The sequence below is a fragment of the Aeromonas sp. HMWF016 genome (genome assembly GCF_963878195.1).
Taxonomy (GTDB): domain Bacteria; phylum Pseudomonadota; class Gammaproteobacteria; order Enterobacterales; family Aeromonadaceae; genus Aeromonas; species Aeromonas lacus.
Map to the genome: position 1 here is coordinate 814 of NZ_CAWNWX010000051.1, position 54,110 is coordinate 54,923.

A 54,110-nucleotide genomic window follows, 5' to 3' on the forward strand; every position below is an offset into this window, starting at 1 on the left:
TCCTTTATTCCACTGGGGCCGAGGCGCGACACTTCGCCGGCGGGGAAGATCACCAGCGCTCCCTCTCTGGCAAGATGCTCCCCCATGGCCAGAATGGCCTGTCGGTCGGTCTTGCCCGCCATGTTGTCTACCGGCAGCAGCAGGGGACGCAGCGGCGCGAGCTGGGCCAGCAAGCGGTTGGCAACGACTTTCACATCGGGGCGGATACGGCCGAGCAGGCGCAGCAATGCCAGCCCGTCGATGGAGCCGATGGGGTGGTTGGCAACGATAATGACCCGGCCGCTGGCGGGAATGTGCTCAAGCTGCGCCTCGTTCACCCGGCAATCTACCGCCAGCTCTGCCAGCACCTGTTCGACAAAGTCGAGGCCGCGTAAATGGGGATGGCGCTTGGCAAAGTCGTTAAAGGCGGGTTCGTTGAGCAGCCAGCCAAGGGCTAGTTTGCCGAGGCTGGCAAGTCGGGGATGGCCATTGAGGCGCGGGAAGTGCTGGGCAAGCAGGGTATCGATAGTGAACATCTGGGGGCTCCGGCGATCCTTTGCCCCCAGCATGGCGGGTTACTGTTCCCGGTAGATGTCGATGGGATGACAGTTTGATGGCAAAGAGGGGGAGCCGGTTAACCGACTCCCCCTCTTGTCGTCATCTTTTGTGGTGTGGTGGCAACGATGGCCGATTTAGCCGCGCCAGGCCGAGGTGAGACGCACCAGCTCGACCAGGGTGGCGACTGCTTTTTCCATGGATTGCAGCGGGATGAACTCGTGCTTGCCGTGGAAGTTGTGACCACCGGTAAAGATGTTGGGGCAGGGCAGACCCATAAAGGAGAGGCGGGCGCCATCGGTACCACCGCGAATGGGCTTGATTTTGGGCACCACGTCGGCGGCCTCCATGGCGGCGCGGGCCAGCTCGACGATATGCATGTGCGGCTCGATCTGGCTGCGCATGTTGCGATAGCTGTCGGTCAGGGTCAGCTCGATGCGCGCCTTGGGATGCCCGGCCTGCATGGCGGCCACCCGGCTCTCCATCAATGCCTTGCGCTCGGCGAAACGCTGGTCGTCAAAGTCGCGGATGATGTAGTGCAGACTGCTTTCCTCCACGGTGCCGCTCATCTGGGCCAGATGGAAGAAGCCCTCATACCCCTCGGTGCACTCCGGGGTCTCGTCGGCCGGCATGGCAGCGTGGAAGCGGGCGGCCAGGGTCTGGCTGTTAATCATGCTCCCCTTGGCGGTGCCGGGGTGGACGTTGTTGCCGACGAAGCGGATGTTGGCGCTGGCGGCGTTGAAGTTCTCGAACTCCAGCTCGCCCAGCTCGCCACCATCCACGGTGTAGGCCCACTTGGCCGGGAATCGGTCCAGCGGGAACAGGTTGGCGCCACGGCCAATCTCTTCGTCCGGGGTAAAGCCGACCCAGACATCGCCGCGCGGGAGCTCGGGGTGTGCCTGCAGATGGTCGATGGCGGAGAGGATCTCGGCGATACCCGCCTTGTCGTCGGCGCCAAGCAGGGTAGTACCGTTGGTGGTGATGAGGTCCTGCCCCAGATAGTTTTTCAGGAAGCGGTAGTCACGGATGGCGAGCACCTCGTCACCCTTGCCAAGACAGATATCGCCGCCCTGATAGTTCTCGATGATCTGCGGCACTACGTGCTCCGCTTCGTAATCGGCGGTGTCCATGTGGGCGATAAGGCCGATGGCGGGAGCATCCTGCTGGTTGCCCGGCAGGCAGCCGGTGAGGTAGCCGTGCTCATCCAGGGTGACTTGGGTCAGCCCCAGCGCTTCCATCTCTTCTTGCAAGGCGCGGGCGAAGATCAGTTGTCCCTCGCTGCTCGGGCAGGCGGGATTGGTCTCGTCAGAGCGGGTATGAAAAGTCACGTAACGCAAAAAACGCTCAAGCAGGGTATCCATTAATCAGCCTCCGGTTGTGAACGCTCATTTTGCGCCATTCCGGCCCCACCACTCATTGCGTCAGCGCAGGTTTTTCCCATTTTTTGTCTTGGTCCTACCAGCGGGCACAAGCACAGCCGCTGCCGGTTTATTGCGCATAAAAGTCGTCACTTCGGGGATTTTTAATCATGGCCTGCAACGGGGTGTTTGGCCTGCAAGTCCCGCATCACAAGGGCTGCCTCTTTTGAGGGGGAAAAGCGACTCTTTTCATCGCGCATAACAGGGTCAGCCGATCATGCGCTATCCCAGCCCCCGCCTGCCCGCCAGCAAGATTTGAGTGGCTTATTAAAAGAGGATTTTGAGCACTATTTTTTATTGTCACCGCCCGCGGTAAGTGTGTACACTCCGCGCCGATCCGAAGGTAACCCTGAAGCAGGCTGAGCCGCCAGAAACCGGAAGGATCATACGCCTATAGGGCGAGGCACGCAGAAACGACAGACACTGCTGGGGAATGGTTTCTTTAATACCGGTTAGGCTCCGGTATCAGGGAGAACAACAGACACTCATCTTTCTTTTGACCGAGTGGGCCAACGGCTCATCATCTTCCCTTGTCATGGGCGGTCACTGGATATGAGCTGGGCTGTGGTTGTTGTCGTCTATCAACACGCATGCGTGCTGGCGCCTTCGCTTCTCTTCCTTGGAACCCTCTCCTGCTGTCGTGATGGCTGCCGAATGATGAACGGACGACGTGGCTGATGTTGTTTGTCATCAAAGTACCGCGGCGCAACGTAAAGTAGCACCGCATACCGTTGAGCTTGATGTAAAGCCACCAGCCCCACATCAAGACTCGTTACTTCCCAAGATCCACCAGGCAGCCTCTGGCTTGCCGCGATGTGCAAAGCACAACACCGCTTTGCACCAGATGGTCTGGATGTGATTGAGGGTAACGAAGGCGACTTCCCGTCGCTCATTTGCGAGGCATAGCCCATGACTAACTGGTCCAGCAAGGACTCCTTGAAGGTCTACAACGTTCCCTACTGGGGTGCGGGTTTTTTCAATATCAATGACGCCGGTCATGTGACCGTTGCTCCCGACAAGTCACGCCCTGACGCACAGATCGTGCTTTCTGACGCTATCGAACAGTTGCGTCAATCCGGGCTGACTACCCCCGTGCTGCTGCGCTTCCCCGACATCCTCAAGAGCCGGGTCGATGCGCTGTTCAATGCCTTCGGTCAGGCCATCGAAAAGTCAGGCTATGAAGGGGACTACCTCTGCGTTTACCCGATCAAGGTAAACCAGCAGCGTCGTGTCATCGAGACCATCAGCCAGTCCTACAGCGACAAGCCCCGGCTTGGCCTGGAAGCTGGTTCCAAACCGGAACTGCTGGCCGTGCTTTCCCATCACCATGAGCAAGGCTCGGTGATCGTCTGCAACGGTTACAAAGACCGCGAATATATCCGCCACGCTCTGCTCGGCAACCTGATGGGCCACAAGGTCTACATCGTGGTAGAGAAGCCCTCCGAGCTGGAGATGGTGCTGGACGAGTCAGCTCGTCTCAACATCAAGCCCAATATCGGCGTGCGCGCCAAGCTCGCTTCCACCGGCTCCGGCATGTGGGAATCGAGCGGCGGCTCCATGTCCAAATTTGGTCTCTCCGCCTCCCAGATCCTGGCGCTGATCGAGCGTCTGCGCGGGCTGGGCAAGCTGGATTGCCTGCAGCTGCTGCACTTCCATCTGGGCTCCCAGATCGCCAACATCCGCGACATTCAGGGCGGTATCCGCGAGTGCGGCCGTTTCTACGCTGAACTGCGTCGCCTCGGTGCCAACATCGAAGTCGTTGACGTCGGTGGCGGTTTGGGCGTGGACTACGAGGGAACCCGTTCCCAGAGCCACTGCTCTGCCAACTACAGCCTCTCCGAGTACGCCAACAACGTGGTATGGGGTATCGGCGATGTCTGCCGCGAGTTCGACCTGCCGCACCCGACCATCATCAGCGAGTCCGGCCGTGCCCTGACCGCTCACCACGCCGTACTGGTCACCAACATCATTGGTGCCGAAGGGGTGGAGATGAACGACATCAGCGCACCGGGCGAAGATGCGCCGACCATTCTGCAGAACATGTGGAAAGGGTGGCAGGATCTGAGCGGTGAAGATCCCTCCCTGCTGGAGATCTTCCACGACTCGGTAGCCGACCTTGGGGATGTGAATACCCAGTACACCATGGGTCTGCTGAACTTGGAGCAACGTGCATGGGCCGAGATGCTGCACCAGAACACCTGTCTGGCGCTGAAAGAGCTGCTCAATCCGGTCAACCGTAACCACCGTGCGCTGGCTGACGAGCTCTCCGAGAAGCTGGCCGACAAGTGTTTTGCCAACTTCTCCCTGTTCCAGTCCCTGCCGGATGCCTGGGGTATCGGTCAGGTATTCCCGGTGATGCCGCTCTCCGGCCTCGAGCGTCCGCTCAGCCGTCGCGGCATCCTGATGGACATCACCTGTGACTCCGACGGTCAGGTCGAGCACTATGTCGACGGTTTGGGGGTCGAGAGCACCCTGCCGATGCCGGTTTACGGCGAAAACGAAGAGTGCCACGTCGGCTTCTTCCTGGTCGGTGCCTATCAGGAGATCTTGGGCGACCTGCACAACCTGTTCGGTGACACCCACTGCGCGGAAGTGTGGCTGGACGAAGAGGGCAAGATGGACATTCGCAACGTGGTGCGCGGCGACACCGTCGACCAGCTGCTGCGTTACGTCAACATCGACCCGTCCGTCATCCGCGAGAACTACCAGCGGATCGCCTCCCACCCGGCGCTGGACGACGCAACCCGCAAAGCCCTGCTCGACGAGCTGGAGCTGGGTCTGCAAGGCTACGCCTATCTGGAAGACGAATAATCACAGCTCAGAGTTGCGCTGTGATGGTTTGAAAGAAAAGGGAGGCAAATGCCTCCCTTTGTTCTATCTGTTCCTCCTGTAGCGGTCAGGTCTGCGAGCTCAGCGCCTTGTGCAGATCCCGCTGCAACTGCTGGTTGTCGTCTCTTTGCAGCTCCACAACACCCAATTGCAGTCCCTGCTCGATGGTGAGCGACCCATTCAGCATGGCGTTGATGGCGGCTTCACTCAGCAGCATCACCCGGTCTTTGGGGTTTGGGCCGCTGGTGTGCAACTGGAGCAGTAGAGACTCCTTGCCTCGTACTCTTGACCAGAGTCCTGAGTCGATAAGCAGGATGGAGATCCCGCCGCCTACCCCTGCCTGCTGGAGTCGACTTTTGAGGGTTTGGAGCAATGCCTGGCTACGGGAGAAGCCGGCTTCGCCTGTCAGGGCTGTCAAGGGGGGCAGCTGCTCACGGCTCACCGCAGTCGCCGTCGCCATGGCAATATTGACCGTGCCAGGCCAGCTCTGTTCGAAGGGATTGGGATAAAGGGCATCATAACCACAGCTCTGCCCCATCCCGGGGATGAGGCAGAGCAGGACCATGCATGCGCGCAAGGTGCGTTGCATCATGGCGTCACTATGTTGAACCAGAAGTTGAACTTGTCGAGCAGCGTGACGAAGTCACTGAACTTCTGCTGATCACCCTCGATCTTGATCTCGCCGCTGGCGATCTTCTGCTCCATGGTGCCCTGACCGAGCTGAATGTCATCCAGCGTCTTCTTGCTCAGGGTAATGGTGACATCAGGCTTGGCGGCATAGCGGGTGGTGTGGTTGAGCACCGAGTTCTCCAGACTCAGGGTATGTTTCTCCCCGATATCGGTGAATGCCATGTTGATGACCATCTTCTTGCTCGCCGCTTTCTCGGGGTTAATGCGCACCGACAGATAGTCAAACAGCATGCTGGGTGTCATGGCCCGGATGGTATCCGGCGATGCCGTGACGGTGCCACCAGCAGTAGGCACGCCATTGCGCAGCTCATAAGCCCCTTGCAGATAGACAGAGCGCCACGGGCCGGATTCAGCCTGATAGCCCAGCTGCTCCAGTGCATCTGCCAGCAGCAGCTTGCCCTCTGTGTTGTTCGGGTTGGCAAACACCAGATGCTTGAGCACTTCCGCGACCCAACGATATTCCCCCTTGTCGAATGAGGCCTTGGCCTTTTTCAGTACCTCCTGCTCGCCCCCCATGAACTCGATATATTTGGGGCCGACCATTTCTGGGGGCAGGTTGTCGAGATCGGAGGGGTTGCCGGAGTACCAGCCCATATAGCGCTGATAGACGGCGCGGCTGTTGTGGCGCAGGGTGCCGTAGTAACCGCGGTTAGGCCAGAAGTTGTTAAGCTCGGGCGGCAGGGTGATCTGCTCGGAGATCTCCTCACCGGTGTAGCCCATGTTCATCAGGCGTACCGACTGGTCATGGATGTATTTGTAGAGGTCACGCTGCTTTTTGAAGTAGTCGACTATGTTGGCATTGCCCCAGCGTGGCCAGTGGTGACTCTGGAATTTGACATTGGCCTGTGCCCCCCAGGTTTCGATGGTTTCATTGAGAAAGCTCGACCATTTCAGCGCATCGCGCACCTGAGCACCACGCAGGGTAAGAATATTGTGCATGGTATTGGTGGTATTTTCTGCCATCCAGAGAGCCTTGCTATCCGGGAACCAAGTATTCATCTCGGCGGGAGCCTCGGTGCCTGGGGTCATCTGGAAGACCATCCTGACGCCATCGACCGTCAGCGCTTCACCGGTTTTGGTGATAAAGCGGGTTGGCAACAGCAGTGAGGGGACACCAGTGGAAGTGGTTTGTCCCAGACCGCCATTGACGCCGCCCTGCGGGTTGCGCGGCAGCAGGGCGCCATACATGTAGACGGCGCGGCGAGCCATGGCGTTGCCGGCAATGACGTTTTCCGATACCGCATGTTCGGTAAATCCTTCAGGGGCGATGATTTCGACGCCATTCTTCTTCGCCTCATCAGGTGACTTGAACAGGCCCGCGGCACCACCGTAGTGATCTACGTGAGAGTGGCTATAGACTACGGCGGTGACAGGACGCTCGCCCAGCGTCTTGTTGATAAATGCCAGTGCCGCTTTGGCCGTTTGCGGCGAGATCAGCGGGTCGAAGACGATCCACCCCTTGTCACCCTCGATAAAGGTGATGTTGGATAGGTCAAAGCCGCGAATTTGGTAAATCTTGTCGGTGACCTTGAACAAGCCGTACTGCATGTTGAGCTGGGCGTTGCGCCACAGGCTGGGGTTGACGGTGTCAGGGGATGCCTTGTCGAGCCCGATGTAGGTCTTGTACTGCTCCAGATCCCACACCACGTTGCCCTTGTCATCCTTGATGGTCAGGGTATCGGGTTTGGCAATGAATCCGCGTTGGGCATCCTCGAAATCCTGCTTGTCATTGAACGGCAGGGTATGCAGCACACCTTGGTTCGCCTTGATGGTAAATTCGCTAGCTGGTTTGGGATTGATGACTGCCCAGGCGGGCTGCAGAAGCAGGGCGCCGGACAGCAATAGAGTGACGACCGTGGGTGCTGAAAACCTTGGTTTCATCAGAATTACTCCAGAGGTAGTGGTGTTGGGCGGCAGCGCTAAGTGTAGTCAGGAGATTGCAGCCTGCCGTATTTGAAATTGCCGGGCATAATTGGCAAGGTGTGTCAGAACTGGTAATTGAACTCCAGTCGATAGGCTGCCTCCTCAATTCCGGCAATATTGTTCCAGTTGATGAAAGTTCTGAAGTTAAGTCGACCTGAATATTGATAGGAGAGTGCTATTTCGTGATACAGCGCGGCGCTTTCGCCATCACCAAAGGCGTTCTCTTTATAAAATTCGGAGCCTGAAAGGGTATTGGCAAACATAGGGTTGTAATTTAACCACCACTTTTCATTAAGAGTCAGTTTGCTATACATGCCGACGAGATAAAAAGTGCCAGGAATGGTATAACCGGCATCGATCTGTTTACGATTACTATCAATATATTGATTCATTGATATATTGGCACCAATTCCAGCCAGAGGATATAGCTGAAGCGGACCCCAGGACGGCAGTGCTTTAATCAGGCTATAGGAGACAGAGGCGTTCTGTTCGGCCAGATAACTTTCATCAAAGTTGTAGATAATATCCAGCTGGGTGCCTAGGCCACTCTCGGTATTGATGGTGAAATTGCGTAGCCGCAGGCTGTCGAGGGAGTTGTCACGATTTTGATGATCAGACCAGCCCAAGCCTTCGCCCATGACCCCTTTTGCCTCGATGATATTCATAGCCCGTTTGTTTTGGCTACCGCTGTCATATTGGTTGCCGAATTTCAGATTGAGACCATCGTCGCTAATGCCGCTTCCCCATTGGCTATATACCGCAAGTGGGTCAGACATATCCTGTAATGGTGCGGAATTGTCTGATGATTTGGCGATGGCAGGCATAGCCACACCTATGTATAGGGGCAGGAGTATTTTTTTAATCATGTTATGGTGTTTTTATTTTGGTTGGTGAATGAGTGTCATCAGAAATGTGATTAATCGATGACGTTGATACGACATCAATTAATAAATGTTGCATCTGACAATCATCTTTATATAAGAAAGAGAGGATGCATCACTTTTTACACGCAGTTAGCGTAACTTGTTCAGCATCCCCGATCATTGCAGTTCGCAATAATCAATCGTTAAGCAGGCGTTAAACCATTGCGATTGGGTTCAGCTGTGGTGAGAAGTTGTAACTGTTGAATAAGCCAGCTGAGTGCGGGGTCTCGTTTTGCACTCTGATGCCAGTTGATGTAGACGGGGCAGGGGGTTGAGTCCCAGGGGAGAGGAAAGTCCTTGAGGGCAAGTGGCTGGCGCATCATGGCCAGATGCCATTGGCTGGTGACACAGAGCCAGTCAGTCTGACTGACCAGAGAGAGTGCTGTCAGCAGAGCGTTGCTTTCATAGGCGATTTTGCGTGGTGGCAAGTTCTTGCTGGTCAGGCTGCGGATCACCCAGTCATCTTTGCGTCTCACGTCCCACACCACGTGTTCTTCGGCAAAGAAGGTCTCGAAGTCGAGCTGATGTTCAATGCGGGGATGTGCAGCACGGCACACCACTCTGAGTTCCAGATTCAGCAGTGGCTGGCTCAAAAAGCCGCTCTCTTCCAATGCAGTGCTGGCCAGTATCAGGTCGATATTGTGCTGGCGAAGGGCTTGCTGGCGAAGATGCTCCTCATAGAGCCTAGGGACTGATTCGACGTGGCAGTGAGGTGCTGTTGCGGCGAGATGGGCAAGGAGTCTGGGTAGCAGGAGCAGATCCAGGTCCGGATGGCTGGCGATGCGAAAGACGCGCTGACTGGTGCCGGGATCAAACTCCTGATTGAGTTGCAGGGAGCGCTCCATGGTATTGAGGGCTGTGCGGATCTCCCTGTGCAGGGCGAGGGCCCGGCTGGTTGGTGTTATCCCGCGTCCTTCCCGTAGAAATAGTGGCTCGCCAATCTGGTCGCTAAGGCGGCGAATGGCCTGGCTTATCGCCGCAGGAGTCATATCCAGGCTGCTGGCTGCTGTTGATACCCCTTTTTCGGTCATGACGCGATCGAAGATCCGAAAAAGGTTGAGGTCTATATGTGGACTCGCCATCAAGTCATCCTGTTTTTATCCCGTTTACCCAGTATGTCGGTTAAACAGCCGATATATTCCATTGTTGCTGTCATGACTGACGGGAAGCTTAACAGCTCTAAAACAGAGTCATTACTTATCATGATTCAAGCTGTTGCCTGCATCCTTTCGGTTTCTTGACTGGCAGTCGCTACACATCTTGATCTGTATCAAGATGCCCGGTCGTCGGTTGTCTTACGGTCAGAAGTGATGTTGTGGAGATGTAACAAAAGGATGTGAATATGGAACTGGAAAGGGATCCGAGGTGCTATACCGACGTCTGCATCAATGGTAAGTGGTATCACTACGACCACTGCAGCACCAATGTCTACATGCTGATGGGAGGCGCGGCCCCGTGTCTGCAGCTTGCTTACGAGCCGAGCAGCGAAGAGGAGCTTATCGAGATGCTCCGCCAGCTGGCCTGTTGCTAAACCAGTGGCCATCGCATCTGTGGTCGCGATGGCCAGCCCTTTTTAACAATTAATGGCCTGTGTTGCGGCCAAACACTCTCTTGCCCATCTCCATCAGTGCAACGGCAAAGGCGTAGCTGCTGTCTGATTTGCCTATTTCATCGGCCACGTAGAGGAAGTTGGAGCGATACTTCTCCACCGCCTCTTGCGGACTCCTAGCATCGATAAAATCCTCCTCGACTTCGAATCCCTGCGCCAGCAGCGCCTCTTTTTCGGGCAGAAAGGTGGGGGAGGCCATGTCGATAAAGGTGTAGTGCTGCCGGTTGGAGTCCGGCATGGTGAAAAACTGGTACTTCGCCATCTGCGATACCTCGCCTGAACGGGTTTGTCGTGATGTGACCTTCCGCGGGTCGAACTGCTTTTCCACTTTCTGGCCGGCATCTTGTACTTGTGCAGGAAAGAGGTAGCGTTCGACTCTTTTTATTGCGTCCGAGCTTACTCTGGCTGCACTCTTGCACGCAACAGAATGACGGTTTTTTCGTCACCCTGTTGGGGGGGGCAGGGCAGAATCTGAACATAAAAAACCAGCCCGACGAGGCTGGTTTTAACTGATGGCTGACCCGATCAGGCTGGTTTAGAGGATGAAGCTCTGCACCATGCTGCGCAGCTGCTCGGTAAGCTGGTGGATCTGGCGAGCGGCATCGCGCGCGTCGTTCGCTACCTGCAGCGCCTCGTCACTGCCATCGGAGATGCGCACCACATTGCGCTCGATCTCGTTGACCACAGCGCCCTGCTGTTCGATGGCGCTGGCGATGATGGCATTGGTATCGACCATCCGATCCACCTTCTCGGTGATGGCGCCGAAAGCGTGCTGGGCTTCCTGGGCGAGACCGACTCCTTCCTGCGCCTCGTGACTGGCGGCAGACATGGCATTGACCGAGGCGCGGGCGCCGGATTGCAGCTGTTCAATCATCTGCTGGATCTCGACGGTGGCCCCCTGGGTGCGGCTGGCCAGCGAGCGCACTTCATCGGCTACCACGGCGAAGCCGCGTCCCTGTTCACCCGCCCGGGCGGCCTCAATGGCGGCGTTGAGTGCCAGCAGGTTGGTCTGCTCGGCGATACCTCGGATCACGCTAATGACGCCGCCAATCTGACTGCACTGCTGCTCCAGCTGACCAATGCTCTCGGCGGTGCGTAGCACCTCGCGGTTGATATGGTCGATCGCCTTGATAGTGCGATCGACCACTGCCTCGCCCTGACCCACCACCTGCTGGGCTTCCTGAGTCATGCGGGCAGCCTGCAGGGCGTTGCCCGCCATGTCTTGTGAAGTAGCGGCCAGCTCCTTGATGGCGGTGGCCACCTGATGGGTCTCCCCTTGCTGGGCGGCGATCACCTCCTGGGAGCGGCAGGTGCGATCCTCGATCTCGGTGGCGCTCTCCACCACGGTGACGCCGTTTTCCCGTACCCGCCGCATCAGGGTACGCAGGGTCTCCAGCGTGACGTTGTAATCCCGGCTGATGGCGGCCAGCTCATCCTGACCGACGATCTCGATGTGCTGGCTGAGATCCTGGGCGTTGACCCGGGCGGCGATCTCCCGTACCCGGCCAACGGTGTCGCGCAGGGAGAGATAGGCGCCGATCATCAGGTAGATATAGAGCAGCAGGATGGCGGTCAGTGGCGCCGTGACCCACCAGAAATGGCGCTGGTTGGCTGCCATGCGCTGATGCAGGTCGGCTTCCAGCCGCTGGCGCACCTGGCCTGCCAGTTTGGTGATGGTGTTATCGAGCCCATCTCCCAGCGCCAGCACCTCCTTGGTTGAGAGCTGCACCAGCTGATCCTTCATCATCTTGTTTTCCATGGTATCGACCCCCTGACGTACCTGTTGCAGCAGGGCATCGGTCTGCTGGCCCAGCTCGGCCCGATAGGCGGGTTCAATCTGGTAGAGCAGGGTCAGATCGGCTTCCAGCTCCTGCAGGGTGGCGTTGATGAGGTCGAGGCGAAAACGCAGGCCGCTGTACCCTTCCGCCTGAAACAGGCCGAAGTCGGCGATGGTGGCGGCGCGATCCCGCACCTGAGCCAGCAGGTCGCGCAGTTGCGGCAGCCGTTCGCTGGTGAGGATCACCATGTAATAGGTGCCGAGCGCCGGATCCTGTATCAGGCTGCTGGCGGCGGTGATGTTCTTGTAGAGGTGGCGCACTTCGGTCAGCAGCTTGTCGTGGCGCAGATTGCTTTGATCAACTTCCAGCTTGCTCCCTTCGCTCTGCAGGGCTGCCCACCCCTGTTTGAGGGCGTCGAAAGCGGGATTCTCCTGACGGGTATCGGCGAAGGCGCGCAGACTATCCTCCACCGCTTGAGCGGCGGCTTTGACCTTATCCTCTCCCACCGGGTTCTGTTCGTAGGCGTGCTGGGTGACGAGATTGCGGTGGGTCAGCAGCGCCTGTTCGATGGCGGGCACGGTGGCCAGATTGATGACACCGGCCAGCTCCTTGCGGGCCTGTTCGTTGTCATCCTGCAGCCGTCCCAGCAGGTTGGCCATGCTGTAGGCAAGCGGCAGCAGCATCAGACAGGACCAGAGCAGAAATTTGTATTTGAAGGAGAGCTGGTTCCCCAGCCTGATAGCCGGGTTGAAAATCCATTTCATATGAGGCCTCGATACCCGAAAAGACGGGTGCATGCGGTTATGTCTGAATATTACTCCTCGCCGCTGTACTTCGGTCAGGGAGAGGGGGAAGTTGTGATCCCCTTGGCTTTTTGTTCTGTTACCAGCGCAATAGCAATGAAAACGGGCCACCCGAAGGTGGCCCGTCTGTTGGCAATTTGGCTTTCAGGCCAATCAGTTGAACGCCAGGAAGGGCGAGACGCAGAGCAGCAGGCCGGTGACGATGATGATGTAGAGGGAAGTGCCCTTGTACTTGTGCAGCGCCGGTACCTGATAGACCAGATAGGCAGGGATGAGGCAACCCACCATACCGAAGATGGGGCTGCAGATGGAGGTGAAGCTCAGTACCGGGGCGTTGAGCACGATGGCCCCCCAGGAGAGCATGACGGTAAACACCATGATCCCTTTGCCCACCAGATCCCGGTTGATGCGGTTGTCCGGCAGCACCCGGCGCAGCAGGTTCATCGCCAGCCCCTGACAGGCTTCACGGAAACCGAGGTAGACACCGAAGTAAGCAGTCATTACGGCGAAGATGTTGAGGGTGAGGCTGAGCAGCTTGAGGGTCTGGCCCGGCATCCCCTGGGCGACCATGGCGAGCGCGGAGATGTTCTCTTCAGAGGCTTTGACCGCCTGCTCGTGACCCATGGCCAGGGTGAAGGAGACTGCGTAGAAGAACACCACCACAAACAGGATGCCGAAGGCGATGTTCATGGCGCGCATCGCCTTGAAGCGGGCCACTTCCAGCGATTTCTCCCGCGAACGGTAAGAGATCACCATGGGGCTCAGGCTCTGGATAAAGAGGATGGAGGTGAGGGTGAAGGGGAGCATGATGATGGCATCCTTCACCCAGTCACCGGCAGCGGGCATGGCGGTGATGTTGGCCGCATCCCACTTGTCCACCATCATCAGGCCGAGCACGGCCACCACGCTGATCTTGGTCAGTACCATAAAGGTGGAGATCTTGAACAGCAGGTTTTCGCCGCGCGAGGCCAGCGCCACCAGACCACAAATAAGCAGCAGGCCGTAGAGGGGATTTTCCGAGAGCAGGCCGTCGGTGACGCCAAAGCTCTGCAGGAAGGAGGCGCTGTCGTTGGTGATGGCGGTGGAGTAGACGAAGACCCAGATCACCAGCATCACAAAATAGAGGGCGCCGAGTAGCACACCCCAGTTCTTGCCAAGGTAGCCGGTGATGACGCTGGGGTAATCCTTGCACTCCGGCGAGGTGGCCAGGGTGTTGATAAAGAGGTGCTGGAACATATACATGGCCGGATAGCCTATTACCGCCGAGAGCAGAAAGACCCACAAGCCCATCAGCCCCACCTGCACCGGCAGGAAGACGATCCCCGCGCCGATGGCCATGCCGATGCTCATGATGATCCAGCCCCAGTCGGTGCTGTCGAAGCGAACCGCCTCTTTCCATTCCAGAGTGCCCATCATGGGGCCGTTGAGTGTGGTGCTATGCGCGTCCATTAGAACCTTCTTGTCGTTATAAGGGTGAGAGCGGGCGCAAATATAGTTGAATGAATGCGTTGCAAACAATGCGTCCGCGCTCTCTTTTATTCAAATCAGGAGGGTGATCACGGTTTACTATGAGACCTAAAGATGCCTTTCTACGCCATTTTCTATCTTTTTGTTGAATGGATAAAATAAAAAGCAAATAATGTTGAGCGAAAGCAGAGCTGCAAATGCAAAAATAATTGCAATTACGGAGTGGGTAACATGAAAAAAATCATCACTGCGGCCTCGGCTCCCGACGCCATCGGACCTTACAGCCATGGCACTGCCTATGGCGACCTCATCTTTACCTCCGGCCAGCTGCCGGTATGCAAACAGCAGGGCGGCGTGGTTGCCGGCGGCATTGAGGCACAGAGTCGTCAGGCACTCGAAAACCTGAAAGCGGTGCTGGAGGCGGGCGGCGGCTCGCTGGAGACAGTCCTCAAGACTACCTGCTATCTCGCCGAGATCAGCGATTTTGCCGCGTTTAACGAGGTTTACAAAGCCTATTTCCAGAAAGATTGTCCGGCGCGCAGCTGCTTCGCGGTGAAGGATCTGCCGATGGGCGTCAAGGTTGAAGTGGAAGCGATCGCCCATATCGCTCGTTAAGGGATAGAGAAAGGTTCAATCAATGAAACAAGCGTGGCAGCAGTATCTGCAGATTATTCAACAGGTTGTCAAACCGGCGCTGGGCTGTACCGAGCCTATCGCCGCCGCTTATGCCGCCGCAGTCGCCGCCCGGCAACTGGGCTGCGCACCGCGTCGTATCGAGGTGGCGGTGTCGGATAATCTCTACAAGAACTCGATGGGTGTCTATGTGCCGGGTACTGGCAAGATTGGTCTGGCTATCGCCGCCGCAGCCGGCGCCCTTGGTGGCAATGCCGATGGCGGGCTGGAGGTGCTGGCCGCCATCACCGCAGATCAGGTGGCCCGTGCCCAAGCCCTGATCGATGCCGGTGGCGTGCTGGTTAGCCGCACCGCCGCCCCCGAGTTTATCTTCTGCCGCGTGACAGTTTATGGCTCTGATGAAAACGGTGAAGAGCACAGCGCCGAAGTGACCCTGTGCGGTGGTCATACCCGCATCGTCGAGCAGCGTCGCGATGGCGAAGTGACCTTCACCGCCGATCAGAGCCAGAGCGGCGCCACCGGTGCCATCTGCGATGGCGTGGATATCAGCATCGCCGCCATCTATGAATTCGCCACCCAGGTGGAGTTCGAGCAGATCAGGTTCATCCTCAAGGCCTCCGAGCTCAACGGCAAGCTCTCTGCCGAGGGGATGAACAACCCCTATGGTCTCGAGATCGGTCGTACCATGCAGCAGAACATCGATGCCGGTCTTATCGGCGAGGATGTGATGAACCGCATCGTGATGATGACGGCGGCCGCCTCCGATGCCCGCATGGGAGGGGCGACCCTGCCGGCGATGAGCAACTTTGGCAGCGGCAACCAGGGCATTGCCGCCACCATCCCGGTGATGGTGATTGCCGAGCGCTATGGTGCCAGTGAAGAGCAGCTGGCTCGCGCCCTCATCATGAGCCATCTGGGCGCCATCTATATCAAGTCCCACTATCCGCCGCTGTCGGCCTTCTGCGGTAATACCGTGACCAGCGCAGCAGCCGCCATGGCCATGGTCTATCTGGCGGGCGGCAGCTTCGAGCAATCCTGCTATGCCATCCAGAACGTGCTGAGCGACAGTGCCGGCATGGTGTGTGACGGAGCCAAAGCCTCCTGCGCCATGAAGGTGAGTACCTCCTCCGGCGCGGCGGTACGTGGCTTCCTGATGGCGCTCAACAGCCACTCGGTGTCGGGGCAGGGGATTGTTTCCGACAACGTGGATCAGACCATTCGCAACGTGGGTCAGATGGTGAAGGATGGCATGTCTGCCACAGACAGCACCATTATTGATATCATGTCCGCCTGAGTGTCCCTGTCGGCTGCTGCCCTGCGTTCATCGCCCGGCAGCAGCCCTTGCAAGAAGGTCCGAATGTGAAGCTGCAAGAGTTGAGTCAGAACGATTTCCAGATCCTCAAATCGATGGAGATCATCGTGGATGGCATCGCCGCCATGTATGGTCAGCACACCGAGGTGCTGCTCCACAGTCTGGATGTGCGCAACCCCTCGATCATCAAGATTGCCAACGGTCATATCACCGGCCGCAGCGTCGGCGCCCCCATTACCAACCTCGCGATGATCAAGCTCAAGAGCGGGCAGGATATCTCCAACCCCTACATGACCAAGTGTGCGACCGGCAAGACCCTGCGTTCGCTCACCACTGTCATCCGCAACGGGGAGCACAAGGCGATCGGACTGCTCTGCATCAACACCGACATGGATGCCCCGCTGCAATCCGTGCTGCGCGCCATGATGCCCGAGTGCATGCATGCCAGCGAGAACCACGCTACCCCCGAGGTGTTTGCCCGTAACATCGACGAAGCGCTCAACAGCACCATAGATACTGTCAGTGCCGAGGTGCGTGGCAATGAGGCCGTGCCGCCCTCCCAGAAGACCCGGGTTATCGTCAATCAGCTGCACGACATGGGGATCTTCGAGCTTAAAGACAGTGCCCAGATCGCCGCGCGTCAGCTCGGCATCTCGGTTCACTCCATCTACCGCTACCTGCGGGAGATCAAGAAGGGGTAGGTGCATGACACCTGCCTCCCCATACTCTGCACAAGCGACAACAGCCAGAGTCACAGGCCGTAACGCTGGCTGTGCGTTCCCCTGCATGGGCAATGAAAGCCGTTACCGCACCACTCGGGTTGTCGCTTTGTTCCCATCTCGTTGAATCAGCAGGAAATCACATGTCACGAATCATCTATCTGCTGCGCCATGGCCAGACCCTTTTCAATGCCGAACAGCGCCTGCAGGGACGCTGCAACTCCGATCTGACCGAGAAGGGCGAAGCGCAAGCTATTGCCATGGGATTGCGGTTACGAGACGAGCTGGCCGATCCCGCCCGCTGGAGTGTCTATGCCAGCCCGCTCGGGCGCGCCCGTCAGACCGCCCTGCTGGTGTGCGAGCAGTTGGGTTTGCCCGCCGATCGCATCATCTGGGATGAGCGGCTGATGGAGCTCGGCATGGGGGAGTGGGAAGGGTGCCGGATCCCCGAGCTCTGCCAGGCTCACCCTGAACTCGATACCGGCAAGGGCGATTGGTATCTGCAGGCGCCGGGGGCCGAGAGCGTCCTCAGCATTCAGCGTCGCGCCCAGCAGTGGCTGCTGGACCCGAAGGTCGCCGAGCGCGCCATCGTCATTTCCCACGGTCTGCTCGGCGCCATGCTGCGTGGCGTCTATGCCGACCTCGAAGAAGCGGCGATCTGGGCTCAGGAGTTGCCGCAGGATGCCTTCTACAAGCTGCAAGCGGGCAAGATCACCCGGATAGCCTGCTGACTGCCTCAAGCGGGGGGCACCATTGATAGCTCGAGGTGAAAGGTGGGAGAGAGCGAAAGCAGGAGAGGAAACCTGTGCTGACATTGCTGAAGTTGGCCGCGAGAGAAGGTTGAATAGGGATGTGGTCAGGGAATAACAATCCACTCCCGTTTGACCCCTTCATATACCGAGCTCAAACCATACCCTTGCCAGATATCGGCCATGGCATCGCCAAAGACTCCAAGGGAGAGCGATGCGCGCAGGCGTTTCACTGTGTCGGGCGGGAGTTGTGGATGGCAGGCTAGCCACCTTTCCACCCGGGCAAGGATCATCACTCGCTGAAGCCTGTTTTTATGTCTGGGGGAGGTGATCAGCTCGGGGAGCTCGTCGCTAATCAACAGGTCGAAGCGCCCGGCCTGCAGCATGGCGATCCCCAGACTGGCCTTGGGCAGCAGCTCGTAGCGGATCGCTGCGTTATCAAGCAGCTCCCTCAGCTCTGCCACATCGATGGCACCAATCCGGTAGTTGCGCAGTGCCTCTATGTTGCTCAGGGGGGGAATAGTTTCCTGCCGGGCGTAGACTGCGAGGGTGATGGGGGCGATGCGCGCAACGTAGCGCAGGGTTTCGGCATTTTCAGCCGAGAAGTGCACGCCAAGCCCGCAGCTGTTTGGCTCGGTGGCCACTATCTTGAGCAGACGCCGCATGGGCTTGGCTTGCAAATTAATATCTATCCCTTGCTGCTTGGCCAAGCGGGCAAAGACATCGACATAAGGGCCGCTCAGCTTTTCTCCGGTAACCTGAATGAAAGGGGGGTAGGCATCGGCATAGATGTTTAGCACTGGCCCGGCCGATGCAAGTTGGCACCACAATAGCAGCAATACCCACCACCCCTTCATCTAGCCTCCTAAGGATGTGTGACCAGCTCCACAGGGGTTTGCACTATGCCGGGCAGATCGGCTTGCGTTATTTTCTGCGCCAGCGCTTTTAGGGCGAGGTCGAGCGCATATTGTGCCTGTTTGCCCGGATACTGGTCAGCGGTTGCCACCACAGAGCCATCGCTGAGATAGGGGTGGATCCCCGGAATATTGTCATAGCCACCGATCAGCACCTTGCCTTTGAGCCCCAGCTCAGCCAAGGCTTGGGCGGCACCGATAGCCATATTGTCGTTACCGCAGAGCAGCGCCTTGACGTCCGGGGTTGCCTTGAGGAGATCGATAGTGGCGCTCTTGCCCTGAGCTGTGTCCCAATAGCCGCTGCGCACGCCGGCGACAACCATGTCTGCTGCGCGCAGGGCGGCCCGGAATCCGTCACTGCGAGCCCGGCTGTTGATGGCACCGGGGGGGCCCTCGATCAGCCCGACTTTACTGCCCGCAGGGAGTTTTTTGGCAACATATTCGCCGACACTGCGCGCGCCGGCAAAGTTGCTTGGGCCGACGAAGGGGACATTGACCCCTTCCAGCACCAGCGCCCTGTCATCGAGCTTGTTGTCCATGTTGATAACCAGAATGCCAGCGCGGATCGCCTCCATCAGGACGGGCAGCATGGCGACCGAATCGGTCGGTACCACCACCAGGGCATCCACTTTCTGGCCGATCATTTTGCGGATGATTGCCTCCTGACCTGTGACATCCACCTCCTGCTGGATGCCTTCGAGTTGTAGTGTCAGGGCGTCTGGGTGGGCTTTTGCATAGGTTTCCGCCCCCTTCGCCATCTCGATGAAAAACTCGTTGCGGACCGATTTCAGTACCATGCCGACAGTCGGTTTGGCTGATACCTCACTGGCTGCAAACAGTGCCACAGCCGCCCACAACAAGCATCTTTGCCAACATCTGGTCATGTTACCTCCGCCCCGTTGGGACAATCATCCAGCGCCACGATGTTGTCCAAGTATATGTCAGTCATGGGCAGGCAAGCGGCTTGTGGCAAGCGCCGGCATAAGAGGCGTGGCAACATAAGCCCGGCGCGGCTATCGGATTGCTGCCATGGGGCACATCTGGCGTAAGTGAGGAGGCTATTTCTCTTTCATTTCTGTCGTGGGCTTGTGGATTTTTGCCGCCGTTCAACACATCAGAGCACCTTATCGCGGCAAGATGAGGTATCTTATGCCCCGATTTCATCCATTAAACGGATCCGAGACCCCATATGATTATCAAACCCAAGGTTCGCGGCTTTATCTGCACCACCACTCACCCGGTTGGCTGTGAAGCCAATGTTCGTCGCCAGATTGCTTATACCAAAGCCAAGGGCACCATCGAGAATGGTCCCAAGAAGGTGCTGGTGATCGGCGCTTCCACCGGTTATGGTCTGGCCTCCCGCATTGCTGCCGCCTTTGGCTCCGGCGCCGCCACCCTCGGCGTCTTCTTTGAAAAAGCGGGCACCGAGTCCAAGACCGGTACCGCCGGCTGGTACAACTCCGCAGCCTTCGACAAGGCTGCCAAAGAGGCAGGCCTTTACGCCAAGAGCGTCAATGGCGATGCCTTCTCCAACGAGTGCCGCGCCAAGGTGATCGAGCTCATCAAGCAAGATCTGGGTCAGATTGATCTGGTGGTCTACTCCCTGGCCTCTCCGGTGCGCAAGATGCCGGAAACCGGCGAAGTGGTGCGCTCTGCTCTGAAACCGATCGGCGAGGTCTACACCACTACCGCCATCGATACCAACAAGGATCAGATCATCACCGCCACCGTCGAGCCGGCGAACGAGGAAGAGATCCAGAACACCATCACCGTCATGGGCGGTCAGGACTGGGAGCTGTGGATGGCCGCCCTGCGCGATGCCGGCGTGCTGGCTGACGGCGCCAAGTCCGTAGCTTACTCCTACATCGGTACCGATCTGACCTGGCCAATTTACTGGCATGGCACCTTGGGGCGCGCCAAGGAAGATCTGGATCGCGCCGCTGCCGCCATCCGTGGCGATCTGGCTGCCAAGGGCGGTACTGCCCATGTCGCTGTGCTGAAATCCGTGGTGACTCAGGCCTCCTCCGCCATTCCGGTGATGCCGCTCTACATCTCCATGGCCTTCAAGATCATGAAGGAGAAGGGCATTCACGAAGGCTGCATGGAGCAGGTGGATCGCATGATGCGCACCCGTCTCTACGCTTCCGATATGGCGCTGGACGATCAGGCCCGCATCCGCATGGATGACTGGGAACTGCGCGAAGACGTGCAGCAGACCTGCCGTGACCTGTGGCCATCCATCACCAGCGAGAATCTCTCCGATCTGACCGATTACACCGGCTACAAGCAGGAGTTCCTGCGCCTGTTCGGTTTCGGTCTGGACGAGGTCGATTACGATGCGGATGTGAATCCGGACGTGAAATTCGACGTGGTCGAGCTCTGAGTCTGACTCAAGTGAAAACGGGGCCCCGCGGGGCCCTGTTTTTTTGGCAAAAATACCGCTAAGTTACGGAATTTTATTATCAGCGATCACCTTTTTCCCATATCAAACCCGCTAGTCTGGCGGTGATCGGATCACATGACGGCATTGCCGAGGTACGGAAGCTATGACCACTCCAAATGAAGCGCCCAAAAAGCGCCAACTCCCCACTGTCTATACCCTGCTTTTCATCATCATCGCCCTGATGGCGGCCCTCACCTGGGTGCTGCCGGCGGGCAAATACAACTATGTGACGGCCAAGACCCAGCAGCCGGTGGCGGCAGCGGCCGTGGCTGATTACAGCGGCGACGAGCGACTGTTGCCGGTGCCCGGCAGCTACACCGAGCTTCCCTCTCATCCGCAGGGGGTATTCGATGTGCTCAAGGCGCCCATCCAGGGCTTCCACAAGGCGGCCGATGTGGCGCTGTTCGTGCTCATCATCGGCGGTTTTCTGGCTGTGACCATGCAGAGCGGGGCACTGGATGCAGGGGTGGGGGCCATCGTGCGCGGCTTTGCCGGACGCGAGCGGCTGCTTATTCCCGTACTGATCGCTTTGTTTGCTCTTGGCGGTTCCACCTTCGGCATGGCGGAGGAGACGGTGGCCTTCTGGGCACTGATCGTGCCGGTGATGATGGCTGCGGGCTTTGATCGCATGGTGGCGGCGGGGATTATCCTGCTCGGTTCCGGGGTCGGGGTGCTCGCCTCCACCGTCAACCCGTTTGCCACCGGCATCGCCTCCGGTTTTGCCGGTATTCCCATCGGTGAGGGGATTGGCCTTAGGGTCATCCAGTGGTTGTTGCTGGTGATCTTCGCCTCCTGGTTCGTGATGCGCTACGCCAAGCAGGTGCAGCAGGACAAGTCCCGCTCGGTGCTGGCCGATATCGTCTATGACGACGAGTTCTCCCAGATGAAGAGCGGCAACCTCGCCTTCACCGGCAAGCAGAAGCTCACCATGCTGGTCTTCTTTGGCACCTTCCTGCTGATGATCTATGCGGTGGTGCCCTGGGCGGATCTGGGCATCGATCTGCTGCCCACCCTGGGCTGGTGGTTTGACGAGCTCTCCACCCTGTTCTTCAGTGCCTCCATCCTGATCGCGCTGATCAACCGGATGCCGGAGTCCAACTATGTGGCGACCTTCCTCAACGGGGCTCGTGATCTCATCGGGGTGGCGCTGGTGGTGGCGGTGGCACGCGGCATCTATGTGGTGATGGAGCATGGCGTCATCATCGACACCATTTTGCACTGGGCCGAGGGGCTGGTGAGCGGGCTGTCGTCGTCGGTGTTCATCCTGATGGCCTATCTGGTGCACATCATCCTTAGCTTCTTCATCCCCTCCACCTCGGGGCTGGCGACTGTCTCCATGCCGCTGATGGGGCCGCTGGCGGACTTCTCCGGCATCTCGCGGGATCTGGTGATCACCGCCTATCAGTCCGCCTCCGGCTGGATCAACCTGTTTGCCCCCACCGCCGCCCATCTGGTGGCGGGGCTGGCGCTCGCCAAGATCCCCTACGATCGCTTCGTGCGCTGGGTGCTGCCCTTCATCATCGGTGTAGCCCTCATCACCATGGCGGTGCTGGTGGCCGGTGCCCTGCTGCACGGTTGATGGTACGAATACAACGACAGATAACAAAAAGGCTCCCGCGGGAGCCTTTTTCATGAGCCTTGCTTACTGCTTGTAGCCCTTGAGGAAGCGGGCGAGGCGGCCGATGGCATCCTCCAGCTCCTCTTCGCGGGGCAGGAACACCAGCCGGAAGTGATCCGGCGCCGGCCAGTTGAAGCCGGTGCCCTGCACCAGCAGCAGCTTCTCCTGTTGCAGCAGGTCGAACACCATCTTCTGGTCGTCGCGGATGTCGTACACCTTGGGGTCAAGGCGGGGGAACATGTAGAGCGCCCCCTTGGGCTTGACGCAGGAGACCCCGGGGATGTCGTTGAGCAGCTCCCACGCCTTGTCCCGTTGTTTGCGCAGGCGACCACCCGGCAGGATCAGCTCGTTGATGCTCTGATAGCCGCCAAGGGCGGTCTGGATGGCGTGCTGCATCGGCACGTTGGCACACAGCCGCATGGAGGCCAGCATCTCCAGCCCTTCAATGTAACCGCGGGCACGCCCTTTGGGACCGGTGATGACCATCCAGCCCTGACGGAAGCCGCAGGCACGGTAAGCCTTGGAGAGGCCGTTGAAGGTCACCACCATCACATCGTCGCACAGGGTGCAGACGCTGGTGTGGGAGATATCGTCGTAGAGGATCTTGTCGTAGATCTCGTCGGCGAAGATGATGAGGTTGTGCTGGCGGGCGATCTCGATCACCTCCAGCAGAAACTCGCTGCCGTAGACGGCACCGGTCGGGTTGTTGGGGTTGATCAGCACCAGGCCGCGGGTACGCGGGGTGATGCGGGAGCGGATGTCATCGAGATCCGGATACCAGTCGGCCCCTTCGTCGCAGCGATAGTGCACCGCATGGCCACCGGAGAGAGTGACGGCGGCAGTCCAGAGCGGGTAGTCAGGGGAGGGCACCAGCATCTCGTCGCCGTTGTTGAGCAGCGCCTGCATCGCCATCACGATCAGCTCGCTGGCGCCATTGCCGATGTAGATGTCGTCGATGTCGACCTTGCGCATCCCTTTTTGCTGGTAGTACTGCATCACCGCTTTACGGGCAGAAAACAGCCCCTTGGAGTCGCAATAGCCCTGGCTCTGGGGCATGTTGAGGATCACATCCTTGATGATCTCTTCCGGCGCATCAAAGCCGAACGGGGCCGGGTTGCCGATGTTGAGCTTGAGAATGCGGTGGCCTTCGTCTTCGAGACGGCGAGCTTCTTTATGCACCGGGCCGCGGATGTCATAGCAGACATCGTCGAGCTTGTGCGACTTGTCGATAGTGAACATGGTGACAGTGATTCCTTCCCCACAGGGACGCGTTGGCGAAAAAGGCGGTTTTAGTATCAAATATCTTTTCCCCTATTCTTCACAGAATTGAATGCTAGAACAATCTTCTTTTTAGTAGAAATTCCTGATTTTTAGCCCCAAAACAGAGTTATTAAAAGGTTAAATTCAGCACGATCGTTTGTGCTTGGCAAGGTTCACCAGTGAAAGATGGGGGAGTGATTAACAAAGCTACTCTACTGTGTTGAAATCTTCACGCTCTCTGGCACGATTGGCTTGTGTAAAAAAGCCTCTTCATCGTCATTTCCGACGAGAAAAAGCTGATACAACTGGCACTGGCCAGCGCATATTTCTCCTTTCCCGTCCTGTTCCATCTGCAGAGGTATCCCATGCATGCACCCACACCCGGTCGCTATCGTCACTTCAAGGGGGGTTACTATCAGGTGCTGACCCTGGCCAGCCATACCGAGACAGGCGAGCAGCTGGTGATCTATCAGTCGGAACAGGATGGCACTGTCTATGCCCGTCCAGTCGCCATGTTCATGGAGTGGATTGAGCATCAGGGTCAGGTGGTTAGCCGATTTTCGCCGATCAAGTGATCCGCTGGTGTGGCCCTGAATGGTTGAACAACAAATAGACAGAACAGGTCTTTGGAGTCACAAGTTGTCGCATGAGGCTCCTTGTTGGCAACAGCCTCTTTGTCGCTCGCTACTGACAAATATCTCTATTAATCAACTAATTGTGACTTAAATCACATTTTCTGCCGACTGGTAACCGGGTTCGCATCGGCCATTGCTCCTCCCATAATGCTGCGCGTGTTAACGCATGGCCCCTTTGTGGGCCTTTTTATCTCATCTTATCGGGAGACATAGTGTGAAACCTGTAGCAGCAGAGTTTTTGGGAACCTTCTGGCTGGTATTGGGAGGTTGTGGCAGTGCCGTGCTGGCTGCAGCCTTCCCCCATGTAGGGATCGGCCTCTTGGGCGTATCACTGGCATTTGGCCTGACCGTGCTGACCATGGCGTATGCCATCGGCCATATATCCGGTTGCCATCTCAACCCGGCAGTCACCATCGGTCTGTGGGCTGGCGGTCGTTTTCCGGCTTCCGGCGTGTTCTCTTACATAGTGGCTCAGGTGCTGGGGGCAATTGCCGCTGCTGCCGTACTCTATGTGATTGCCAGTGGCCAGGCCGGTTTTGATCTTTCCGCCGGCTTTGCCTCCAACGGTTACGGTGAGCACTCCCCGGGCGGCTACAGCATGATGGCGGCACTGGTGTGCGAAGCTGTGATGACCGGCTTCTTCCTGTTCGTCATCATGGGGGCTACCGATAGCCGTGCGCCGGCCGCACTTGCTCCGGTTGCCATCGGCCTGTGCCTGACCCTGATCCATCTGGTGAGCATTCCGGTGACCAATACCTCGGTCAACCCTGCCCGCAGTACCGGTGTTGCGCTGTTTGTCGGTGACTGGGCTATCGGCCAGCTGTGGCTGTTCTGGGTTGCCCCGATTGTCGGTGCCATTCTGGGTGCGCTGGCTTATCGCCTGGTGGCGGCTGAGCAGAAGTAATCGTTCGCGAAACAAAGTGTGGTATCGACACGCCCAAGGGCGTGTTTTTTGTTTTCTGGCGGTGGGAAAAACCTGAGGACCTAGAGCCCCTTGGCCTGCAGCATCTCTTTGTATCGCTGATGCAGCAGCTGGACACGCTCCACATAGGCGCGAGTTTCGGCGTAGGGGGGAATGCCGCCATGTTTTTGCACGGCGCCAGCACCCGCGTTATAGGCTGCGGTAGCCAGCGCTATGTTGCCGTCATACTGCTTGAGCAATCCCGCCAGGTATTTTACCCCGCCGAAGATGTTCTGCTCTGCCAGCAGGGCATTGCCAACCCCTAGCTCCCGCGCCGTTTCCGGCATCAGCTGAGTAAGACCCATGGCACCTTTGCGAGAAATCGCCATGGGATTGAAGGCCGATTCGGCGTGGATGAGTGCCCGGATGAGGGCTGGTTCTACGTGATAGGTGTCTGCCGCCGCCTTGATAGTGCTGGCGTAGTCATAGAGAAACAGCCCGGTAGTGTGCCAGTTGACGTCCGATTTCGGGTCACAGGCGAAGCAGTCGTTAAAGAGCAGCAGTTCGTAGTTGCCCTGCTCCGGCACCATGTCCGAGTAGCGGATCACGCCGTTCTTCTGCACCGACTTGTAGACATGGATCTGCTTGTTCCCCTGTTGTGCCTGTGCCTGTGCCTGTGCCTGTGGTTCGGGTTCCGGGGTTGCAAGTGGCAGGCGTAGCGGCGGAACGGGGGCTGCCGACAGAAAAACCACCTCGGCAGGAGGCGGCGCTTCGCACCACCCAGCCAAGGGAATCAACAACATATGGCCTGCCAGCTTCCATGCTTTCAAACCGCAAACTCCTTCCTCTATGCGTGTGTTGAGTAAAGCATCATGAGGGGGGCAGAACAAGCGGGAAAACAGGGTGAGTGTTGCCGGCAGGTGAGCGGGATCACGGCGTGCAGCAGAGCGCTTCTGCTGTCGCAGGCCTCTTGTGGATATCGACTTTTTTGTTAATGAAAGGCGTGCTATCTTGCTCTCGTCATCTGGTCGGATTAGCAGCAACCACATGGCACTAATCATTGATTGCAAAAGGATTTGTTTGTGGCAAGCTCGCTGGCGATGGAACTCACCTTCGAAGAGTACTGTGACGCCGACCTCTCTCTGATCAGGGACTATTACGAAACGACCTTCTCCCACTACGTGCCGGACCTGGCCGAGCGGATCTTTGTCGTGCGTGATGCTCACTGGCTGGTCGGGGCTGTCAGGGTGCGGGATGAAGAGGATTTCTACCATCTGTGTGGCTTTCGTCTGCTGCCCCACTATCAGTCGCTAGGGCTGGGATCACGCCTGCTGCAGCATGCCTGCGACGGACTCGACGACAAGCCGGTGGTGTGTCAGGCCTTGCCATTCGAGAAACCCTTCTACATCAAAGCCGGTTTTGCCGATCTGCCATTGCACAGATTGCGAGGCTCTCTCTTCTCTCTTTTTGAACGGCAACAACAACAGGGTTATCAGGTGGAGCTGCTGGTGCGGGATACCACCCAGCCCCTCCCGAATTGAACGTGGGGTTCAGCGTTCTTTGGTAAGCAGATGGATCTTGCCCGGTGACAACTCCAGCCCCAACAGATTCTCTTTGAGCCAGGCCTGCTGCGGATCCTTGTCATTGAGCTTGTAGACGGGCTGGCTCTCCAGCCTTTTTTCCATGCTTTGCAGCAGCATGCCGAGCATCAGACCAAACTTCTTCTCCGCCGCCTCCGGCTCCAGCTTGTACTCCACCAGTTTCATGTTGTCGAGAAACAGGGCACTCTGGCTCTTGTCGTAACGGGGTCTTGCTTCATAGGTCATCTGCAGGCGAGCGTCATATTCGGTATTGTCGGGCAGGGCTATCTTGAGTTTGCCTTTGCCATAGACCCGGGCGGTATCCGGGCGCTGGCGACCGAGCTGAACATCGCTCTGCTCAAGTTTCACATGGGCCTTGATGATACCTGGCAGTTCCAGCTGTTTGTCGACTTGAACCTGGGATTGCAGGTACTGGTTTATCTGTTGCTCATTGATGTCATATGAGCCTTGGCCTAGCATGGCCAGGCTGAGCAGCATAGATTGCAGAATCATGCGTGCGACCTGATAGAATGGATTTGCCCTACAGCATACCATTCCTGCCGTGTGGGATCTGCCCACCGCCCCTTGTCGATTAGAAGGAGTTTCCGTTGCTCGACGGTCTCGAATACGATCTCCACCTGCTGTTTTCCCGTTTTCTCGGCTGGTTACTGCTGCTGTTTCACACCGTTATCGTCACCGGTGTTTCAATTCGGGTGGTGATGAAGCGGCGCCCCATCGGGGTATCGCTGGCTTGGCTGGCCCTCATCTATGCCATTCCCTTTGCCGGGGTTGGTTTCTACGTCCTGTTTGGCGAGATCAAGCTGGGGCGCCGCCGCGGTGAGCGGGCGCAAGCCATGTATCGCCCTTACGCCATCTGGATCCGCCAGCTGGCTCGTCTCTTCCCCCAGCACTGCTGCGAAGTGGGGGAGAAGGCCCAGCCGCTGCATGACCTGATCCAGGGGCGGCTTGCCATGCCGATGCTCTCCGGCAACCGGATGACCCTGCTCAGCAGACCCGATCAAATATTGCGTGAGATTGCTCAGGACATCCGCAAGTCGACCCTCTCCTGCTACATGGAGTTCTATATCTGGCACCCCGGCGGTGATGCTGACGATGTGTGCGAAGCGCTGATGGAAGTGGCCCAGCGCGGCGTGGATTGTCGCTTGCTGCTGGATTCGGTGGGGAGCAAGCACTTCTTCCGCTCGGGTTGGCCGAAAAAGCTGCGCAAGGCGGGGGTCAAGCTGGTGGAGGTACTGCCGGTCGGTGCCTGGCGTATCCCTTTCCAGCGTCAGGATCTGCGAATGCACCGCAAGCTGGTGGTGATCGATGACAGGGTTGGTTACACCGGCTCGATGAACATGGTGGATCCCCGTTTCTTCAAACAGAATGCCGGAGTCGGCCAGTGGGTCGATATCATGATCCGGGTGCAGGGGCCCGTAGTGCCGCTGATGTGGTCCATCTTTGTCTGGGACTGGGAAGTGGAGACAGGCGAGCGGTTGCTCGACAGCCTGCAGCACGAGCCGGAAGTGTGGCCCCAGACCAACTATCGGGCCCAGCTCATTCCGTCCGGCCCGTTCGTTGGCGGCGACTGCATCCAGCAAAGCCTGCTGCTTGCCATCTATCAGGCGCGCAGCCATCTGGTGCTGACCACTCCCTATTTCGTGCCGGATGATCCGCTGGCTGCGGCTCTCAGCTCGGCGGCCGCGCGCGGTGTACAGGTGCAGTTGGTGCTGCCGGCTCGCAACGACTCCATCATGGCCAACTATGCCTGCAACGCCTTTATGGAGGAGCTGCTGGCGGCCGGGGTGGAGATCTATCGCTACGATGCCGGTCTGCTCCACACCAAGAGCGTGCTGGTGGACGACGATTTTGCTCTGGTTGGGACAGTCAATCTGGACAGGCGCAGCCTCTGGCTCAACTTCGAGGTAACCCTGCTGGTGGACAACCCGCACTTCGTTGCCCAGATGACCCAGCTGGTGCAGGGTTACATGGCGGAAGCCACGCCAATGACGCTTGCCAGCTGGCAGGCTCGCCCCTGGTACAAGAGGGTGATGGAGAATATCTTCTACCTTTTCAGTCCCTTGTTGTAATGGCCGGTTACAGAAGATTACAGACGGAGCCTCTGATCGGACTTGCCTAGTGCCGAGCTTGCCCCGTAGAGTGCAGCGACAACTCCTGGAGAGACATGGATATATGAAAAAAATAGTGGCCCTTGCCGTGGGTGCGGCACTGGTAGGTGGTGGTTTGGCTGCATGCTGGTACACGGGCAACAGTTTCGACCGCATCATGGCGGAGCAGATCGCCAAGGTCGAAAACGAGAGCGGTCTGGATCTGCAGTGGCAACCCGGCAGCAGCAACCTCTTTACCCGTGATGGGGTTCTGAAGCTCGTGGTCACTCCCCAGGAGCTGGCGGCGCTCGACAGCGAGCTGGAAGGGGGGCAACCCCTTGAGCTGGAGTTTGCCGTGAAGAGCCGCATCATGCCGCTCTATATCAAGAGCCACTTCCTGCTCGACACCAAACAGGGCTCACTGGCGCCGGTATTCACTGCGCTCGGCATGGAGCAGTGGCAGTTTGGTCTGGAGTCGGTCAGCAGCCTCTGGACCCGGGGCAACAGCAGCCGTTTCTGGGCTGACGAGTTCAAGGTGAAGCAGGGGCTGGACGAGTTCCACTTCCTGCCGCTTACCGGCGAGTTCCACGGCGATCTGGAAGGGAGTGGTCACGTGACCATGGCCTGGCAGGGGATGACGGTTCACGAAGAGCAGAGCAAGATGGATCTGGTGCTGGCCGAGATGAAGGGCAGCGCCGATCTGGCCGAGATCAGCGGGGTCTGGCTCTCTCCGCAAAGCGAGATGAGCCTCTCTGCCCTGACCATGCAGCTGCCTGACGGGGTCAAGGTGTCCCTGCAGGGCATGACTACCGGAACCCAACTCAAGGGTGACAACGCCCAGACCCTCTCCAGCAGCTACCGGATGAAGCTGGCCAAGCTCAATCTGGAGAACGAGACCGATTCGCTGGCGGTGACCGACAGCAATCTGGAGCTGCATCTCAACGGACTTGATCTGGAAGGATATCAGGGACTGCAGGCCGCTGGCGGCAAAGGGGTAGAGGATACCGCGATCCAGCAAGCGCTGGACAAGATGCTGGCGCGTGGTGCAACTCTGGAGCTGGCGGATCTGAGTGCCATGTTCAATGGTGAAGTGGCGGCTATGAAGGGAGAGGTAAAACTTGCCTCTACCTCGCTGGACAAGCTCTTCAATGGCGAAGAGGGAATGCAGGCGCTGAGCGGTCAGCTCCACGCCTCCCTCAGCGACAAGTTGGGCAAGGCGGTGCCGCAGTTGGCCCCCATGCTGGAGCAGTTGACCGCCATGGGGTATCTGAAGGCCGATCAGCAAAAGCTCAATGCCGAGCTGAAGCTGGACAAAGGAGCGATGACGGTCAACGACCTGCCGCTCTGACCGATCTTCACACTAACAACAAAGGCTCCCGCGGGAGCCTTTGTTGTTTCCGGATTATCTGGTGTTGTTACTTGAACACCACCGTCTTGTTGCCATAGACGAACACCCGTTCGTTCAGTACCAGCTCCAGCGCCCGGCTCAGTACCGACTTCTCTACATCGCGACCCGCCTTGGCCATGTCATCAGCACTGAAGGTATGGTCGACGTGGATGACGTCCTGCTCGACGATGGGGCCCTCATCCAGATCGTCGGTGACGAAGTGGGCGGTGGCGCCGATCAGTTTGACCCCGCGGTCGAACGCCTGGCGATAGGGGCGGGCGCCGATGAAGGCTGGCAGGAAGGAGTGGTGGATATTGATGATCTTGCGCGGATAGGCCTCGACGAAGCTCGGGGTCAGCACCCGCATGTACTTGGCCAGGATCACGTAGTCCGGCGCATAGCCGTCGATAATGGTGCGTACCTGCTCTTCGTGTTCGGTGCGGCTCAGCTCATCGTGGCTGACGGTGTGGAACGGAATGTCGAACTTGCCGGTCAGTTCGGCGAGGGTGTCGTAGTTGCCGATCACCGCGACGATGTCCATATCCAGTGCGCCGGCGTAGTTCTTCATCAGGATGTCGCCGAGGCAGTGGGTCTCCTTGGTCACCAGAATGACGATGCGCTTCTTGCCTGCCTTTACCAGACGGCGCTGGGCGCCAGCGGGCAGGGCATCATCGAGATCGGCCAGCAGGGTTTCGTCATTGAAACGCCCCTCCAGCTCGGTACGCATGAAGAAGCGGCCATTTTCGTGATCCACGAACTCATCGTTCTTGATGATGTTGAGCTGATGCTTGTAGCAGATGTTGGTGATCTTGGCGATGAGGCCCTTGGCGTCCGGGCAGTCCGTTAGCAGTATTTTCTTTTCCATCTCTGTCATTTTCCGTTTGTGGTGTTGGCGCCTGTCTCTGCGCAGGCTGCGCGTTTTTGGGCACTATGCCACAAACAAATTGTGGCCAGAAAGAAATTCGGCGGGGCAACAGCCACAAGAGGTGTGCGATGGGAGAAGGGGAGAACATCGAATCCGTCTGGCAAAGGTTTTTCAGCTTGAGCCGGTTTTTGGCTGGTATCTGCCAGCGCTTTTCTTTAGGCTGTCTGCGCTTATTCTCAGGGCGGGGTGAAATTCCCCACCGGCGGTATTCCGAGCTGACTCGGGGAGCCCGCGAGCGCCCGACCCCGGTCTGCCGGGGCGGGGTCAGCAGATCCGGTGAGATGCCGGAGCCGACGGTCATAGTCCGGATGAAAGAGGATAAGACAGACATTGCACTCTCTGCCCCCTTTGGGGCTGGCTGCTGCATGGCCATTCCTGTCTGCCTTTCCATGCCCTGATTCTGGTCCTTTTATTGTTTGGGAGCTTTACCATGAATCAGTCTCTACTCAGTGAATTCGGTGATCCAATTGCCCGTGTCGAAGCGGCGCTGACTGCCTTGCGGGCCGGCCAGGGCGTGCTAGTGGCCGATGATGAAGATCGGGAGAACGAGGGCGACCTCATTTTTGCCGCCGAATCCATGACCAATGAACAGATGGCGCTGATGATCCGCGAATGCTCCGGCATCGTCTGTCTCTGCCTGACCGACGAGCGGGTGCGTCAGCTCGAATTGCCGATGATGGTGGAGGCCAACTCCAGCCACTATCAGACCGCGTTTACCGTCACCATCGAAGCGGCGCAGGGAGTCACTACCGGTGTATCTGCAGCCGATCGCATCACCACCATTCGTGCCGCCATCGCCGATGGGGCCAAACCGGGTGATCTCAACCGACCTGGCCATGTCTTCCCGTTGCGTGCCCGTACTGGTGGCGTGCTGGTGCGCCGTGGTCACACCGAAGCGACGGTCGATCTGATGCAGCTTGCCGGACTGAAACCGTTCGGGGTGTTGTGCGAATTGACCAGGGAAGATGGCTCCATGGCCCGCTTGCCAGACCTGATTTCATTCGGTCGTCAGCATCGGATGCCCGTGATCACCATCGAAGATTTGGTGCAATATCGCCAATTGCTGTCAGAACGAACAGCCTGAGGCTCATACGAAATTGTAATAAGCGAAAATTTTGGTTAGTCTTTGTCCGTGTCCTCATCACGTGGCACTCATTTTTTAGCCGAATCTGAACAAAAACTGTTCATTCAAAAAAAAATGAGGGTTTTAATGCATTTATCTGTGCTGGGGACTATGCAAAGTATGATTTTTTTGTGCCATAATCACGCCGCTTGCTAAACGTCTGGCGAGTTCAAGGGAGCTTTAAAAATGAAAAAATTGTTGTTGGTAGGTGTTGTTGGTCTGTCCGCTCTGCTGGGTGGTTGCGCAAACACTAGCGAACTGGAAACTTCCGTTCAGAATCTGTCTAACAAAGTTGACCAGCTGGCTCAAGATGTTAGCGCTGTTCGTGCTGATCAGTCCAAGATCGCTGCTGATGTTGCTGAAGCCAAGCAAGAAGCTATGCGTGCTAACCAGCGCATCGACAACATGGCTACTAAGTACAAGAAGTAAGCCATGCGAAAAAAATGGCGCAGTTATGCGCCATTTTTTTTTGCCTGAAATTCCCCATCCCCGTTTTCTCTTTTGACCCCAGAGGTCATGCCGGTCTCCCGGCACGCCCCTTCTTCATTCCTTCAAGACTCGATCAATAGAGCAGGCTATAGAGCTTGCGACGGTAATTTTGTGCCACCGGTGTGCTGCCCATGGTTGCCAGAATGTCGAGATAGGTCTTTCTAGCATCGCCAAAAGCAAGATCCCGCTTGAGGATGGCAAGCAGCAGTCCCAGCGCCTCTTCCTGACGACCTGCCTGGTTGTATTGCACCGCCAGCTCCTGCGCCAGCGCAAAGTCATCCGGGTGCTCGGCGTGACGAGCTTCCAGCGCACGCAGCTCCGGGCTGTCCGCCGCTTGCAGGGCCAGAGCCAGCCGTGAGGTCAGGGCATGGAAATGGCTATCCTGTGCCACCATCGGAATGTTGCCGAGCCGTTCCTGTGCTTCATCGAGCAGGTTGAGATCGAGCGCGGCCTGAATGAGCCAGAGGCTTATGTCGTGGCGCACCGGAGCGATCTGATGAGCTTTGCCCAGATGGGCATAAGCCTCGCCGGGCTGGCCATCGGCCAGTGCCTGTTGCCCCTTGGCAAACAGCTCCTCTTCCTCTTTTGGCGCGAAGGCAGCGAAGAACTGGCGCAGGGTCGCTTCATCCTGCGGCCCTTCAATGATCCCCTGTTCATCCGGGCGTCCCTGATGGAACAGCACCAGTGCCGGCAAGGCGCGCAGGCCGAGCTGGCTGGCCAGCGGTTGCAGCTGGGGATTGTTCATGTCCACTTTGGCGAGGGTGACCTGTTCGTTGTCAGGCCCAACCAGCGATTCGATCAACGGCGTCATTCCCTGGCACTCTGGCATCTGCGGCGCATGGAAATAGATGACGACCGGCTTCTTCATGGAGGCATCGATCAGTTCTGCGTGAAAATTCTGGGGAGTAATGTCGACGATCATCAGTTGGACTCTTCCGAAAGGGTTTGGAACAACATGGGGGTAAGGGGATGGCAATTCAAGCGCTCATCCAGCCGGTAACCATTGACCGCTGTCGTGGCGGCGGCAAGGCTCAGCCAGCCACTGGCAAAGGGCCAATCCTGAACCTGATAGTGCTGCTCATCGAGCTGGTTATCGAGGCGCCACGCCTCGTCAGGGATGAAGCGTACTTTCTCAAGCCCGGCGGCGATGCCGCCGCCATGGGCCTTGAGCACGGCTTCCTTGCGTGACCAGAGCCGGTAGAAGGCGCTCTCCTGCTCATTCTCCGGCAGGGCGCAGAGCCACTCATATTCACTCTGTGCATAAAACCGCCGGGCAAGGGGCAGGGGAGAGTGCCGTCTTTTGCCCAGCTCGATATCAACCCCGAGCGGCCCTTGCTGACACAGCGCCAGCACCAGCCAGGAGCCACTGTGGCTGAGATTGAAATGCCAGCGCCCATCTTGCAGCTGCGGCTTGCCGTGTTCCCCGTTGCTAAATTGCAACGCGGATGGCGAGGTCGCCAGTCTCTGTGCCAGAAGCTGGCGCAGCAAGGCCCGGCTGACCAGATACTCCTGACGGCGCAAGTTGTGGCTCATTTGCTGCCAAATATGATGTTCATCAGCCGATAACAGCTCGGGCAAGGTAGCGAGCGATTCCTGAGCTATCAGGGCTGGATTTAACAAAAAAAGATCGGTGGCGATCATAATTTTTCACTTTAAAAGGGTGATGAAGCAGGGATAAATGCCACTTATCTCTGAGCCGGATGGCTACTTTTGCGATTGTATATTGTTTGGCCATGATCACATTAATTATGAAAAATCGTGCATTTCCTTGCAAAAATGTGAGCCCGATAGGGATTTTCACTTGCCTCGATAGAATTCTTGGATATAGTCGGGTGCTGTTGCCTTATTAATTGCCTTTCGGGGCCGTATTTTAACAAGATTTCTATTTTTGCGGGGATAAAGGATTGCGCCACCTGATGCTACTGCTGGTCGCGCTCGGAATGGTGGGTTGTGCCTCGGCACCCCAAACCGAGGTCGCGAGCAAGATCGAAGTTTCCATGATGGAACCCGTTATTGAACCGGAAGCTTCGCAAACACCTGATGTGAATGAAATCCTGACAGTTTATAAAGAGTGGCGTGGCGTTCCGTACCGGATGGGTGGCAGTAGCCAGCGTGGTATCGATTGTTCCGCTTTTGCCCGCGAAGTGTTCCGCAATGCCGTCGGTGTCGAGTTACCCCGTGACACCCGCTCTCAAGTCCATGAAGGGACTCGTGTTTCCAAGAAGGATCTGGTCGAGGGTGATCTGGTCTTCTTCAAAATCAATCGTCGTCTCAATCATGTCGGCATCTATGTCGGGAATGGCGAGTTTATCCACGCCTCGACCCGAGCCGGTGTGACCCGCTCCAAGCTGGACAGCCAATACTGGCGCAGCAAGTTCTGGCAAGCGCGCCGGATCGATATCTGAGTCAGGCTGGACAAACGGCTCGCAGTGCGGACTGTTTTTCCAACCTCACTTGAACCGGGCTCCTGAAGCCCGGTTTTTTATGGCTGCGATTTAGACTTTCGCAGGCCAAATCACTATAGTGTGGGCCCGTTTTTCTTCGGCAGGCCCAGCATGACATCCCGAAATGACCGCAAATCCGGACTCCATCCCCGCAATCGCCATCTCGATGGTTACGACTTTGAGGCGCTCTGCCGGCAGACTCCGGAGCTGGCCACTTATCTTTTTACCAACGACTACGGTAATCTCAGCATCGATTTTGCCGATCCTGCTGCGGTCAAGGCCCTGAACCGGGCTTTGCTGGCTCACCACTACGGCATTGTTCACTGGGATCTGCCCGCCGGTTACCTCTGTCCACCCATTCCGGGGCGGGTCGATTATCTGCACCGGGTTGCCGATCTGCTGGCCGAGAGTGCCGGCAAGGTACCTGCTGGCAAAGGGGTGAGGGTGCTGGACATCGGGGTCGGAGCTAACTGTATCTATCCACTGCTCGGCAGCCGTGAGTATGGCTGGCGTTTTGTCGGCTCCGATATCGATCCGGTATCGGTGAAAGCGGCTGCTCTGCTGGCCAAAAGCAATGGACTTGGCAACCAGATCGAGTGTCGCCTGCAGGGCAATCCCGAGCATATCTTTCGCGGCATCATAGGGCCGAAGGAACGCTTTGCACTGACCCTCTGTAATCCACCCTTTCACGCATCGCTGGCAGAGGCGAGCAAGGGGAGCGAGCGCAAGCTGCGCAATCTGGGCAAAGAGGTGAAGGGGGCGCCGCTACTCAATTTTGGCGGCCAGAAAGCCGAGCTTTGGTGCGATGGGGGCGAGGCGGCGTTTCTGACCAGGATGATCAATCAGAGCAAGGAGTTTGCCAGCCAGTGCCTCTGGTTCAGCTCGCTGGTCTCCAAGAAGGAGAATCTGCCAGCCGCCAAAAAGGCGTTGACTCGAGTCGGAGCAAGTCAGGTTCGGGTGCTTGAGATGGCACAGGGCAACAAGGTGAGTCGGGTGTTGGCCTGGACCTTTTTTAATGATGCCGGCATGCGTGAATGGTGGTCAGCCCCGCGCTGAGCTGATTGAACAAGGCCCGTTGCGGGACTTTTTTGATCGCCATGGGGATAGAAGGGAGGTCGAGATCTCTGTTGGAAATCGATTTCCTCATTGGCAGATAATGCTTTTTGATGTGATATGAGTAGTGACTTCTGCCTTGGTACAGGTGTACGCCGAGATTTTTTTGCACTTTCAGCTGTAACTTTAATAAAATAGGACTGGTTAGACCTCTTTACCGGCATTGAATCACATAGGGATCGGAACATGAAAGTTGTCGATTTTCTGAAGCGCAAGCGCGAAATTCTGGCGCAGCACCCCTTTGAGCTCAAGGATTGGCTCTCTCCGGCTATCCGTGACTACTGGCGTGAGTTTCAGCAAAAGGCACATCTTCACCCTCTGCTGGGACGGGTGCTGGACTTGCAAAGCGAAGCCCAGAACGCACAGCAGCAGAATGCCGACACCGTGGCTCAGGTGGCCAACGGCCAGCCTGCTGTGGCGCAGGATCCTGCCATCGAGTTGGAGGGCGAAGCCGCTGCGCTCTATGGCGAGCTGCAGGGCAAGATTGGCGAAGAGACCCATGTCGGCGAGTGGCTCCATATCAGCCAGCAGATGATCGATCAGTTTGCCGCGGTGACCGGTGATCATCAGTGGATCCACACCAATCCGGAGCGTGCGGCTGCCGAGTCGCCCTTCAAGACCACCATTGCGCACGGTTTCCTGACGCTGGCTCTGCTGCCGCAGCTGACCGGCTCGGTGGATGAGTCCACCCCCGAGTTTCCGACTGCTCGCATGGTAGTGAACTTCGGGCTGGATCAGGTGCGATTCCCGTACCCCATCAAGGTGGATAGCAACATTCGCGCTCGCACCAAGTTGGCACGGGTTACCCCCATCAAGGGTGGACTGGAGCTGCTCAAGGAGATCAAGGTGGAGATCGAAGGGATCCGCCGCCCGGGTTGCGTGATTGAGTCGGTGACTCGCATCTACTTCTGATCCCTCGTCGTTGAAGATGAGCAAACGGGTTCGCGATGGCGAGCCCGTTTTCATTTTGGCCGTCAGGCGCTGCATGAGCGTTCAGAGACGCTGCTTGTGCTTGATATGACTCACAAAATCGCGTTGTATGCGGTTAGCCAGCTCTCATTTTGGCAAGTCCGTGTCCTGAAACGGTAGCATGTTATGCCACTATCGACTTCTCAATCCCTATTCTGGAGACGATAGTGCCCATCAATCATAAGATTATTCTGCCACTGTTGTTCAGTCTCTTTATCCTGCTGATCCCGACGCACTGGATCCCGCTCGAGGGAATTACTGTGGTCGAGCAGCGGGTGGTCGCTATTTTCGTGCTGGCGGCGCTCTGCTGGATCCTGGAGCCCATCCCCATCTTTGCCACCTCTGTGCTGATCATCGTGCTGGAGCTGCTGTTACTCTCCGACAAGGGGCTCTGGTTCATGACGGAAGGCAAGAGCGAGCCCGGGTTTGGTTCGCTGCTCAAGTCAACCGAGGTGATGGCAACCTTTGCCTCGCCGGTCATCATGCTCTTTCTCGGCGGCTTTTTTCTGGCCATCGCTGCAACCAAATACCATCTGGATGTGAATCTGGCGCGGGTGCTGCTGCGCCCTTTCGGTCGCAACCCCAGAGTCGTGATGCTGGGGCTGATGCTCATTACCGCCACCTTCTCCATGTTCATGAGCAATACCGCTACCACGGCCATGATGCTGGCCATTCTGGCACCGGTACTGGCGGTCTTCCCGGAGCGGGACCCGGCCAAGGTGGGGTTTGTGCTGGCCATTCCGCTGGCCGCCAATCTGGGCGGAATTGGCACCCCCATAGGTACACCGCCCAACGCGGTGGCGCTCAAGTACCTCACCGGTGAGCATGCCATCTCGTTTGGTCAGTGGATGGGTTTTGCGGTGCCCTTCGTCGCGCTGTTGCTGCTGCTTGGCTGGTTTCTGCTCGGTCGCTTCTTCCCGAGCCCGCTCAAGCAGATTGAGCTGAAAATCGAGGGGCGTTTCATGCAAACGCCCCGGGCCTGGGTGGTCTATCTCACCTTTATTACCACCATAGTGCTCTGGCTGCTCGGTGATCTGCACGGCATGAACTCCTATGTCGTCGCCATGATCCCGGTCGCCGTCTTCCTGACGACAGGGATCATCACCAAGGATGACCTGCACAAGATCTCTCTCGATGTGCTTTGGCTGGTGTCGGGCGGGATCGCGCTGGGTCTGGCGCTGGAGGACTCAGGGCTGGCGGAGCGTCTCATCACTCACATACCTTTCCACGAATACTCCACGCTCGCCGTGCTGGTCGGGGCTTGTCTGCTGGCGGTAGTGATGGCCAACTTCATGTCCAATACGGCAACGGCCAACCTGTTGCTGCCGCTGGTGGCTGCACTGGCGGTCAGCATGCCGGAGCTTGCCGAGTGGGGCGGCAGCCACACCCTGATCCTGGCGGTGACCATCTCGGTATCGCTGGGCATGTCGCTACCCATCAGTACGCCGCCCAATGCGTTGGCCCACGCCACCGGTCTGGTGGAGAGCCGCCAGATGGTAAGGATCGGCGTCATCATGGGGATAGTGGGCACAGTGCTGGCGATGTTGTGGATCTACCAGATCGCGGCTTGGGGCCTGATCTAGCTGCCAGTCTGTGTGTCTCATAAAAGGAGGAGCCAATCTGGCTCCTCCTTTTGATTACTCTTGGGCCTAGAAACTGGCACCCAGACTGAGAAGGTGTTTGTAATCAGTTTTGTTGAGAGACTGGCTGAACGGGCCCAGGTTGAACTCCCCTTCCTCTCGCTCGACTTCAGTGCTCCACGAGAGGCGCAGGTGGTCGTTGAAGTAGTAACGCATGCCTATGCTGCCAGAGATATCCTGATTGAGAGTGATATAGGGGGAGGGTTGAGCCAGATACTTGGTATAGCTTCCTTTGCTGAACAGCTCGAATGGTTGCTGCCAGAAAGAGAGCGGTTGGCGGTAGTCCCAGAGTAGCTCCCCGATGGGATAGCTGATGGTATGTGAGCTTGAGTAAAATATGCTCAGCAGCTCATTGTTGCGATAGTAGGCTCGCAGCATGCCTCCCTGGGCAATAAGCTCGAGCCGCCTTTTTTTGTCATTCCAGAAGCGATAACCGGGGCCTGAACCAAAATCGAGTTTCAGGTAGTTGTCGTCAAGCATGTCATATTCGGCATTGATCGAGCTGCGAATGAACCAGTGTTGATCGAAGAAGTAGTCAAGGGTGGGAGTCACCTTGTAGTCATGACTATCGGTAACGCTGTTGGAGGTCTCGTAGTTATATTCCCCTGAGAGAGTGTAACGCCAGTCGAGATTGGCCACTTCGGTCGTGCCTTTGACGTTGACATTGTTGGTCTTCTTGTCGTTGTCCCTGATCTTGACGTTGAGATCGCCACTGCTGCTCCATAGCCAGGTATTGCGTTCGTCATTCCCATCCTCGAACAGTTTTATGCCTCCCTTGGCTGTCGCCTTGGGCTTGTCCTGCTTTTCGAGTCGCCAGCGTTTTATGGCATCACGCTTGACGGTGGCTGATCCGCTATAGGGCAGGGCAATCCGTACCGACTGGTCGGTGATCTCTTCAATAGTACCGGTTAGGCGATCACCATTTTGCATCCATAGGATGTCTTTGGCCCAAAGCGACGGGCAGGAGAACAACAAAAAGAGCAGCAGGTATCTCATGGTTTGGGGCAACTCCGCGCAGTGTCAGTTGCTGATGGGCTTGGGCAAGCCATTCTTCAGTGCCATAGTCGCAGCGACTGCACTCTGTTCTACTTCGGGGGCCGCAATAAATTGTTCTACCTCCGGGGTGAGAACAAGAGGCGCGCCCTGCTCCATCTCCTCTTCCGTGCGTGACAGAGGAGAGTGCACCTCCAGCCAGCGACGACCATCAGGCTCGATGGCAACCTTGACCGGTTGATTGATGACCCGCACCTGCGTGCCGATCGGCACCATCTTGAAGAGGGGCTCGATATCATCAGGGCGCAGGCGGATACAGCCCGCGCTCACCCGCAGGCCTACGCCAAAATCCTTGTTGGTACCGTGAATGAGATAGTCTCGTTTGCCATAACCCAGGCGCATGGCGAATTTGCCGAGAGGATTGTCCGGTCCCGGCGGCACAACCGCTGGCAGTGTGATCCCCTGCTGCTCCAGCCAGGATTTGCGCACCATGGGACCGGGTACCCAACTCGGATCGGGATTTTTCTCGATGATGGTGGTGGTCATCTCGGGTGTCTCGCGACCGATGTCGCCGATCCCGATGGGCAGCACGATCACCTCCTGCTTCCCTTTCGGGAAGTAGTAGAGGCGCAGCTCGGGCAGGTTGATGACGATCCCCTCGCGCGGAACATCGGGCAGCAGCATCTGGGTCGGCAGGGTCAAGCGGGTGCCAGGCTTGGGTAAATAGGGATCAACACCGGGATTTGCTTCAAGCAGCGCCAAAAAACCAATTTGGGTATGTTTGCCAACCAGCTCCAGATACTCATCCTGCTGGATAATGTAATCCTCCAGCTCGCCAATCAGGCGGCTGCCAGCCGGAGGAAGTGGATAGCTTCTGGCCTGTACGGGCAGTGCAGAAATCAGGGCCAGCAGCAGAAAGAGGAGGGTTTTTATCGGCATCGGTGTTCCATCGGTTGGCGCGGGGCAAGGTGATTTCGACTTAACGCCCCGACAGTCATCTCTGTTCTTTTTTTCCCTTGTTGCGCAAGGCTATTTGCGACAAATAGCGCGTTGAGGCGACAGTAAACCAGCCAAAAGTGGCGACGGCCACCCTTTTTGTCGCAAGGGGCTGATAAATAGTGAACTACTGACTCGAATGGCGAACAGGACAAGATGGATGAATCTTTTTATCTGGCCAGACAATCCTGTCTGGCTTGGTTGGTGTCGATAGGGTTTGCTTGAAGAGGAAGGGGGAATGATTGGCTAAAAAGCATTCACTCGATTGATAAGTAAGAAATTTCCATTGCATTATTCCCCTTGCTTGGGTAAAAAATCATCCCACGGAGAGATGCCGGAGTGGCCGAACGGGATTGACTCGAAATCAATTGTGGCAGCAATGCCACCCAGGGTTCGAATCCCTGTCTCTCCGCCATATGCCAAGCCCAACCTATTGATTAGGTTGGGCTTTTTCATTTTTTCCTTTTCCTAGTATACCATTCAGTATGCCATTAGGTGTTAGCTGACATACTACCCGGATGGACTACATTGGACATCAATCCAGTCAGGTGTCCACGTATTGATGATGTTTCCCTCTCTTAGCGATTATATCAACCAAGGCAACGTAGCCTTGGCGCTATCCGAGATAGCTCCCGCCAGCTCAGGCCTATTTTCCAATAGTTGTTGGCTAAGTAGCTCGATTAGCAACATGGCACTGATTTTGGAGTGAAATGAGCCCGCAGTCAGTGGACCTTCCGGTTTAGCAGCAACCAGCAACTGATCAGCTAGTGTAGCGAGCGGACTGCGACTGGTATTACTGAGCACTATGATGTTAGCGCCATGCTCCTTGCTCAGTTGTACCGCATGAAGTAGGTCTTTGGTCGAGCCCGAGCTGGAGACCGCTATCACCACATCCCCCGGTTTCAGGCTAGTCGCGTTCATCGCGGCTCGATGCATATCACTGAACTGTTGGGCGGATATACCCATACGCAACAAGCGATAGGCTAGATACTCCCCGATAATGGCACTCGCGGCTACACCATAGATCTGGATCTGGCGGGCCTTCTCCAATAGTTCGGCACTTTGTAAGAGTGCCTGCTGGCTGACCAAGGCGCCAGTATCACGCAATGCAGCCACACTCTCTTCAATCAGAGTGCTGAATGCACTGGTCGCCGATACCTGAGGTTGGCTGGCTTGTTCCTGCTGGGTTTCCAGAGCCAGCGCCATTTTGAATTCGGTATAGCCACGACAACCCACACCACGGCAGAGACGAGTTACGCTGGCTTCGCTGGTGCCACTCTCACGGGCAAGCTCGGTGATGGTCAGGTAGAGCACGCGCTGGGGTTGTTCCAGCACGAATTGTCCCAACCGCTGTAGGGTCTGGCTGTATGTGGCGAGTTGATGACGAAGCAGCAAGAGAACACGTGGTGCTTCTACAGGTTGATTCAATGGGAACTCCTTCGGAGGGGAGAGGATTCAGACTGCCATGATTTTAACGCGATTCACGCTATGAATGTGAGAGCGGTCACGGCATGAAAATAATTATCATGACATTCGAACGTTATTGGTAAAAATTACCACCACTATAGTTCACTCGTGGAGATTTTTATCATGTCACTGTCCGAGAAGACGGGAAGCAGCCCGTTTTTCGAAAAGGCGCAGCGTTTTGGCAAATCATTTATGTTGCCCATCGCCGTCTTGCCTGCTGCAGGGTTGTTACTGGGGATTGGTGGCTCGCTCTCCAATCCGAACACGCTGGTTGCCTATCCATTCCTTGATGTGCCCTGGTTACAGGGGTTGTTTATGTTGATGGCCGATGCCGGTGCCATTGTGTTTGCCAACCTGGCGGTGCTGTTTGCCGTGGGGGTTGCAGTGGGGCTGGCCCGCTCTGACAAGGGGACCGCCGGTCTCTCTGCGTTGCTGGCCTATCTGGTAATGAATGCCAGTATCAGCACCTTGCTCAAGCTCTCCGATACCCTGGCGAGCGGCAATCTGGGGGCGGCAGGTCAAGGAATGGCGCTCGGGATCCAGACGCTGGAGACCGGCGTATTCGGTGGCGTGGTGGTCGGGCTGATGAGCTATTGGCTGCATAGCCGCTATAACAAGGTGCAACTGCCGCAGTTTTTGGGCTTTTTTGGCGGTTCCCGTTTTGTGCCTATCGTCTGTTCACTCGCGGCCATCGTGCTGGGGTGTGTCATGTATGTCGTCTGGCCCCATTTTCAGAAGCTGATCTTCGGGATGGGTGGGCTGGTCGATGCCACCGGTTATCTTGGTACCTTCATCTACGGCTTTGTGCTGCGGATGCTCGGTCCATTTGGTCTGCACCATATCTTCTATCTCCCGTTCTGGACCACCGCACTGGGTGGCAGCGAGCTGATCAACGGTCATCTGGTGGAAGGAACCCAGCGTATCTTCTTCGCGCAGCTGGCTGATCCCAATACGGTGCAGTTCTATGAGGGCACGGCCCGCTTCATGTCCGGCCGTTTCATCACCATGATGTTTGGTCTGCTGGGCGCATGTCTGGCGATTTATCACTGCGCTCGACCCGAGAACAAGAAGCGGGTGGCAGGCCTGCTCATCTCGGCTGCCCTGACTTCATTCCTGACCGGGATCACCGAACCTATCGAGTTTTCATTCCTCTTTATTGCACCGCCGCTCTATGTGTTGCACGCCTTCTTCGATGGCCTGGCATTCATGTTGGCGCACATGCTTAACATCACTATCGGACAGACCTTCTCCGGTGGCTTTATCGACTTCATGCTGTTTGGCGTGTTGCAAGGTCAGGCCAAAACTAACTGGATGCTGGTTCCGTTGGTGGGCATTCCCTGGTTCTGCCTCTACTACATCTCATTCCGTTTCATGATCCAGCGCTTTAAGTTCAAAACACCGGGACGTGAAGATCAGCAGGAAGAAGCAATAGAAGTTGTCGGCGTCGATCGTGCCAAGGCCATTGTTACCGGACTTGGCGGTGCGACCAACATCAAGGATGTGGATTGCTGCGCAACTCGGCTGCGTATCTCAGTGCACAAGGGGGAGAGCGTCAGTGAAGGCCTGTTAAAGCAGACTGGGGCACTTGCAGTGATCACCAAGGGCAATGGCATTCAGGTTATCTATGGCCCGCATGTCACCATTATCAAAAACGAGATCGAGGAGTTATTGGGAGCATGAGTTGTACAATGCTGAACCAGATCAAAGGCAAGTTAATCGTTTCCTGTCAGGCGCTGGAAGATGAACCGCTTCACAGTGACTTCATCATGGGCAAGATGGCACTGGCCGCAGCCCGTGGTGGCGCCAGTGCTATCAGGGCAAACAGCGTGGTGGATATCAAAGCCATCAAGCAGGAGGTCTCTTTGCCGGTCATTGGGATCCTCAAGCGTGATTATCCAGGCTCTGATGTCTATATCACCGCAACGATGCAGGAAGTAGATGAGTTGATGGCTGCAGCACCCGAGATGATTGCGATTGATGCCACATTGCATCAACGTCCCGATGGGCTGACATTGGCTCAGATGGTGGAGGCAATCCGCGCACGCTATCCAGAGCTATTACTGATGGCCGACATCGCAACCGTGGAAGAGGCACAGCATGCAGAGGTACTGGGCTTTGACTGTATCGGTACGACGCTTCATGGTTACACCGCCGAGACTCGGGGCCACAAGCTTTATGACAATGATTTTGCCTTTCTGCGCTCTGTGCTTGAGGCGGTCAATAAGCCTGTGATTGCGGAAGGGAACGTCAATACCCCACAAATGGCAGCCCGTTGCTTGCAGATCGGCGCTCATGCCGTCGTCGTCGGCGGCGCAATTACTCGCCCGCAACAGATCACCGAACGCTTTATCGAGGCAATGGGGTTGTCGTTGTAACAAGCCTTATCCATTTTGGGGCTGACAGTACGCCGTTGATGGCGAACAACCCAAGGCTCGCTTGTCTAAATTAGAACCATGAGGGAGGCAAAATGCCTCCCTCTACTTTTTGAATTGTGGGATTTGGATTAAGGGTCGAATAACTCCACACTGGGCAAACAAGTAATGGCTCTAGCCATCGTTAACGCTGGCAGCAAGACAAAGGTCAACAGAATTGGCCTTCCCCACGGCAGACACACTTATCACGGACAAGTAGGTTTACCACAAGCAGATGGATAGTCATGCCTTGCAGCCATAATTAACGCCCATGTTCGTCGTAGGGTAAATACAGATATAGACATACCCATGGCTGCCTAGGGTATCGGCTTCACAGGTGAAACCTCTGTGCTGGATAGTGATACAGTGCTGGTGTTGGGCATCCAGATCGCCTGTTAACAGTTTGGTTTCCAGTGCTTTGATGATCTCCGGGAAAGCTTCGTCGAGCTTGTCTATCTGAATCTGACTCCACTCGCCGATCAGACTGGCTCGATCGGATAGAAAATCGAGCCGGTAGCTGCTTTGTATCAGACGAGCACCAAAGCGTGGTGTTATATCACGTGGCAGACCCCAGCTAGTGCCGAGATCACGCGTGTGGGTTTGGGGAGCTAAAGAGTGTTTAGTCTCTGTGGTAGGTACTTCGGAATGGGTTGTGGTCATGATTAGCGATACCTCAGTTCAATGCCGATGATGGTGCCGGGTACATTGTGGCGCTGGCGCAGTCTTGTGAGGTGCTCTGAGAGTTTGCTCAGGTTTACTAGCCTCCCTCGATAAAGCAGGGAGAGATTGACGTAGTCGAGATGGCTCACGGTGATGGTCACCTGATGCCCTGGCTGCCATCGGCTAAACAGGTGTGCTTTGGCCTCCTTGATGGTGGTGATGCCGGGAGCGGGTAACGTCTGCTGGTTTCGCAGATGCAGTTTGTTGAGCTCTGGGGCATAGCGATGCACCTCGAGCCCAGTGATAAGACGGGTCATATTCGGTGATTCCAGTGATGCAAAGGGCCAGCCTGGAAGGGCTGGCCCTTTATGCTGTTGTGGATGAGCGAGACGGTGGGGTGTCAACGAGCACAGTCAGCTGTCTCATTGATAACCGGCTTGCAATTGAGCCGGTCCAGCAGGTGCCGCGAGCCGTACTGGGTCACCAGTCGGTCTATGGCCATCTGGGCGCAAGCCGTTCTGCTGGGCTTATTCTCAGGCATGGCGTAACGAGCGGTGAGCCAGCCACCGAGCAGGGCTATGCTGTAGCCACTCGGGATGTGGGTGAGCGAGGTGCCGATGCCCCTCCCGTGAATAAGAAAGGGCACGGCTTGGCCGCCGATGTCGATATCCATGCGTTGCCCTTTGAGCTCAAAACTGGTGAGCTCACCGGTCTGCGGGTGTTTGCCCGGTACTTTGATAGTGATGTTGTTAGCCATCTCACACCTCCGGCTTGGCTTCAAAGTGGTGGGTCACAACGCCCGCCTCCGGGTCGATGCTGATAAAGGCCGGGGCTTGCGGGTGGTACTGGTAGAGCCGCGCCAATTCAGCGCGAAACGCCTCGACGTTCGGTGCAATCACATGGCTGGTATCCCCCTCGGCGTAGGTAAAGGTCTCCAGCTTCTCGGTGTTAATCCAGATGCCGAAATACCAGGCATCGTCTTCGGTGTCGTATTGCTGCCAGCCTTGGGCCAGCAGCGTTCGGTCGTAGTAGTAGCGGTCAGCCTGATGGCTCCTCCGGTCGATGCGGCAACCCGTTACGGTGAGCTCAAGCGGGATACGCCCTACCTTCAGAGCCTTCTTGACCCGGCGCAGGAGTGTGAGGCCCTTGGTTCGGCTGCGGCCATTACCGAGCGGGAGTGGCTGCTTAGCCCGTAATGCTAGGTGGCTCATTATCTTCGGCGCGGTGTTGTGGTTGAGCTGACCAAGAGCGGCGGTTATCTGCCGGGTGGATAGAGTTTTGTAATCACGTAAGTCATGCATGGTTGGACTTCCTTCAAATGCAAACAGCCCCTCGGCGTGAGGGGCTGTTAGAGGTCTTGTGTGTGCTGGTGGCCGTGGCTCAGGTGTGACTACTCCAATCCGGCTTGTCGTTGCTGCCGTGGTTGACGTAGGCTCCGACAATCACTCGTTGCCACTCGCCAACCGGTTGGCCCGCTGCATTACAGGCACAGCGAAAACGGGCGAAGTTAATCTCTCGCGGCAGGTACTCACGCATATCCCGTGGACTGACAAAGAGCGTGGTCTTGTGCAACACCGGGTTGGGCGCAACAATGGAGCCGCCAATACGCCGTCCCTCCACATCGTGGGCATAGGCAAAGCCCGGCAGCATCAGTTGCTGGCTGATGAGTTTGGCAAGTGTTGGATGGGCACACATGGCCTCCGCTACGGCGGCCTGGCTAAAGCTGTCGTTGAACTCGATCATGGATGTTTCTCACTTTCTGCTGGTGCACTGTAAGCCGCTGCCAGCAGTTCAAACTGTTCGACCAGGTAACTGATGCTGATGCCCAGTTCATCACTGACCCTATCCCCTAGACGGTGATGCAGGTGTGCCATGTCATCTGCGATACGTTGGGCCTGGTGGGCCGTTGAACTCGGTGGTGAGCTTGTCATCGCCAGGGTGATGGAGAGAGTCATCGCATCTCCCCCCAGGGAGCTTGCTCCCACAGTGACAGCCGGGTCAGCACGTCTTGCGCTAGCGCCTGCTGTAACTGCTGTATTACCTTCACCAGCCGGGGGGCTTGCTCAGGGTTCCCGGTCCATTCACTCGACTGGTACAGGGCGCAGCAGTTGAGTTTGTACAGCGCCACCAGCTCGCTATCGGTGAGTAGTGTCTGGTGGTAACAGTGAGCAGGTTTAAACCGACTCAGCTTGGTCGAGCGGTGCTGGCGTGGTTCCTTCCGGTCCTGCTGACGTCCCAGCAGATAGCGATGCCAGACTGCACGCCGGTTGGCGAGCATCATCAGCCGCACCAGCCGGTCGACCCGCCATGTCCAGGTACTGGTCGTGTCTGCTGGCGGCAGCCACCAGAGGGTGCGCAGCAACTCAAGGGTGTAGTGTGGTGGCATGGGGGCATTGCAAAAGCGATGTAGTTGCACGGCAAAGGCTAGGTAATCCTGGCGGTCAATCATGAAAGCAGACATGGGGATGACTCCTTGAAATGCAAAAGGCCACCTGTAGTGAGGTGGCCTTGTGAGTGATATCGAGATATCCGGATCATGGTGCTGATGATCCGGGTTTGGGATGTTGGCGTTATTCGTGCGCCTGCTCGGCTTCTGGGTGAGCGGCATCGAACAGGATGGTGTAGAGCGCACCATCAATACCATTGACGGCGTCGTGGTGCGGGTAATAGGGCGGTGAATCTCGGGATCGCCCGAAGTCGTCGCCAAAGCAATTGAGGCACTCGCGGATCTCGATGGTAGACCCCCGCAGCAAGGTCTCTTCAAATTGCTTGGCATAACTTTCGTCGTCACGGGCCTTGGTGACCGCCTTCTCCAATAACGCCAGCGCTTCCTCGCTGCTGGTGGCGGCCAAACCATCGCGCAACTTCTCGATTGTTGCCTCTAGGGAATAGGGATTGGGTAATCGCATCGTGCTTATCTCTTCTGGGCACTCCTTAGTGCCGCAACTGATGCAGCAGCGCATCAATGGCCTCGATGCAGTCAGCCTGGGTGAGCAGGTAGCCGTTAGGTAGGTGAGCTACGATGGCGGGCTCTGCCTGCATCTCGACGTTGTCTGCCAGCCAGCAGCGCAGCTCGAGGAGGATATCGAGGGCGGTGAGGTGTGGCTTACCTGGGGTTAGAGTCATAGCTGACCTCGCTCAGCCAGCGAGGTCACGCCCTCAGCACCGACCACCAGGTGGTCGAGCAACCGGACATCGACCAGCGCCAAGGCCTCTTTGAGGACTTGGGTGAAGACCCGGTCTGAGTGACTGGGCTCCGGGTCACCGCTGGGGTGATTGTGCACCGCAATGATGGCCCCACAATTAAGTATCAGGGCCCGCTTGACCACTTCCCGCGGATAGATGCTGGCGCTGTCGAGAGTACCGCGAAACAGCTCCTCAAAGGCCAGGACACGATGTTGGGAGTCGAGGAACAGTGCGCCAAACACTTCGTGCTCCCGGTCCTGTAGCAAGGTTTGCAGTCGCTCGGCGGCATCCGTGGTACTGGTGATGGCAGTGCCTTTGGCCAGGCGCTTGCGGGCAATCTGGTTGGCGATACGCAGCAGGTCTTGCTCGGTCACCGGTTCGGTGACGACATAAGTGCCGGGGCATTCTCCGGCTTTGAGCTTGTGATAACGCATGGTGGTCTCCTGAAAAAGAAAAACCCCGGCAGCGCGAGGCGTGCCGAGGTCACATGGATGTAGAGGGGTTGTTGGTTAACTCTGGAGATAGCTCAGTTGGTTGTGGTGATGGTTCCTGCTGTGGCTGTGGGGTCTTGCTTCACCGGCATCAGCGGTTCGGGGACCAACACGGTGAGCGGGATAGCCAGCGCCAACCTGCTTGCTTCCACGGCCCGTAGATAAACGCTGTAGCCTTGTACGGTCAGGCCACTGTCACGCACCACCTGTGTTTCCCCCTCTCGATTGATGGCTTCAAGTTCAACGGCTATCGGATGTTTGGGCATCGCTAGCCTCCTCTTGGGGTAAGGAGTCACTCTCCACACGATAACCGTTATGAATGCAGGTACGCTGCAGGTCGCTCAGAAAACTTCCCAGCACGCAGGGCTGCTCAGAGAGCGGGACGGGTCCTGCTTGGCTGCGCCAGAAACAGCGACGCGTGGGGTCCACACATATGTCATCCACGGGTTGGCTCATGGTGCGCCAATCCTCGGCATTGGTGAGGGAGAGCAGTTGCCACTGCACCCCAGACCAACGCAGATGCAGCGTAACGGTGCGGGCATGTGGGTCATCAGGGGTCAGGTGCAGCAACCAGCGCTCGCCCTGGCGAGTGGGCTGCAGTTTGGCCTTGGCCGCAACCAGTCCCAGCCACTGGCGTGAATAGTGAGATAGCGGCAGTTCGTTAGTCATCACACACCTCCTACTCCCCGCTGACCGTGACGGTGAAATACCCCAACTGGGCGTAGCTAATGAAATTGCTCTGCCATAGGGCGAACAGTTCCCGTGCTTCCACGCCGGGTAGCGGTCCCCAACCCTGCAGATAGTGCTCGTCACAGGAGAGGTTGAAGTCGAGCTCCTTGCAGAGCTCAGCATCCAGGCCCAGCCCCTGATAGCTGAAGTCAGTGATGTAATCGAAGACCCAGCCGTGCAATCCCCGAATAAGCCGCAGCTCTACCGGATGGACGCCACCCGTTTCGGCACTGTAGCCGGGGCTGCGAAAGTTAAAAGTCAGGGTCGAGAGGTGGGTAAGGCCGAGCTGTTGTTCCCGCACAACGCTGCGCAGCACGTCAGGTAGCGCGGGTGAAATCGGCAGGGCCATCCCTGCCAGGTGAAATGGCATGGTCATCATGGTGTGTCCTTTCATATCGAATGTGAGAACCGTTAAACCCTGAGCCAACGCCAGGCGCGGTAGAGGCCATAAGTGGCGGCGAGGGAAAGCGTGATGGGAGCGGCAGTAGAGCTCAGCAGTGAACCCGCTGTTGCCGCGAGCACTGTGCGCGTTGACGTACTTAACATGGTGTTGGTGGCCAGCCCTGCGAGTGCTGAGGTAGTGGGTTGACTTGCCACAGTGCGCAGAGCCTGATGGGCCACCCACCCGGTCGCAATCAGCTGGTTAATCTGCTTGCTGTAGTGAAAGCCCTCGATACACCAGAGCACAAAGTGCTCACAGTTGTTAAAGAGGGTGCTGTAGTGCGCCTCCCCGAGGCGAGAATAGGCCCGGTCGATGCTCTCCTCCCGGTTGTAGGCGCGAGTCTCATGGTGCTGGATGTGGTAATCGTGCTCTTGGCAAAACTCAGCCAGGGAAGTGATGGTTATCTGGCCGGACAGTTCACCGGCACTGAAGCCTAGGTAATGGATGACCTGATGGTCCCCCAGATAGAGACCGTGGTGCTGGTAACCGGTGCGAGGGGAAACGAGGTGGTCCCCCGGTTGTGGTAATGGCATGGACAGTTCCTTTAATAAAATGCGGCATAAAACAGAGGGCACCCGAAGGTGCCCTGATGGTGGTGAATGTGTGGTGGCTGGTGGTCAGGATTGTTTGCGCAGCGTCAGGCTGCTGGCATCCCATACCCAGCGCTCGCTGGGATTGCCGGGTAGATTGAGGGTAAAGCCGTTGGGCTCGGGGCTCAGCTTGCCCTGGTCGCTGCACGTCCCAAACTCGGTCGATATCATGGTGGGTGAGTCTTGTCTGGTCACGACCAACTGGTAGAGCACCGGGCAACCCACGCCACCACTGAACAGCTCAATCAGCGCGACCTGGCCACCGGGTATTGCAAATTGGTGGGCCACATCAACACCGGCATAACTGTCGTGATGAGTCAGTAGCTCACCATTGAGCAGTACATCGAAGTTCACCTCATCATTCTTTCGCACCGTAAATCCGGCTGATGCTTTCGCCAGCTTGGGCTGAAAATAGACGCTGCCATCGGTGAAGGTCACCATGGCCCCTTCAAGCGACACCTGTGTCCCCACCAGGTCAATCAAGGCGGCGTAAGCCTCATCATCGGTCCATATCTCAACATTCCCTTGCCCTGGCACCTCGACCCAGTACTTCATGCTGGCGTAGCTCAGCTTCCCGCTCAGGCTGGCAGGCACCTTTGTCTCAATCTCCAGCACGCCATCGGCAGCGAAGGTTGCCATCGAACAGCTGAGCAGCAGCCCCAGCGTGGCCGCTCGTAGTGTCCGGGTGAACAGTGTCGTCATGTGTCTCTCCATCAGTCTTTGCAAATAAGCCAGTACAGCAGTCCGGCCAGAATGGGGTCGATAATTAACCCGAGAATGAACCAGCCCCAGAATGAGCGTCCGTTACCGGCGGCAACAAAGCCCAGCAGTAACGCCAGTCCCACCCACAGCAGAATTAATGGCATGGATGCTTCTCCTATTGGAATGTGTAGGCCGCCTCACCCTGGTCGGTGAACACGGTGGCTTCGAGCAAGTTGCAGGTGCCCGGAATAAGGGCGAACTGGGTTCGCTGGCTGTATTTGAGTGATACCGGGAACGTGCGGTCTACCCCGTAGGGACCGACTGCCACACACTTTCCTCGGTTGATGAGGATCTTCTTGATGGTGACTGCATCATTGAGGGACGTTACCTGTAGCTGGGGTCGGCCCAGTGAGTTGTAGAACAGGTCGAGCTTGAATTCCGGCGGTGACGCCTTGGTGCCGTCAGAGGCACTGGTGTAGATAACCGCTGAGGCAGCAAGCACTGCAGCAGCGATAAGGTAGCGTTTCATGTGTGGTCTCCTGTGACATGAAAAAGACAAAAGGGTGCCTGGCCGATGAGGTAAGCCTCTCGGGTAAGCGGGGTCATACAGATGATGTCAGCGCGTGCGCTGGCAGTTAGCCAAGCGCCACTGAAGAAAGCGGTTCAGGGTTAGGTCGTGTTGAAGACTCCTTTTTCAGCGTAGGTCCGAGCATTTCAATAAATTAGATCTAATTGGATGATCCTCATCTCAATAGGTCCTTAATGTCAATGGGGTCCACGGTCAACCATACAGGTTGAATGGAGGACTTATGACAGACGTCAACTTTGAAGAGCTGGCCAAGAGCGTAGGTAAAGCGATTGGACGGCAACGCCAACAAGCGGGGCTGACCCAGGAGCAAGTCGCAGAGCACCTGGATATCGGGATGGAAGCGGTCTCCCGGATGGAGCGGGGAAAAGTGGTGCCTACCGTGGTGCGGTTGGCAGAGCTCGCTCAGCTGTTTGAGTGTGAGCTGGCAGACTTCCTGCGTGAAACCAGCAACCGCCCTACCGAACAAGGTATTGTGCTCAGCCAGCAATTGGCCAAGCTCAAGGCTGCTGATAGAGAGCTGGTGCTGGAGGTGGTTGATAAGCTAGTGGCGCGATTAGCGCCTTAATGGCTCTGTGTGAGCATCGATGACAAACTGATGCCGATACCAGGACCGATAACTTGGGAGGCCGCAATGGCGCTCCCAAGCAGCTTTACAGCGATATCTGTTTACTCTCCCCTGATAATATCTGTCTGAGATCTTTTTCAATCGAACTAGATCAGTACCGGCAACCCTGAACGGCGGATGCGTGGGCGACCGCGACGATTACTCGCTTCAGGTATTTCCATGCGGCCAAAGGTACGACGTCCAGAGGGAAGCGTGGCCAGCATCAACTCATCGTGCTTGGTCAGATACCCGAGCGCCTTTAACAGCTTCTCCTGCTTCTGCTCATCATCCCAATGCACCAAGCCTATCCCATCGATTCCCCGTGCTTGGTAGTGCTCACGAAGGTGGGCACAGTTGAAATAGGTGCCAAGATCATTGGTGTACTCTTCCCAGTGCTCTCCCAGTAATCGGCCTAGTGAGCGATCCTGCTGATGACGAGCGCCGTTGAAGATGAATACGGTGTGCATGTGAAAGCGCCGGTCTTGGCCATATTCCATCTTCCAGATATATCCAACCAATCCAGGGAATTGTCGCTTGATGATGGCCAGATAGCGCCTGCGATCTTCCATCGCCGTCTCGGGCGTTAGCCGACTGTAAACCTTCTCCTTGTAGCCAAGGTCCAAGCGGATGAACAGTAGCTTGGAATACTTGAGAAATAGCGTCGGGATATATTTATCAAGACTCTGACTGTTACGGGGGGCAGCCCTTAATTTGTTATCCAGCCGCTTCTGGTGCTCCTTGCTATACAGCGCTTGGTGAAATGCGCTCAACGCCAGATTAATGTCACGCGCTATTACATGTGCAGTCTCTTCATCTAATCCCCGTAGCTTGATTTGTGCTAACCCATGCACACCTTGCATGTGGCGTAAAAACAATGCCACCGTAGGATGTGAAGATGAAATGTCAGTATGACTATAGAAATAGTCATCAGCATCCTCCAATACATCGAGCAATCCTTTTGTTTCGCTGGTAAAACACAGCTTGTTTGGTGCGGTGGTTATCAAAGATACCATCGGTGCTGTTTCAGCATTTAAGCTGTTCACAAGTGCAATGATGGATATTAGTCTTGTCTTATTAAACATAGAACCTCTTTTTTAGGCAAGGTTACCCCTACGCGATGTGATAGGCACATGCGTATATCAGGGGAAGGGAATAAGTGGTGAGGGTTGGTATCACCACCTAATGGTGGATGATGAGATGGTTATTGAATGGTTGTAGTAACTAATGGGATAGATATGTAGTAATGAGTAGGGTGTAATGATACTGGTGTAGTATTCAATGGAATGTAATGACCAATAATAAATATACCTTAAT

The 54,110-nt window shown here is 56.9% G+C and carries 60 protein-coding genes, 1 tRNA gene and 1 riboswitch; of the genes, 23 read left to right on the forward strand and 38 right to left on the reverse strand.

Annotated elements, in window-relative coordinates; translation table 11 throughout:
- Together AACS24_RS07420 and pepT are read right to left on the reverse strand one after the other, a co-directional pair.
- Window positions 1-515 (reverse strand): GNAT family N-acetyltransferase (locus AACS24_RS07420; protein WP_375124670.1); only part of this gene is annotated, 515 nt, incomplete at its 3' end.
- Between the two features lie 156 nt (window positions 516-671).
- A complete protein-coding gene (pepT, locus tag AACS24_RS07425; RefSeq protein ID WP_108572980.1) occupies window positions 672-1,895 on the reverse strand; it encodes a peptidase T in 1,224 nt (407 codons plus the stop codon).
- 966 nt (window positions 1,896-2,861) lie between these two features.
- Here pepT and speA point away from each other — a divergent pair.
- Window positions 2,862-4,763 (forward strand): biosynthetic arginine decarboxylase, encoded by a 1,902-nt coding sequence (gene speA, locus AACS24_RS07430; RefSeq protein ID WP_108572981.1) that lies wholly within the window; start codon window positions 2,862-2,864, stop codon window positions 4,761-4,763.
- Between the two features lie 85 nt (window positions 4,764-4,848).
- Here speA and AACS24_RS07435 read toward each other — a convergent pair whose 3' ends face one another.
- The 4 genes from AACS24_RS07435 to AACS24_RS07450 all read right to left on the reverse strand — a co-directional run bounded on the left by AACS24_RS07435 (window position 4,849) and on the right by AACS24_RS07450 (window position 9,399).
- On the reverse strand, window positions 4,849-5,373 hold the full coding sequence (locus AACS24_RS07435; protein ID WP_108572983.1) for a hypothetical protein: 525 nt from the start codon (window positions 5,371-5,373) through the stop codon (window positions 4,849-4,851).
- Entirely contained in the window at window positions 5,370-7,352 is a 1,983-nt protein-coding gene (locus AACS24_RS07440; protein ID WP_108572985.1) for an alkyl/aryl-sulfatase, read from the reverse strand. The genes AACS24_RS07435 and AACS24_RS07440 overlap by 4 nt, the downstream gene beginning before the upstream one ends.
- Window positions 7,353-7,456: 104 nt before the next feature.
- Window positions 7,457-8,218: a hypothetical protein gene (locus AACS24_RS07445; RefSeq protein ID WP_219927759.1), complete on the reverse strand. Its 762-nt coding sequence runs from the start codon at window positions 8,216-8,218 to the stop codon at window positions 7,457-7,459.
- Window positions 8,219-8,460: 242 nt separating this feature from the next.
- Window positions 8,461-9,399, reverse strand: a complete 939-nt coding sequence (locus AACS24_RS07450) for a LysR substrate-binding domain-containing protein (RefSeq protein WP_050513465.1) — start codon at window positions 9,397-9,399, stop codon at window positions 8,461-8,463.
- Window positions 9,400-9,659: 260 nt separating this feature from the next.
- On the opposite strand from AACS24_RS07450, the gene AACS24_RS07455 reads away from it, so the two are divergent.
- The gene (locus AACS24_RS07455; protein WP_033115019.1) at window positions 9,660-9,848 is read left to right on the forward strand and encodes a hypothetical protein; all 189 of its coding nucleotides are present in this window, start codon (window positions 9,660-9,662) and stop codon (window positions 9,846-9,848) included.
- Window positions 9,849-9,897: 49 nt separating this feature from the next.
- Here the strand turns inward: AACS24_RS07455 and AACS24_RS07460 are convergent, their stop codons facing one another.
- The 3 genes from AACS24_RS07460 to AACS24_RS07470 all read right to left on the reverse strand — a co-directional run bounded on the left by AACS24_RS07460 (window position 9,898) and on the right by AACS24_RS07470 (window position 13,956).
- Window positions 9,898-10,188 carry a hypothetical protein gene (locus AACS24_RS07460; RefSeq protein ID WP_108572989.1) on the reverse strand — a complete coding sequence of 97 codons (291 nt, stop codon included), beginning with the start codon at window positions 10,186-10,188 and terminating at the stop codon, window positions 9,898-9,900.
- 273 nt (window positions 10,189-10,461) lie between these two features.
- Complete coding sequence (locus AACS24_RS07465) at window positions 10,462-12,468, reverse strand: methyl-accepting chemotaxis protein (RefSeq protein WP_108572991.1); 2,007 nt, start codon at window positions 12,466-12,468, stop codon at window positions 10,462-10,464.
- Window positions 12,469-12,660: 192 nt separating this feature from the next.
- Window positions 12,661-13,956, reverse strand: coding sequence for an amino acid permease (locus AACS24_RS07470; RefSeq protein WP_219927760.1), 1,296 nt, complete (start codon window positions 13,954-13,956; stop codon window positions 12,661-12,663).
- 249 nt (window positions 13,957-14,205) lie between these two features.
- On the opposite strand from AACS24_RS07470, the gene AACS24_RS07475 reads away from it, so the two are divergent.
- The 4 genes from AACS24_RS07475 to AACS24_RS07490 all read left to right on the forward strand — a co-directional run bounded on the left by AACS24_RS07475 (window position 14,206) and on the right by AACS24_RS07490 (window position 17,369).
- Window positions 14,206-14,589 carry a Rid family detoxifying hydrolase gene (locus tag AACS24_RS07475; protein ID WP_033115021.1) on the forward strand — a complete coding sequence of 128 codons (384 nt, stop codon included), beginning with the start codon at window positions 14,206-14,208 and terminating at the stop codon, window positions 14,587-14,589.
- A 22-nt stretch (window positions 14,590-14,611) separates the two neighbouring features.
- A complete protein-coding gene (locus AACS24_RS07480; RefSeq protein ID WP_033115022.1) occupies window positions 14,612-15,901 on the forward strand; it encodes an L-cysteine desulfidase family protein in 1,290 nt (429 codons plus the stop codon).
- Between the two features lie 65 nt (window positions 15,902-15,966).
- Window positions 15,967-16,620 (forward strand): helix-turn-helix transcriptional regulator, encoded by a 654-nt coding sequence (locus AACS24_RS07485; RefSeq protein WP_033115023.1) that lies wholly within the window; start codon window positions 15,967-15,969, stop codon window positions 16,618-16,620.
- Window positions 16,621-16,781: 161 nt separating this feature from the next.
- Entirely contained in the window at window positions 16,782-17,369 is a 588-nt protein-coding gene (locus tag AACS24_RS07490; RefSeq protein WP_108572993.1) for a histidine phosphatase family protein, read from the forward strand.
- A 125-nt stretch (window positions 17,370-17,494) separates the two neighbouring features.
- On the opposite strand, the gene AACS24_RS07495 is transcribed toward AACS24_RS07490, so the two are convergent.
- Window positions 17,495-18,244, reverse strand: coding sequence for a substrate-binding periplasmic protein (locus AACS24_RS07495; protein WP_108572995.1), 750 nt, complete (start codon window positions 18,242-18,244; stop codon window positions 17,495-17,497).
- A gap of 8 nt (window positions 18,245-18,252) precedes the next feature.
- Window positions 18,253-19,146 (reverse strand): sugar ABC transporter substrate-binding protein, encoded by an 894-nt coding sequence (locus tag AACS24_RS07500; protein WP_258223135.1) that lies wholly within the window; start codon window positions 19,144-19,146, stop codon window positions 18,253-18,255.
- 344 nt (window positions 19,147-19,490) lie between these two features.
- Here AACS24_RS07500 and fabV point away from each other — a divergent pair, with 344 nt between their 5' ends.
- Window positions 19,491-20,684 carry an enoyl-ACP reductase FabV gene (gene fabV, locus AACS24_RS07505; protein ID WP_021229323.1) on the forward strand — a complete coding sequence of 398 codons (1,194 nt, stop codon included), beginning with the start codon at window positions 19,491-19,493 and terminating at the stop codon, window positions 20,682-20,684.
- Between the two features lie 163 nt (window positions 20,685-20,847).
- Window positions 20,848-22,323 (forward strand): YfcC family protein, encoded by a 1,476-nt coding sequence (locus AACS24_RS07510; protein ID WP_108572999.1) that lies wholly within the window; start codon window positions 20,848-20,850, stop codon window positions 22,321-22,323.
- A 63-nt stretch (window positions 22,324-22,386) separates the two neighbouring features.
- On the opposite strand, the gene AACS24_RS07515 is transcribed toward AACS24_RS07510, so the two are convergent.
- The gene (locus AACS24_RS07515; protein WP_108573001.1) at window positions 22,387-23,601 is read right to left on the reverse strand and encodes a pyridoxal phosphate-dependent aminotransferase; all 1,215 of its coding nucleotides are present in this window, start codon (window positions 23,599-23,601) and stop codon (window positions 22,387-22,389) included.
- A gap of 386 nt (window positions 23,602-23,987) precedes the next feature.
- On the opposite strand from AACS24_RS07515, the gene AACS24_RS07520 reads away from it, so the two are divergent.
- Entirely contained in the window at window positions 23,988-24,197 is a 210-nt protein-coding gene (locus tag AACS24_RS07520; RefSeq protein WP_033115029.1) for a DUF1653 domain-containing protein, read from the forward strand.
- A gap of 274 nt (window positions 24,198-24,471) precedes the next feature.
- Complete coding sequence (gene aqpZ, locus AACS24_RS07525) at window positions 24,472-25,161, forward strand: aquaporin Z (RefSeq protein ID WP_033115030.1); 690 nt, start codon at window positions 24,472-24,474, stop codon at window positions 25,159-25,161.
- A gap of 80 nt (window positions 25,162-25,241) precedes the next feature.
- Here aqpZ and AACS24_RS07530 read toward each other — a convergent pair whose 3' ends face one another.
- Window positions 25,242-25,961: a lytic transglycosylase domain-containing protein gene (locus tag AACS24_RS07530; protein WP_108573061.1), complete on the reverse strand. Its 720-nt coding sequence runs from the start codon at window positions 25,959-25,961 to the stop codon at window positions 25,242-25,244.
- 297 nt (window positions 25,962-26,258) lie between these two features.
- Between AACS24_RS07530 and AACS24_RS07535 the strand changes: the two genes are divergently transcribed.
- Window positions 26,259-26,699, forward strand: coding sequence for a GNAT family N-acetyltransferase (locus AACS24_RS07535; protein ID WP_108573063.1), 441 nt, complete (start codon window positions 26,259-26,261; stop codon window positions 26,697-26,699).
- A 9-nt stretch (window positions 26,700-26,708) separates the two neighbouring features.
- Here the strand turns inward: AACS24_RS07535 and AACS24_RS07540 are convergent, their stop codons facing one another.
- On the reverse strand, window positions 26,709-27,251 hold the full coding sequence (locus AACS24_RS07540; protein WP_033115032.1) for a DUF1439 domain-containing protein: 543 nt from the start codon (window positions 27,249-27,251) through the stop codon (window positions 26,709-26,711).
- A 95-nt stretch (window positions 27,252-27,346) separates the two neighbouring features.
- On the opposite strand from AACS24_RS07540, the gene cls reads away from it, so the two are divergent.
- Window positions 27,347-28,828 (forward strand): cardiolipin synthase, encoded by a 1,482-nt coding sequence (cls, locus tag AACS24_RS07545; protein WP_108573003.1) that lies wholly within the window; start codon window positions 27,347-27,349, stop codon window positions 28,826-28,828.
- 103 nt (window positions 28,829-28,931) lie between these two features.
- Window positions 28,932-30,194: a DUF945 family protein gene (locus AACS24_RS07550; RefSeq protein ID WP_108573005.1), complete on the forward strand. Its 1,263-nt coding sequence runs from the start codon at window positions 28,932-28,934 to the stop codon at window positions 30,192-30,194.
- 67 nt (window positions 30,195-30,261) lie between these two features.
- On the opposite strand, the gene purU is transcribed toward AACS24_RS07550, so the two are convergent.
- Window positions 30,262-31,098, reverse strand: a complete 837-nt coding sequence (gene purU / locus AACS24_RS07555; RefSeq protein ID WP_108573007.1) for a formyltetrahydrofolate deformylase — start codon at window positions 31,096-31,098, stop codon at window positions 30,262-30,264.
- A 228-nt stretch (window positions 31,099-31,326) separates the two neighbouring features.
- A riboswitch (FMN riboswitch) is annotated at window positions 31,327-31,482 on the forward strand.
- A gap of 106 nt (window positions 31,483-31,588) precedes the next feature.
- Here purU and ribB point away from each other — a divergent pair.
- Together ribB and AACS24_RS07565 are read left to right on the forward strand one after the other, a co-directional pair.
- Window positions 31,589-32,242, forward strand: a complete 654-nt coding sequence (gene ribB, locus AACS24_RS07560; RefSeq protein ID WP_071910991.1) for a 3,4-dihydroxy-2-butanone-4-phosphate synthase — start codon at window positions 31,589-31,591, stop codon at window positions 32,240-32,242.
- 225 nt (window positions 32,243-32,467) lie between these two features.
- Entirely contained in the window at window positions 32,468-32,710 is a 243-nt protein-coding gene (locus tag AACS24_RS07565; protein WP_033115038.1) for an Lpp/OprI family alanine-zipper lipoprotein, read from the forward strand.
- A gap of 133 nt (window positions 32,711-32,843) precedes the next feature.
- Here AACS24_RS07565 and AACS24_RS07570 read toward each other — a convergent pair whose 3' ends face one another.
- Window positions 32,844-33,692: a tetratricopeptide repeat protein gene (locus AACS24_RS07570; RefSeq protein WP_108573009.1), complete on the reverse strand. Its 849-nt coding sequence runs from the start codon at window positions 33,690-33,692 to the stop codon at window positions 32,844-32,846.
- Window positions 33,692-34,411: a 4'-phosphopantetheinyl transferase family protein gene (locus AACS24_RS07575; RefSeq protein ID WP_033114245.1), complete on the reverse strand. Its 720-nt coding sequence runs from the start codon at window positions 34,409-34,411 to the stop codon at window positions 33,692-33,694. Before AACS24_RS07575 ends, AACS24_RS07570 begins: the two co-directional genes overlap by 1 nt.
- A gap of 275 nt (window positions 34,412-34,686) precedes the next feature.
- Between AACS24_RS07575 and AACS24_RS07580 the strand changes: the two genes are divergently transcribed.
- From AACS24_RS07580 to AACS24_RS07595, 4 genes are all read left to right on the forward strand, one after another.
- Complete coding sequence (locus tag AACS24_RS07580) at window positions 34,687-35,175, forward strand: C40 family peptidase (RefSeq protein ID WP_033114246.1); 489 nt, start codon at window positions 34,687-34,689, stop codon at window positions 35,173-35,175.
- A gap of 150 nt (window positions 35,176-35,325) precedes the next feature.
- The gene (gene rlmF, locus AACS24_RS07585; protein WP_108573010.1) at window positions 35,326-36,270 is read left to right on the forward strand and encodes a 23S rRNA (adenine(1618)-N(6))-methyltransferase RlmF; all 945 of its coding nucleotides are present in this window, start codon (window positions 35,326-35,328) and stop codon (window positions 36,268-36,270) included.
- 243 nt (window positions 36,271-36,513) lie between these two features.
- On the forward strand, window positions 36,514-37,239 hold the full coding sequence (locus AACS24_RS07590; protein ID WP_108573012.1) for a MaoC family dehydratase: 726 nt from the start codon (window positions 36,514-36,516) through the stop codon (window positions 37,237-37,239).
- A 224-nt stretch (window positions 37,240-37,463) separates the two neighbouring features.
- The gene (locus tag AACS24_RS07595) at window positions 37,464-38,879 is read left to right on the forward strand and encodes an SLC13 family permease (RefSeq protein WP_108573014.1); all 1,416 of its coding nucleotides are present in this window, start codon (window positions 37,464-37,466) and stop codon (window positions 38,877-38,879) included.
- A gap of 66 nt (window positions 38,880-38,945) precedes the next feature.
- Here the strand turns inward: AACS24_RS07595 and AACS24_RS07600 are convergent, their stop codons facing one another.
- Window positions 38,946-39,932: a DUF481 domain-containing protein gene (locus AACS24_RS07600; RefSeq protein ID WP_108573015.1), complete on the reverse strand. Its 987-nt coding sequence runs from the start codon at window positions 39,930-39,932 to the stop codon at window positions 38,946-38,948.
- Window positions 39,933-39,956: 24 nt separating this feature from the next.
- Window positions 39,957-40,868 carry a L,D-transpeptidase family protein gene (locus AACS24_RS07605; RefSeq protein WP_108573017.1) on the reverse strand — a complete coding sequence of 304 codons (912 nt, stop codon included), beginning with the start codon at window positions 40,866-40,868 and terminating at the stop codon, window positions 39,957-39,959.
- A gap of 382 nt (window positions 40,869-41,250) precedes the next feature.
- On the opposite strand from AACS24_RS07605, the gene AACS24_RS07610 reads away from it, so the two are divergent.
- Window positions 41,251-41,340: transfer RNA gene (locus tag AACS24_RS07610), tRNA-Ser, on the forward strand.
- Between the two features lie 170 nt (window positions 41,341-41,510).
- Here AACS24_RS07610 and AACS24_RS07615 read toward each other — a convergent pair.
- Window positions 41,511-42,353, reverse strand: coding sequence for a MurR/RpiR family transcriptional regulator (locus tag AACS24_RS07615; RefSeq protein ID WP_219927761.1), 843 nt, complete (start codon window positions 42,351-42,353; stop codon window positions 41,511-41,513).
- 162 nt (window positions 42,354-42,515) lie between these two features.
- Between AACS24_RS07615 and AACS24_RS07620 the strand changes: the two genes are divergently transcribed.
- Together AACS24_RS07620 and AACS24_RS07625 are read left to right on the forward strand one after the other, a co-directional pair.
- The gene (locus AACS24_RS07620; RefSeq protein ID WP_108573019.1) at window positions 42,516-44,072 is read left to right on the forward strand and encodes a PTS transporter subunit EIIC; all 1,557 of its coding nucleotides are present in this window, start codon (window positions 42,516-42,518) and stop codon (window positions 44,070-44,072) included.
- Between the two features lie 8 nt (window positions 44,073-44,080).
- The gene (locus tag AACS24_RS07625) at window positions 44,081-44,767 is read left to right on the forward strand and encodes an N-acetylmannosamine-6-phosphate 2-epimerase (protein ID WP_258223136.1); all 687 of its coding nucleotides are present in this window, start codon (window positions 44,081-44,083) and stop codon (window positions 44,765-44,767) included.
- Between the two features lie 279 nt (window positions 44,768-45,046).
- Here the strand turns inward: AACS24_RS07625 and AACS24_RS07630 are convergent, their stop codons facing one another.
- The 17 genes from AACS24_RS07630 to AACS24_RS07710 all read right to left on the reverse strand — a co-directional run bounded on the left by AACS24_RS07630 (window position 45,047) and on the right by AACS24_RS07710 (window position 52,132).
- The gene (locus AACS24_RS07630) at window positions 45,047-45,463 is read right to left on the reverse strand and encodes a type IV toxin-antitoxin system YeeU family antitoxin (protein WP_108573023.1); all 417 of its coding nucleotides are present in this window, start codon (window positions 45,461-45,463) and stop codon (window positions 45,047-45,049) included.
- Between the two features lie 2 nt (window positions 45,464-45,465).
- Window positions 45,466-45,780 carry a hypothetical protein gene (locus AACS24_RS07635; RefSeq protein ID WP_108573025.1) on the reverse strand — a complete coding sequence of 105 codons (315 nt, stop codon included), beginning with the start codon at window positions 45,778-45,780 and terminating at the stop codon, window positions 45,466-45,468.
- Window positions 45,781-45,863: 83 nt separating this feature from the next.
- Window positions 45,864-46,220: a hypothetical protein gene (locus AACS24_RS07640; protein WP_108573027.1), complete on the reverse strand. Its 357-nt coding sequence runs from the start codon at window positions 46,218-46,220 to the stop codon at window positions 45,864-45,866.
- A 1-nt stretch (window position 46,221) separates the two neighbouring features.
- Window positions 46,222-46,764, reverse strand: coding sequence for a hypothetical protein (locus tag AACS24_RS07645; protein ID WP_108573029.1), 543 nt, complete (start codon window positions 46,762-46,764; stop codon window positions 46,222-46,224).
- 79 nt (window positions 46,765-46,843) lie between these two features.
- Window positions 46,844-47,206: a hypothetical protein gene (locus AACS24_RS07650; RefSeq protein WP_108573031.1), complete on the reverse strand. Its 363-nt coding sequence runs from the start codon at window positions 47,204-47,206 to the stop codon at window positions 46,844-46,846.
- Entirely contained in the window at window positions 47,203-47,418 is a 216-nt protein-coding gene (locus AACS24_RS07655; protein WP_108573033.1) for a hypothetical protein, read from the reverse strand. Before AACS24_RS07655 ends, AACS24_RS07650 begins: the two co-directional genes overlap by 4 nt.
- Window positions 47,415-47,924: a hypothetical protein gene (locus AACS24_RS07660; RefSeq protein ID WP_108573035.1), complete on the reverse strand. Its 510-nt coding sequence runs from the start codon at window positions 47,922-47,924 to the stop codon at window positions 47,415-47,417. Before AACS24_RS07660 ends, AACS24_RS07655 begins: the two co-directional genes overlap by 4 nt.
- A gap of 109 nt (window positions 47,925-48,033) precedes the next feature.
- Window positions 48,034-48,372: a hypothetical protein gene (locus tag AACS24_RS07665; protein ID WP_181364344.1), complete on the reverse strand. Its 339-nt coding sequence runs from the start codon at window positions 48,370-48,372 to the stop codon at window positions 48,034-48,036.
- 25 nt (window positions 48,373-48,397) lie between these two features.
- A complete protein-coding gene (locus AACS24_RS07670; protein WP_108573037.1) occupies window positions 48,398-48,589 on the reverse strand; it encodes a hypothetical protein in 192 nt (63 codons plus the stop codon).
- The gene (radC, locus tag AACS24_RS07675) at window positions 48,586-49,083 is read right to left on the reverse strand and encodes a RadC family protein (protein WP_041216046.1); all 498 of its coding nucleotides are present in this window, start codon (window positions 49,081-49,083) and stop codon (window positions 48,586-48,588) included. The genes AACS24_RS07670 and radC overlap by 4 nt, the downstream gene beginning before the upstream one ends.
- A gap of 92 nt (window positions 49,084-49,175) precedes the next feature.
- Window positions 49,176-49,406 carry a hypothetical protein gene (locus AACS24_RS07680; RefSeq protein WP_108573039.1) on the reverse strand — a complete coding sequence of 77 codons (231 nt, stop codon included), beginning with the start codon at window positions 49,404-49,406 and terminating at the stop codon, window positions 49,176-49,178.
- Window positions 49,381-49,809, reverse strand: a complete 429-nt coding sequence (locus AACS24_RS07685) for a hypothetical protein (protein ID WP_108573040.1) — start codon at window positions 49,807-49,809, stop codon at window positions 49,381-49,383. Before AACS24_RS07685 ends, AACS24_RS07680 begins: the two co-directional genes overlap by 26 nt.
- 10 nt (window positions 49,810-49,819) lie before the next feature.
- Window positions 49,820-50,245 carry a DUF2787 family protein gene (locus AACS24_RS07690; RefSeq protein ID WP_181364346.1) on the reverse strand — a complete coding sequence of 142 codons (426 nt, stop codon included), beginning with the start codon at window positions 50,243-50,245 and terminating at the stop codon, window positions 49,820-49,822.
- A gap of 35 nt (window positions 50,246-50,280) precedes the next feature.
- Window positions 50,281-50,844, reverse strand: coding sequence for a lecithin retinol acyltransferase family protein (locus AACS24_RS07695; protein ID WP_108573044.1), 564 nt, complete (start codon window positions 50,842-50,844; stop codon window positions 50,281-50,283).
- An 84-nt stretch (window positions 50,845-50,928) separates the two neighbouring features.
- On the reverse strand, window positions 50,929-51,603 hold the full coding sequence (locus AACS24_RS07700; RefSeq protein ID WP_108573046.1) for a hypothetical protein: 675 nt from the start codon (window positions 51,601-51,603) through the stop codon (window positions 50,929-50,931).
- Between the two features lie 11 nt (window positions 51,604-51,614).
- On the reverse strand, window positions 51,615-51,767 hold the full coding sequence (locus tag AACS24_RS07705) for a hypothetical protein (protein ID WP_021137985.1): 153 nt from the start codon (window positions 51,765-51,767) through the stop codon (window positions 51,615-51,617).
- An 11-nt stretch (window positions 51,768-51,778) separates the two neighbouring features.
- Window positions 51,779-52,132: a hypothetical protein gene (locus tag AACS24_RS07710; RefSeq protein WP_108573048.1), complete on the reverse strand. Its 354-nt coding sequence runs from the start codon at window positions 52,130-52,132 to the stop codon at window positions 51,779-51,781.
- A gap of 280 nt (window positions 52,133-52,412) precedes the next feature.
- Here AACS24_RS07710 and AACS24_RS07715 point away from each other — a divergent pair, with 280 nt between their 5' ends.
- A complete protein-coding gene (locus AACS24_RS07715; protein WP_041216040.1) occupies window positions 52,413-52,757 on the forward strand; it encodes a helix-turn-helix domain-containing protein in 345 nt (114 codons plus the stop codon).
- Between the two features lie 146 nt (window positions 52,758-52,903).
- Here AACS24_RS07715 and AACS24_RS07720 read toward each other — a convergent pair whose 3' ends face one another.
- On the reverse strand, window positions 52,904-53,878 hold the full coding sequence (locus AACS24_RS07720; protein WP_108573050.1) for a YagK/YfjJ domain-containing protein: 975 nt from the start codon (window positions 53,876-53,878) through the stop codon (window positions 52,904-52,906).
- Window positions 53,879-54,110 lie beyond the last annotated feature (232 nt).

Bases quoted from the DNA above. Each gene is read 5' to 3' on its own strand.
- pepT (WP_108572980.1), bottom strand. From the start codon at position 1,895: ATGGATACCCTGCTTGAGCGTTTTTTGCGTTACGTGACTTTTCATACC.
- speA (WP_108572981.1), top strand. From the start codon at position 2,862: ATGACTAACTGGTCCAGCAAGGACTCCTTGAAGGTCTACAACGTTCCC.
- AACS24_RS07435 (WP_108572983.1), bottom strand. From the start codon at position 5,373: ATGATGCAACGCACCTTGCGCGCATGCATGGTCCTGCTCTGCCTCATC.
- AACS24_RS07440 (WP_108572985.1), bottom strand. From the start codon at position 7,352: ATGAAACCAAGGTTTTCAGCACCCACGGTCGTCACTCTATTGCTGTCC.
- AACS24_RS07445 (WP_219927759.1), bottom strand. From the start codon at position 8,218: ATGCCTGCCATCGCCAAATCATCAGACAATTCCGCACCATTACAGGAT.
- AACS24_RS07450 (WP_050513465.1), bottom strand. From the start codon at position 9,399: ATGGCGAGTCCACATATAGACCTCAACCTTTTTCGGATCTTCGATCGC.
- AACS24_RS07455 (WP_033115019.1), top strand. From the start codon at position 9,660: ATGGAACTGGAAAGGGATCCGAGGTGCTATACCGACGTCTGCATCAAT.
- AACS24_RS07460 (WP_108572989.1), bottom strand. From the start codon at position 10,188: ATGGCGAAGTACCAGTTTTTCACCATGCCGGACTCCAACCGGCAGCAC.
- AACS24_RS07465 (WP_108572991.1), bottom strand. From the start codon at position 12,468: ATGAAATGGATTTTCAACCCGGCTATCAGGCTGGGGAACCAGCTCTCC.
- AACS24_RS07470 (WP_219927760.1), bottom strand. From the start codon at position 13,956: ATGGACGCGCATAGCACCACACTCAACGGCCCCATGATGGGCACTCTG.
- AACS24_RS07475 (WP_033115021.1), top strand. From the start codon at position 14,206: ATGAAAAAAATCATCACTGCGGCCTCGGCTCCCGACGCCATCGGACCT.
- AACS24_RS07480 (WP_033115022.1), top strand. From the start codon at position 14,612: ATGAAACAAGCGTGGCAGCAGTATCTGCAGATTATTCAACAGGTTGTC.
- AACS24_RS07490 (WP_108572993.1), top strand. From the start codon at position 16,782: ATGTCACGAATCATCTATCTGCTGCGCCATGGCCAGACCCTTTTCAAT.
- AACS24_RS07495 (WP_108572995.1), bottom strand. From the start codon at position 18,244: ATGAAGGGGTGGTGGGTATTGCTGCTATTGTGGTGCCAACTTGCATCG.
- fabV (WP_021229323.1), top strand. From the start codon at position 19,491: ATGATTATCAAACCCAAGGTTCGCGGCTTTATCTGCACCACCACTCAC.
- AACS24_RS07510 (WP_108572999.1), top strand. From the start codon at position 20,848: ATGACCACTCCAAATGAAGCGCCCAAAAAGCGCCAACTCCCCACTGTC.
- AACS24_RS07515 (WP_108573001.1), bottom strand. From the start codon at position 23,601: ATGTTCACTATCGACAAGTCGCACAAGCTCGACGATGTCTGCTATGAC.
- AACS24_RS07520 (WP_033115029.1), top strand. From the start codon at position 23,988: ATGCATGCACCCACACCCGGTCGCTATCGTCACTTCAAGGGGGGTTAC.
- AACS24_RS07530 (WP_108573061.1), bottom strand. From the start codon at position 25,961: ATGTTGTTGATTCCCTTGGCTGGGTGGTGCGAAGCGCCGCCTCCTGCC.
- AACS24_RS07535 (WP_108573063.1), top strand. From the start codon at position 26,259: ATGGAACTCACCTTCGAAGAGTACTGTGACGCCGACCTCTCTCTGATC.
- AACS24_RS07540 (WP_033115032.1), bottom strand. From the start codon at position 27,251: ATGATTCTGCAATCTATGCTGCTCAGCCTGGCCATGCTAGGCCAAGGC.
- AACS24_RS07550 (WP_108573005.1), top strand. From the start codon at position 28,932: ATGAAAAAAATAGTGGCCCTTGCCGTGGGTGCGGCACTGGTAGGTGGT.
- purU (WP_108573007.1), bottom strand. From the start codon at position 31,098: ATGGAAAAGAAAATACTGCTAACGGACTGCCCGGACGCCAAGGGCCTC.
- ribB (WP_071910991.1), top strand. From the start codon at position 31,589: ATGAATCAGTCTCTACTCAGTGAATTCGGTGATCCAATTGCCCGTGTC.
- AACS24_RS07565 (WP_033115038.1), top strand. From the start codon at position 32,468: ATGAAAAAATTGTTGTTGGTAGGTGTTGTTGGTCTGTCCGCTCTGCTG.
- AACS24_RS07570 (WP_108573009.1), bottom strand. From the start codon at position 33,692: ATGATCGTCGACATTACTCCCCAGAATTTTCACGCAGAACTGATCGAT.
- AACS24_RS07575 (WP_033114245.1), bottom strand. From the start codon at position 34,411: ATGATCGCCACCGATCTTTTTTTGTTAAATCCAGCCCTGATAGCTCAG.
- AACS24_RS07580 (WP_033114246.1), top strand. From the start codon at position 34,687: ATGCTACTGCTGGTCGCGCTCGGAATGGTGGGTTGTGCCTCGGCACCC.
- rlmF (WP_108573010.1), top strand. From the start codon at position 35,326: ATGACATCCCGAAATGACCGCAAATCCGGACTCCATCCCCGCAATCGC.
- AACS24_RS07590 (WP_108573012.1), top strand. From the start codon at position 36,514: ATGAAAGTTGTCGATTTTCTGAAGCGCAAGCGCGAAATTCTGGCGCAG.
- AACS24_RS07600 (WP_108573015.1), bottom strand. From the start codon at position 39,932: ATGAGATACCTGCTGCTCTTTTTGTTGTTCTCCTGCCCGTCGCTTTGG.
- AACS24_RS07605 (WP_108573017.1), bottom strand. From the start codon at position 40,868: ATGCCGATAAAAACCCTCCTCTTTCTGCTGCTGGCCCTGATTTCTGCA.
- AACS24_RS07620 (WP_108573019.1), top strand. From the start codon at position 42,516: ATGTCACTGTCCGAGAAGACGGGAAGCAGCCCGTTTTTCGAAAAGGCG.
- AACS24_RS07625 (WP_258223136.1), top strand. From the start codon at position 44,081: ATGCTGAACCAGATCAAAGGCAAGTTAATCGTTTCCTGTCAGGCGCTG.
- AACS24_RS07630 (WP_108573023.1), bottom strand. From the start codon at position 45,463: ATGACCACAACCCATTCCGAAGTACCTACCACAGAGACTAAACACTCT.
- AACS24_RS07635 (WP_108573025.1), bottom strand. From the start codon at position 45,780: ATGACCCGTCTTATCACTGGGCTCGAGGTGCATCGCTATGCCCCAGAG.
- AACS24_RS07640 (WP_108573027.1), bottom strand. From the start codon at position 46,220: ATGGCTAACAACATCACTATCAAAGTACCGGGCAAACACCCGCAGACC.
- AACS24_RS07645 (WP_108573029.1), bottom strand. From the start codon at position 46,764: ATGCATGACTTACGTGATTACAAAACTCTATCCACCCGGCAGATAACC.
- AACS24_RS07650 (WP_108573031.1), bottom strand. From the start codon at position 47,206: ATGATCGAGTTCAACGACAGCTTTAGCCAGGCCGCCGTAGCGGAGGCC.
- AACS24_RS07655 (WP_108573033.1), bottom strand. From the start codon at position 47,418: ATGACTCTCTCCATCACCCTGGCGATGACAAGCTCACCACCGAGTTCA.
- AACS24_RS07660 (WP_108573035.1), bottom strand. From the start codon at position 47,924: ATGTCTGCTTTCATGATTGACCGCCAGGATTACCTAGCCTTTGCCGTG.
- AACS24_RS07665 (WP_181364344.1), bottom strand. From the start codon at position 48,372: ATGCGATTACCCAATCCCTATTCCCTAGAGGCAACAATCGAGAAGTTG.
- AACS24_RS07670 (WP_108573037.1), bottom strand. From the start codon at position 48,589: ATGACTCTAACCCCAGGTAAGCCACACCTCACCGCCCTCGATATCCTC.
- radC (WP_041216046.1), bottom strand. From the start codon at position 49,083: ATGCGTTATCACAAGCTCAAAGCCGGAGAATGCCCCGGCACTTATGTC.
- AACS24_RS07680 (WP_108573039.1), bottom strand. From the start codon at position 49,406: ATGCCCAAACATCCGATAGCCGTTGAACTTGAAGCCATCAATCGAGAG.
- AACS24_RS07685 (WP_108573040.1), bottom strand. From the start codon at position 49,809: ATGACTAACGAACTGCCGCTATCTCACTATTCACGCCAGTGGCTGGGA.
- AACS24_RS07690 (WP_181364346.1), bottom strand. From the start codon at position 50,245: ATGACCATGCCATTTCACCTGGCAGGGATGGCCCTGCCGATTTCACCC.
- AACS24_RS07695 (WP_108573044.1), bottom strand. From the start codon at position 50,844: ATGCCATTACCACAACCGGGGGACCACCTCGTTTCCCCTCGCACCGGT.
- AACS24_RS07700 (WP_108573046.1), bottom strand. From the start codon at position 51,603: ATGACGACACTGTTCACCCGGACACTACGAGCGGCCACGCTGGGGCTG.
- AACS24_RS07705 (WP_021137985.1), bottom strand. From the start codon at position 51,767: ATGCCATTAATTCTGCTGTGGGTGGGACTGGCGTTACTGCTGGGCTTT.
- AACS24_RS07710 (WP_108573048.1), bottom strand. From the start codon at position 52,132: ATGAAACGCTACCTTATCGCTGCTGCAGTGCTTGCTGCCTCAGCGGTT.
- AACS24_RS07715 (WP_041216040.1), top strand. From the start codon at position 52,413: ATGACAGACGTCAACTTTGAAGAGCTGGCCAAGAGCGTAGGTAAAGCG.
- AACS24_RS07720 (WP_108573050.1), bottom strand. From the start codon at position 53,878: ATGTTTAATAAGACAAGACTAATATCCATCATTGCACTTGTGAACAGC.